This window comes from Falsochrobactrum ovis (assembly GCF_003259955.1).
In the GTDB taxonomy this organism is placed as follows: domain Bacteria; phylum Pseudomonadota; class Alphaproteobacteria; order Rhizobiales; family Rhizobiaceae; genus Brucella; species Brucella ovis_A.
Genome location: NZ_QLMK01000015.1, coordinates 1 through 49,762, shown reverse-complemented (window position 1 = coordinate 49,762; position 49,762 = coordinate 1). Strand labels below are relative to the sequence as shown.

Here is a 49,762-nt window from a genome sequence, read left to right as displayed (position 1 = left end):
TCGAATGGTGGGCGTGACAGGGATTGAACCTGTGACCCCTACGATGTCAACGTAGTGCTCTCCCGCTGAGCTACACGCCCATTCGATGTGGCGCATACACCATATAGCGCCGTGTCCGTCAATGCCCTTTTTGCAAATTTCTGTTGAAAGTTCATCTGCCGGGCATTTGGCAGGCCAAACACCGATCGCCTTAGGCGGCGATCAGCATTTTTTCGATCTCATTTACAAGATCGCGCAGGTGAAACGGCTTGGAAAGCACTTTCGCATCGCGAGGAGCTTCCGAATCAGGATTAAGAGCCACCGCCGCGAATCCGGTGATGAACATGATCTTCAAATCCGGATCAAGTTCAGTCGCGCGACGTGCAAGTTCAATACCGTCCATTTCCGGCATGACAATGTCGGTCAAAAGCAAAGAGAAAGGCTCTTCGCGCAGCCTTTCATAAGCACTTGCGCCATTGTCAAAATGCGTGACGTGATAGCCAGCCTTTTCCAGTGCCTTTACAAGGAAACGACGCATATCATTATCGTCTTCAGCTAGAAGAATTCTTTTCATTGTTCCGTCCGAATTATAAATCGCTCGTCTATGTTCCCATTGCAGCGCCATTTGGTCGCTGCAACGGCAAATCTCGATTCCGCTTTATCGCTAGAAAACGCTTTTTTGGTAAATATGAGATGAATTTTCCCGTAAATGTTCATGTAAATGCTCTGCTTTGGCAACAAGCTAAGATATGTTACAGGATTTCAAGGTCAACCTAATCTCTTTTATGGTGGATGATCGTAATTAGAGCGGAGTGGGCTTGTGTCCGAGCGGTATCAGGATGCTTAAGCTCCGTCATCCGTGGAGGTGGGCGTAGATATGAGTTTGCAACGGGATTTCCCACTGTTGCCTCCTTTCGAGGTCAATACGCCTGCCCAGCAGCGCATTCCGTTTGTATTTAATTCACCCCATAGCGGTCGTTATTATCCTGATTCGTTTCTTCGCAGCTCACGGCTTGATCCGCATTCGATTCGTTACTCAGAGGATTGTTACGTCGATGAACTCTTTGCGGCAGTTCCGAGACTGGGCGCACCTTTGTTAAAAGCGCATTTCCCTCGCGCATTTGTTGACGTAAATCGTGAACCTTATGAGCTTGACCCGCGAATGTTCATCGAACCGGTTCCGCCATATGCCAATACGCAATCGACACGTGTAGCTGGCGGATTGGGGACTGTGCCGAGAATGGTGGGTGAGGGTCAGCTGATCTATCCGGGGCGAATTTCGCTTGATGAGGCCTTTTATAGAATTGAAGATCTCTATAAACCCTATCATCAAACATTAGAGCAATTGATCCGGATTACCCGAGATACATTCGGCTATGCTGTATTGATCGATTGCCACTCGATGCCGGGCGGAGCGCGCCTTGGCGATGCGGGGCAGAGACCGGACTTTATCATCGGAGATCGATTTGGCCGATCCTGCAGCCAGCGTTTGACAATGGCAGCAATCGAATTGTTGCAGGATCTTGGTTATACGGTAGCGCATAACAAGCCCTATGCAGGTGGGTTTATTACTGAGCATTACGGACGGCCATCCATTGCCTGTTACGCTTTGCAGATCGAGATAAACCGCAGTCTCTATATGGATGAATACAGCCTGCAAAAACTGGCCGGTTTTGACACGCTTTGCGCCGATCTCTATCAGTTTACAAGTGATCTCACCTCGCTACCGGACGAGCTGTTCACCATGCCTCCGCTTGCGGCCGAATAGTCTTCTGATATTGGCGCTGTTTCTCTTACAGGAGTTAGGTTTGATAATTGATCGTGGGTTTTTCATGGAAGTTGCGGCTGCGGCAGCGGCTGAGACATTGCCGCGTTTCAGGCAGTTTAACGAAATCGATAATAAGTACACAACCGGTTTTGATCCGGTAACAGAAGCCGATCGTGCGGCAGAGCGGGCGATACGCGCGCTCATCAATAAGACATTCCCCGATCACGGCATATTGGGCGAGGAATATGGGCCTGAGAATACAGATCGCAGCCATGTCTGGGTGATTGATCCTGTAGATGGCACCCGCGCATTCATCTCTGGATTGCCGGTCTGGGGAACTCTTCTAGGGCTGACGATCGATGGCGACGCTAAGGCCGGAATGATGTCGCAGCCATTTACCGGCGAGCTTTACTATAGCGATGGGTCGGGAAGCTATTTGGTAAGACATGGCGGAGACACTGAGCCAAAGCGCCTGTCAGTGCGCAGTGTAAGCCTCGAACAAGCAACAATGTTCACCACAACCCCAAGCCATTTTAAGAGCAAACTGGGTGAGGGGTTTGACCGCCTGGAATCCAATGTCCAACTTTCACGCTATGGTGTCGATTGTTATGCTTTTGCGATGTTAGCAAGTGGATTTGCCGATATTGTAATTGAGGCCGGTCTGCAACCCTATGATATTGTTGGTCTTATTCCAATTATTGAGAATGCGGGCGGTGTTGTTACTCGCCTTGATGGCGGACCGGCGGAGCAGGGCGGGGATGTGGTTGCAGCGGCAACGCCTGAGCTGCATGAGGCTGCTATTAAACTTCTAAGCAGCTGATTTTAAACGAGAAAGTGTGGCTCCATCATAGGCGGCATTGAGTCGACGCCGGGTGTTCCCGGTATAAATGCGTCAAATGCCGCCAGAGCCTGTTCTCTGTAAAAGTCGGATTCTTGCAGTAATTCATGTTGGGCACCGTTAATGACGGCCAGCGAAACATTGCGTGTACGAGATGCAAAACGTTCGATCGCTCGGGTTGAAACCACACGGTCGGCACCAGCTGCGACTATCAGAACGGGAATGCTTGGTTCTGACTGATAGTCTGGCTGATTAATGCGATATGCAGTCTCAAGAGCGCCAGAAACCCATCGGCAGGTGGGTCCGCCCAGCCCCAATTCCGGGAATTTTTGTACCATTTCCTGATTGCGCATAAAGCGTTCGGCGTCACTGGTTAGCGCATTATTGACGAAAGGGCGTTTCGCCAGCTTTCTTACACCCGTGGCGAACGAGCGCCCCATGCCCAGTCGGCACATAATTCGCATCACGCGCCGCATTGCATCATCGCTCAGGCGCGGATTATCAATACCCAGCAAGGGTGCAAGCAGGACCATTCGATTGATCCGATTGGTAAGGCATGCCATTGACGAATATGCGATCAACCCGCCAGCGGAATGTGCAAGAATAAAGTAGGGTGGAGGACAATCGGGCAGAACAATTTCTTTCAGAAATTGATCCAGATCATCGGTGTAATCGCTGAATTTCTTTACATAGCCACGTAAAGGGTTTTTCAACAAACGATCAGACCGGCCCTGACCGCGCCAATCAAATGTTGCAACACAAAAACCCCGCAAAGATAGGTCCGAGGCAGTTTCAAAATATTTCTCAATATATTCGTTGCGGCCATGTAGCAGCAATACTGTTCCCTGCCGCAATGTCGTCTGCGGTTTGAGGATTGCATAACGCAGTTTTTTCCCGTCTTTAGCTGTAAAAAATCCAGACTTCATCCCTTCGGGAATTGGATTGGAGTCGATTTCAAACAGCAATTGGGGCATGAATTCTCCTGCAGGCATAAGCTATGGGACAGCCCACATTAGCATCAAATCATTGAAAGAAATTAACCGAAATTCTGATTTCAAGCCACCAGCTTGAGGTTGCGGGCACGGGAAACCGGTCCGGCAAAAATTGAGCCCAACATCAATGTTTAGCCAATGATCGCACTTTCGCGAATAACAGCGTTGCGTAGGCTCGCGATCAATATCATCGACGGCATATCGCAACGTTCCCGCTTCTATGAAATGTGAAACGAGCCGCGGGTAGTATTCTTTTTTGGATTTAAAAACGTGTTTTATTTCGAGATGACGGGGGACTTGAAATCAAAAAACAGCGTTACCAAATGTTGGATACGGTCGCCGATGAAGGGGCCGTCGGCAAAAAGAATTCGCCAAGTTTGGGAATTCTGCCGCCAATCATGCAACTTGTCGCTCTTAAGGAGGGCTAACTATGCGTCATGTAGATTTTTCCCCGCTCTATCGTTCCACGGTTGGTTTTGACCGTTTGTTCTCGATGCTCGATACGCTCGCATCGCCGGAAGGAACCCAGTCTTACCCGCCATATAATATCGAACGCACCGGCGAGGATACTTACCGTATCACGATGGCTGTTGCGGGCTTTGCTGAAAATGAGCTTGAAATTGAAGCTCATCGTAATCTTTTGACCATTAAAGGCCAAAAAGCGGAAAACGACGAGTCAGAAACCGCGGAAGTGCTTTATCGCGGTATTGCGTCGCGTGCTTTTGAACGTCGCTTCCAGCTTGCGGATTATGTGGAAGTGGCTGGTGCGAGCTTGCAAAACGGTTTGCTGCACATCGACCTCAAGCGTGAAATCCCTGAGCAGATGAAGCCACGTAAAATTGAAGTGGCTACTGCACCATCGGTCGTGCCACAGCAGATTGAGACCAAAACTGCTCATTAATTAACTGGGCAACTGGATGAGGGCGGCGCTGATGCGCCGCCGTTTATTTAGGCAATTAGTGCGCCGAACCTGTCGACTTCTTCCTGCGTATTAGCGAAACTCGTAACAAAGCGGGCAAAAACCTCGCCTTCGTCTAAACTATTAACTTCCGAATGCGGCGGGTTCCAGTCATAACAAACAACGTCTTGTTCCTGCAAACGATCATAGACCGATTGTTTCATAATCGCGAAAACTTCATTCGCCTCGGGCTTCCAGGCCAGTTTCATCTGGCTTGACGCGTCAATGTGACTGGCAAGGCTTGCCGCCAGCGCGTTCGAATGGCGGGCCAGGTCCAACCACAGATCATCAGCCAGATATGCATCAAACTGAGCAGCAATAAAACGAGTTTTTGAGAACAGCTGCGCCGCACGTTTGCGGATAAATGGCAGATCCCGTGCGCGTTCAGGGTTCATGAAAACCAGAGCTTCAGCGCACCAGCAGCCATTTTTCGTGCCACCAAATGAAACAATATCCACGCCCCGTTTCCAGCTCATTTCGGCTGGTGATATGCCCAACGTAACCAATGCATTGGCAAAGCGTGCGCCGTCCATATGCAAAGGCAGATCGTTATCGCGGCAGATTTTGGCAATCTGTTCAATATGGTCAGGCTGGTAAAGCGTGCCCACTTCGGTAGCCTGTGTTATGCTAACAGCCATCGGCTGGCCCGCATGAATAAAATCCGGATTAAAACGCTTTAATTCCCGTTTCAAAAGATCAGGATCAATCCGCCCCAGCGACCCGTCAATAGGATGGAGCCGAGCGCCTCCCGTAAAATATTCAGGAGCGCCGCATTCATCTTCAATCATATGGGCTTCGCGGTGAACCAGCGAGACACCGCCAGGACGGTTTACACTCGCCAACGCCAAGGAATTGGCTGCGGTTCCGGTGCCCACAAAAAAGACGGCCACTTCGCGTTCAAATAATTCGTTGAAGCGCTGCTCAACCCGCTTGTCGAGTTCGCTGGCCCCATAGGAGGCAGCAAAGCCAGAAGCGTGAGTTGAAAGACTTTCGGCAATTTTAGGATGGGCGCCCGCCCAATTGTCTGATGCAAAATGCAAATCTATCTCCATTGGGCCACAGGCCGCTTAGGCTTATGCGTATTGAAAATTATGCGCATAAAATGAAATCTATATAGCCGCTTGTGTTTCACCCGCAAACCCCGTTTCGACGAAAAACGGGAGCCGGTTTGCGCTTCAAAAGAGCGCCTGAATTGATAGGGGATCGGTTTAGATAAAACTAATAGCTGCAATTAAGTGATTAATTACATACCAGTAATGGTGTTTTGTTGCGCTTTTTGTCGAAAAAAATTGCCTTTCCATCTTGTGAGGCTTTTTAAAACCTGTCATAGATAAATAGGACAGCAGTGCTGACCAGTTGCCCGAGGCTGTCCCATAAACGCTGTGATTGATCGAATATCTGTTCAATTGATCGAGACGTCGCAGAGATGTTCTGAAATCGGACTGCAACGCCGTTTTTAGACATTCGCAATAAGGCAGGAATTTTAGTGCGCCTTGTCGGCGGGCTGGGGTAATCCTGTCCGGGCCTGACAGGAATAAGGCGCTTAAACAATTTCCCGCGGCGGGTTGCGCTCGTACGTATTGGAACATCGTCCAACGCCTTTTCCAGAAGGCTCTCCACATCAAAATAGTAATTTCGAAACGGTTTCCGTTTCGTCTCATATCTGATCGCGCCGCCCCACGGGGACAACCGGAGGAATTGACGATGACGCATTTGACGCCATCTGTATCGCATGTGATGTCTCACAACGTACAGAACGGAACGCTCAAGGCTGCCACGACAACCACTGGTTCCGTACGAAAAACCACACGGCAGACACATGGTGTTCCGCCTGCCCAGGGCCTTTACGATCCTCGCAATGAGCATGACGCCTGCGGAGTTGGTTTTATCGCTCATATGAAGGGCGAAAAATCCCATAAGGTCGTGAAAAACGGCTTGTTTATGCTGGAAAATCTCACCCATCGCGGTGCAGTTGGGGCCGATCCGCTTATGGGGGATGGTGCGGGTATTTTGGTGCAAATTCCAGATCGTTTTTTCCGCGAAGAAATGGCACGCCAGGGCATTGATCTTCCGCAGCCCGGATCTTATGGCGTCGGATATATTTTCATGCCGCGCGATCCTGAATTGCGTGCTCATGCCGAGCAGATCGTAAAAGAGGTGGTTGCCGCAGAAGGTCAGCACTTTATCGGCCTGCGTGAAGTGCCGGTCGATAATTCATCCCTTTCCAAAGCGCCTCATATCGCTGCGACTGAGCCTGTTCACGTTCAGATCTTTATCGGACGCAATGCGATGCTGGAAACAGATGATGATTTTGAACGCCGTCTTTTTGTGCTGCGCAAGGTGATCTCTAACCGCATCCATCAGGAAAATGACGGCGACGATAAAGGCTTTTACATCGTCTCTATGTCGGCGCGGACCATCGTCTATAAGGGCATGTTTCTGGCCTATCAGGTTGGCTCTTATTACAAAGATCTGAAAGATCCGCGTTTTGAAAGTGCGGTTGCGCTGGTTCATCAGCGCTTTTCAACCAATACCTTCCCGTCATGGCGGCTTGCCCATCCTTATCGCATGGTTGCGCATAATGGTGAAATCAACACATTGCGCGGCAATGTGAATTGGATGGCAGCGCGACAGGCTTCAGTCGACTCTGAGCTTTTTGGCAATGATATTTCCAAGCTCTGGCCAATTTCCTATGAAGGCCAGTCTGATACGGCCTGTTTCGATAATGCGCTCGAATTTCTGCATCAGGGTGGCTACAGTCTCGCCCATGCGATGATGATGCTGATCCCAGAAGCCTGGTCTGGCAATCAGCAAATGTCTGATGAGCGCCGCGCCTTTTATGAATATCACGCAGCTCTGATGGAGCCTTGGGATGGGCCTGCAGCGGTCGCTTTCACCGATGGCCGCCAGATTGGAGCAGTTTTGGATCGCAATGGTTTGCGACCTGCACGTTATATCGTAACAGATGATGACTTCGTCATTCTGGCGTCAGAAGCGGGTGTTCTTCCGGTCAAAGAGGAGAAGATTGTCAAGAAGTGGCGCCTTCAGCCAGGCAAGATGCTTCTGATTGATATGGAAGAAGGGCGCATCATTTCTGATGATGAGATCAAGTCCCAAATAGCTCAGAAACATCCCTACAAGCAGTGGCTTGCTAATACGCAACTTATTCTGGAAGAGCTCGACCCTGTGGACCCACGCGCATTGCGCACGGATGTTAGCCTGCTCGATAGGCAACAGGCTTTTGGCTATACGCAGGAAGATACCAAGCTTTTGATGGCCCCAATGGCAACCACAGGGCAGGAAGCTGTTGGCTCGATGGGAACTGATACGCCAATTTCGGCCATGTCGGACAAATCGAAGCTGCTTTACACCTATTTTAAGCAGAATTTTGCACAAGTTACCAATCCGCCGATTGATCCGATCCGCGAAGAACTGGTGATGAGCCTTGTTTCCTTCATTGGGCCGCGGCCAAATATATTTGATCTGGTTGGCACCTCACGTCGCAAACGTTTGGAAGTGCGCCAGCCCATTCTGACCAATGGCGATCTGGAAAAAATCCGTTCAATTGGTCACACGGAAGATCGCTTTGACACCAAAACGCTCGATATTACCTATAATGTTGGCGAGGGTGCCGCTGGTATGCAAGGTGCGGTTGAGCGTCTTTGCGACCGCGCAGAAGCTGCCGTTCATGGCGGGTACAATATTGTTATTCTATCTGATCGTCAGGTTGGCGCTGATCGTATTCCGATCCCCGCGCTTTTGGCCACCGCTGCGGTGCACCATCATTTGATCCGCAAAGGTTTGCGCACATCGGTTGGATTGGTGGTTGAATCCGGCGAGCCGCGCGAAGTGCATCATTTCTGCTGTTTGGCGGGGTATGGCGCCGAGGCGATCAATCCCTATCTGGCTTTTGATACGCTGCTTGATATGCATCGCCGCCGTGAATTTCCGCCGGAGGTTGACATGGAGGAAGTAGTCAAACGCTACATAAAATCGATCGGTAAGGGCATCTTGAAAGTCATGTCCAAAATGGGCATTTCGACCTATCAATCCTATTGTGGTGCGCAGATTTTCGATGCTGTTGGCCTCAAAACATCATTTGTTGATCAGTATTTTACCGGCACTGCAACCAGCATTGAGGGCGTTGGGCTTGCAGAAATAGCCAAGGAAACCGTTCGTCGTCATAAAGATGCATTCGGCAATGATCCGGTTTTATTGGCTGCTCTTGATGTAGGAGGCGAATATTCTTACCGCATGCGCGGAGAGGCGCATATGTGGTCTCCGGATGCGGTCGCAAAGCTGCAACATGCGGTGCGTACCGCCAATCCAGCGAGATTTAGCGAATATACAGCCATGATCGATGCAAAATCGGAGCAGGCAAGAACCATTCGTGGTCTGTTTGATATTCGCTTTGCAAAAGATCGGGGGGGTGAGCCTGTTTCCATTGCCGAGGTGGAGCCGGCAGTTGAAATCGTCAAACGTTTTTCGACCGGCGCCATGTCTTTTGGCTCTATTTCACGAGAGGCACATACCACGCTTGCCCGTGCGATGAATGCGATTGGCGGCAAGTCCAATACAGGTGAAGGCGGAGAGGAACCTAATCGTTTCTATCCTTTGCCGGATGGCAAACCCAATCCCGAACGTTCGGCTATTAAGCAGGTGGCATCGGGTCGTTTTGGCGTAACGGCTGAATATCTTGTCAATGCAGATCTCATTCAAATCAAGGTTGCGCAAGGTGCAAAGCCTGGCGAAGGTGGGCAATTGCCGGGTCACAAGGTTGATGCCACCATTGCCAAAACCCGCCATTCGACACCCGGTGTCGGGCTGATTTCACCGCCGCCGCACCATGATATTTATTCAATCGAAGATCTGGCGCAGCTGATTTACGATCTAAAAAATGTTAATCCGGAAGCTGATATTTCAGTCAAGCTAGTGTCAGAAATTGGCGTCGGCACGGTGGCCGCAGGTGTTACCAAGGCGCGGGCCGATCATATTACGATTGCAGGCTATGATGGCGGCACTGGCGCATCGCCACTTACCTCGCTCAAACATGCCGGTTCTCCGTGGGAGGTTGGTCTTGCTGAAACCCATCAGACATTGGTTTTAAATGGGTTGCGCTCACGTATCGCATTACAAGTGGATGGTGGACTGCGTACAGGCCGCGATGTGGTGATTGGCGCGCTGCTCGGTGCTGATGAATTTGGTTTTTCCACAGCACCTTTGATTGCGGCTGGCTGCATTATGATGCGCAAATGCCATCTCAATACATGTCCGGTCGGGGTTGCAACGCAAGATCCGGTGTTGCGCAAACGCTTTAAGGGCACGCCTGAACATGTGATCAATTTCTTTTTCTATCTAGCGGAAGAAGTACGCGCCTTGCTGGCGGAAATGGGCTTTACAAAGCTTGAGCAAATCATTGGACAAACCGACCTGCTTGAAAAGCAGGCTATGATTGATCATTGGAAGGCCAGAGGGCTAGATTTCAGTCGCATTTTCTATAAGCCAGCCGCCGAAAAGAAAGCGATTTATTGGACTGAACGCCAAGTTCATCCGATTGATAATGTGCTTGATCGCCAGTTGATCGAACGCGCAAAGCCCGCATTGGAAGACAGGCAGTCGGTCAAGATCGAGGTTGACATCAAGAATGTAGATCGTTCGACTGGCGCAATGCTTTCTGGTGAAGTAGCCAAACGCTTCGGCCACAACGGACTATCTGACGATACGATTTCCGTGACCTTCCGCGGAACGGCGGGTCAATCTTTTGGTGCATTTCTGGCGCGTGGTATTTCGTTTGAGCTAATCGGCGATGGCAATGATTATGTTGGCAAGGGATTATCCGGCGGACGTATTGTCATTCGCCCTCCGGAAAGCTCCCAAATTGCGGCAGAAAATTCAATTATCGTCGGCAATACGGTGCTTTATGGCGCATTGGAAGGTGAGTGCTATTTCCGCGGTGTAGCGGGCGAACGTTTTGCCGTGCGTAATTCAGGCGCTGTGGCTGTGGTTGAAGGCGTTGGCGATCATGGCTGCGAATATATGACCGGCGGTGTCGTCGTTGTCATTGGTGAAACGGGACGCAATTTCGCAGCTGGCATGTCGGGCGGTATTGCCTATGTGCTTGATGAAATGGGCGATTTTGCTCAACGCTGCAATATGGCGATGGTCGAACTCGAACCCGTGCCGGAAGAGGATGACATTCTCGAAAAACTGCATCATCTCGGCGGTGACCTTATGCATAAGGGTCGGGTAGATATTTCTGCCAATATGCCCCTTCATGATGAAGAGCGGCTAGCACAATTGATCGCCAATCATCTGCATTATACAGGCTCGACGCGCGCCAAAAACATTCTCGATAATTGGGAAAACTATCGGCCAAAATTCGTTAAAGTCATGCCTGTCGAGTACCGCCGTGCACTGGAAGAGATGGAATATATGCACAATGGTGCGCCGGCAGAATGCGCGTGATGCAGTATCAAATTTCAGCCTCGAATTTCGAGGGAGAGTTTTTTCATGGGTAAGGTAACTGGTTTTCTTGAAATTGATCGGCAGGTGGCAAAATATCAGCCGGCTGCTGATCGTATAAGGCATTTTCGCGAATTTACGCTACCAATAAGCGATAGTGATGTGCGCAAACAAGCTGCACGCTGCATGGATTGCGGCATTCCATTTTGTCATGGGCCAACCGGGTGCCCGGTCCATAATCAGATACCGGATTGGAATGATCTTGTTTATAATAACAACTGGGATCAGGCGATCCGCGATCTGCATCTGACCAATAATTTTCCCGAATTTACTGGGCGCATTTGTCCTGCACCTTGCGAAGAAGCTTGCACACTCAACCTTGAAGACGTGCCGGTGGCAATCAAGACGATTGAACAGGCACTGGGAGATAAGGCGTATGAATTAGGCCATATTGTTCCGCAACCATCTGCGCAAAAGACTGGCAAATCTATTGCGATTATCGGCTCTGGCCCAGCCGGACTTGCAGCCGCGCAGCAGCTCGCGCGTGCGGGTCATATGGTCGATGTCTATGAGCGTGAAAGCCGTCCCGGTGGTTTGCTTCGTTATGGCATTCCTGATTTCAAGCTGGAAAAACATCTGATTGATCGCCGCATAGCGCAGATGGAAGGTGAGGGCGTTCGCTTCCTTTGCGGGGTTAATATCGGGGTTGATAAACCATTGCGCGGTTTGCTCGATACTTATGATGCGGTGCTTTATTGTGGCGGTTCAGAGAAGCCGCGTCCGGCGGGTATTCCGGGTTCGGATCTGGAAGGCGTTTATGATGCGATGCCTTATCTTGTGCAACAAAATCGCCGCATTGCAGGTGAGGCTATCGAATCTGTTGCTTGGCCAGCGGCCCCCATTCTTGCGGGCGGAAAGCATATTGTGGTGGTGGGCGGCGGAGATACCGCCTCGGACTGTGTGGGAACTGCTTTCCGTCAGGGCGCTGTTATCGTCACCCAGCTTGATATTCGCCCACAGCCACCTGAAAAAGAAGATAAGCTGAGCGTCTGGCCCTATTGGGCAACAAAAATGCGCACATCGTCCAGTCAGGCGGAAGGTGCAGCCCGCGAATTTCAGGTGGCAACACTAGAATTCATCGGCGAAAATGGCCGTTTGGCACATGTTAAATGCTGTCAGGTCGATGAGCAGCGCCAGCCAATCAAAGGTAGCGAATTCTGCATCAAAGCGGATTTGGCATTCCTTGCTATTGGTTTTTTCGGTCCGGCAGAAAATTGTGTCCTGCGGGAGATGGGCGACCGATTGGAAATTTCCATTGATCGACGCGGCGCGACTGCCGTAAAAGCCAATGATCAAGACTATCGCACCAGCATCGAAAAATTCTATGCAGCGGGCGATGTGCGACGTGGTCAATCGCTCGTGGTCTGGGCTATTCGTGAAGGACGGCAGGCAGCCCGTGCGATTGATGCAGACTTGATGGGAGCATCCGTTCTGCCGCGCTGAATTTCCAGAAGCTTTCCCAATCAGGCTGGCAATTTAGTTTGCCAGCCTATCGCGCGGCCATGAAAAATCATCCGCTCGACCAGGAGCTGCTTTATACTCAATCGGCTTTTCACGGTTCGCTAATTTACTTGAAGAAACGCCAGCACCCAGCAATATTCCACTATTATCATGGCCTATGTCACGAAGACTGACAGGCGCTATCCGGTCAATCGGTTTTGACGAGTCCGCTGTTTCCGCGCTGGGCAAAACCATTATATTTTCTCTGCTTTCGCCTAGCAAAGCTTTTAACGGCTTTTCAGCATAAAAGGCCAATTTTCGTTTACCCGCAGATGTGGTGTTGATTCCGTCATTGGCACGCAACCGGGCAGTCTGACCATTAATGTCAAAACCGGTTTGGCTGAAATTACCGTCTTCATCGACAAAACCGTCCCATACATCGACAAATTTCCCGCCAATTTTTTCCGCGTGGTTGCGATAGATTTCGTTCAGCGCCAGCATATCCTGCGACATGCCCCGGGGGCGAAATGGAGGCTGGCCCACCCAGATCAGCGGTAGGCCTTTGCTAGCAATATGATTTGTGAAATTTGCAACCCGGCGTTGATATTCTTCATTCCATTTTGCGGACAAGGCGGCGTGGTTTTGGCCCTCTATATTGATGACCTGGCGGTCATTTGAGCCGATCATGACAATCACGACCGCTGGTTTTTCCTCATCAAGAATGTTTGAAATATTGGCGGGCCAATCATAATGGTCATCACGAACAAAGCCGGACGATCCATTGGTGCGGTTGACGATGCGAATATTACTTTCGGCAGCGAAGGCGGTTTCCAAACCCTCCGCCATACCGCCACCAATAAAGTCACCCACAACAAGCACTTTTTTGGCGTCGGGGTTTTTTACAACCGCAGGTATTTCAGGCTTTGCCGCAACCGGCGCAGTCGTTCGAGCCGCAGGGCTCGCTGCTTTGGGCGTTCGCTTTTGCTGTCTGGGACGTTGTTGTTGCTGACGCGGCTGTTGCTTTTGTGGTTCCGGTTGAGCCTGACGCTGGCCAAATAACAAATCAAAGATCGTTCTCGGTCTTTGCTGGGCGGATGCATCGGTAATCATCAGGCAAAAGACCGCTAGCGCGGCAAAAAATATGCCAGCGATAGAAGTTGTTTTGCGAATGATTAGCCTTGCCAGCATCCTTTGCGCCTCATGGTTTTTAAGAATATAGAGCCAGCAGCAGAAAAAGGAAATCAGGGTACAATTTGCACCCTGATTGACATTTCAAAACTTAGCGGCGGCGCAGAACCGAGAGCACTTCTTTGCTCGGATGTCCGTCTTGCTGCAATCCATTGCGCTTTTGGAAAGCCTCAATTGCCGCACGCGAGCTTGAGCCGATCAGCCCATCAATCTTGCCATCATAATAACCCAGCTCTTTAAGACGGTTTTGCAGTTCTTGGCGTTCATTCATGGTAATGGGGGTGAATGGGCGGTTCCAATCGCGCACTAACCCCTGATACCCGCCAATACGATCGGCCAGCAGGCCCACGGCCAATGCATATTTATCGGCATTATTATAACGCTTCAAAACATTGAAGTTTTTGGTCATCAGGAAGACCGGGCCTTCACGTCCGTCAAAAACTTTCAAAGTGGCGACTTCATTTGGATCAGGGAAAGCGCGGCCATTGGCTCGGACGAGGCCGAGTTTGCGCCACTCAGCAATTGTCAAATTTCCGGCTGGAAATTTGCGTCCGGCAGGTAAGATCACCTCATACCCCCAAGTCCGGCCTGGCTGCCAGCCATTGCGATGAAGCAGGTTTGCGGCGGTTGCCAAAGCATCCGGAACTGAGTTCCAGATATCGCGCTTGCCATTGCCGTCCATATCCACTGCATAGGCAAGATAGCTGGTCGGAATAAATTGGGTATGGCCCATTGCACCCGCCCATGAGCCGCTAAGATGACTACGGTCAATGTCGCGGGTTTGAAGAATTTTCATTGCCGCAATTAATTGCGTGCGTCCGAATTTTGCGCGGCGCTTATCCGCATAAGCCAGCGTTGCCAGCGAGCGAATAGCATCTCGCATCACATCATCGCGTTTGAGAACCTCGCCGTAATTACTTTCCATAGACCAGATGGCCAAGAGAATGTTCGGGCTGACTGAAAACCGCTGTTCGATACGTTTCAGCCATGGACCCCATTTGCGCGCCATGCTTTGACCGACAGAGATCGAATTTTCATTCACACGATTATCGATATAGCTCCAGATTGGCTCGGTGAATTCCGGCTGGTAGCGCGCTTTTTCCAGTACGACCGGATCGGGTGCTGTCACACCTTTAAAAGCAAGGTCAAATGTGGATGGGGTCACGCCGCTTTGAATAGCTGTATTGCGAAAACCGGCCACCCATTTACGAAAATTGGCATCAGCAGAAGCGGAACTGACGCCAAATCCAGATATGGTGAGGGCGACGGCGAGCGCAGCCGTAAAACGGACGCCTATGCCTCTGCGGCGTGGGTGTGGAAATCGCAGCATTCTGTGTTTCCCTTCTGCAAGCGTTAACTGCCTTGCGGCTAAAGTCTTTCTTAGGCCTCGATAGCGTACAAATATGATAATAGAAGTACGAGATGAATTTGAGGCCGACACTGGAACGTATATTACGCCTTGCAGGTTAGCATTTGGTTTACCATCTCAATGATGTTGGTCTGTTCGCGCTTTTGCGATCAGAAAACGTCTGATCAAGCAGCATTACGACGAGATAATGTAATGTGATGGCACAATTGGGAGCTTTCAATCATTTTGTGGTATCTAGCCCCAGTGTCATTAAACCGATTAAAGACATTAACAATTTTGAATTTTGAGGAGAGGAATGAGTTCGATTCGTAAAATCCGCAAGGCTGTTTTCCCCGTTGCTGGCCTGGGGACCCGCTTCCTTCCTGCTACAAAATCAATCCCCAAAGAAATGCTGACCGTCGTTGACAAGCCAGTCATTCAATATGTGGTTGATGAAGCGCGTGAAGCTGGAATCGAACATCTAATTTTCGTCACTGGCCGCAACAAAGCTGTTATCGAAGATTATTTTGATGCGCAGGTGGAGTTGTATTCAACCCTTGCTGAACGCGGCAAGACCGACGAGCTGGAACATATGCAGCGCTTACAGCCTGAGCCGGGGACAACCAGTTTCACCCGCCAGCAGGTGCCGCTAGGCCTTGGCCATGCGGTTTGGTGTGCGCGCGAGCTTGTGGGCAACGAACCTTTTGCGCTGTTGCTGCCGGATATGGTGATGCAATCGAAAAAAGGTTGCCTTGCCGAAATGGTCGAACTCTATGAGCGGACTGGCGGCAATATCGTAGCTGTGCAAGAATGTGATCCAGAGGAAGCGCATAAATACGGTATTGTCGGTAAGGGCGAAACCGTGGGCAATGGTTTTGAAATCAATCGCATGGTTGAAAAACCCGCGAAAGGTACTGCACCTTCCAATCTCTATATTAACGGACGCTATATTCTTCAACCGGAGATTTTTGATCTTTTGAGCACGCAAGAAAAAGGCGCAGGTAATGAGATACAGCTCACCGACGCTATGTTGAAACTGGCGGATCAGCAGAAATTCTACGGCTTTAACTATCAAGGCCGGACTTTTGACTGCGGGTCAAAAGCTGGTTTCATTGAGGCCAATGTGGCTTTCGCGCTTTGGCGTGAAGATATTAGACCATCGGTGGAAGATTCTATTGGCAATCTTTTGGCAACGATCAAGCCGGAATAAGTTGCTACAATAATCTGAGAAATACCCCGTCATTCAGGCGGGGTATTTTTCAGCGCTGCAGTTTCATTCCAACATAGATGCTGTTTGAGCGATATTCACGCCAAGCAACTTGGCTGTTCAAAAATTCATGCCGCAGCCTTGCATCAATCCCCATAAAACGGTTGATCCAATAGGTGGCGCCGATTTGAGCTCCGATTGTATAATCATGACCGCTTCCATCTTTGTTGTCGCGCATATCCAGATCAAGCCTTCCGGTCAGGCTCAGGTCTGACCGCACCCGATGGGTGACATCAATGCTGGCAAAGTAAAGCAGTGATCCGGATATGTCGGGGGAGGTGGAGGTATCGACCACAGTTTGGGCAAATAGATTTACATCAGTGCCGCGCAGCGGTGACCAATTAATCCGTGCGGAAATCGATGGGCCGGAAATATCGGAAAGTCGCGAGTCATCAAAATTGGCGCGCATATAGCCAGCCGCGATCTCGCCATTAAATTTTTCACCCCGATCAAACATCAAGCCACCGCGTAACGCATATTGCGTTCCACTGCGTTCATAGCCATTGCGATCAATTGTTTCGTCGAATTTCCGTTTGCCAAGTTCCAGCTCAACGAAGGGTTTTAGGGCTGGCGAAATAGCAAAGCCACTGCGTAACAATATGCTGGCATAGGTGTTATCGCGATCTTTTTGGCTTAAAGAACCGCCAGAGGCGAGCTTAGCATTCCCATAAATATTGCGTTGAATCCGAGCGTCAGCACTGCCAAATATCAGGCCCGTATCGTGTTCTGCACCCAAGCTGCCCCCGATGGTCTGAACGATCGGGCGCTTTAGAGCACCAATAATGCTGTTGGGATTTGATGCGCTTTCACGTCGTAAATGGTAATTTCCCGTGGCCCTTATTGCTGTCTGCTCGGTTATATCGAGGCGCAGCCCGCTTTGAATATCCATTCGGGGCTGCGAGACATTCTCGCCCGAAATCGATTCACTTAGCGTGCCGGAGGCGTTGATATTCGCCTCATGACGAGACCAGTCAGAGCGTGCATCAACTCGCAATGTGGTTTCTGATAGAACAGCACTTGAGCCATTAGGGCCATTACTGCCGTTTGAGGTGGCGCGAATGCCTTGCTCCAGTGAGGGACGCAGAATGAAACTGCCGGCCCGGATGCCAATAGGCGCGAAAGGATCTTCATCTGCGTTGACCTGGCGGCCTTGTTCAGCCGGTTGCGGCAGATTTTCCCGCGTTGAGCTTTCCCGATCGGGGGGCGAAATGGGACCAATTGCGCTGGTCCGAATATTGTCGACGGGCGTCAAATCAGGATCAGCATTATAAAACCTATCATTCCCGTCAGATTGGGAAAATCCGCTGTCGCCGCTTAAATCGCTCTGATTTGCTGAAAAATCGCCACCTATCGCATTGAAATTGTCGTCAATACTGCCGCGCAGAAGGCTTTCCTGTGCATGAAGAGGGAATGTGCTTATTGCCATGACGACACCCGCCCAAAGCAGGGTTTTTAACCTGCGGGGTTGATATGCGCAGCCATCATTGGGGTTCAGAGCAAAAAGCATTGTGACTTCAAACTGTTGCAACGTGGTAGCTGGAGAGTAAACGGACATGGTTAATTCTTTATTTCCGAAACCATTTGTCCGCCTTATTCAGGAATAAATCTTTGGACTTTACTTTCTGAAAACGCTAACCGTATGCCCCATGACAAAGCTTGACCCGACCCAAACACCAGATATAGCTCAAGCAGCTATTGCTTCAGCTCTCCGTACGATCAAGACCGAAAATGCCGGCCTAGAAGCGCTTGAGGATGCTCTGCGCAATGGGCTTGCTGCACCCTTTGCCCAAGCGGTACAAACGATTGCCGAAGCAAAGGGCAGGGTGATTTTGACCGGTCTTGGCAAAAGCGGGCATGTTGGCGCAAAACTTGCCGCCACTTTTGCATCCACCGGTACACCTGCTTTTTTCGTCCATGCAGCCGAGGCCAATCACGGTGATCTGGGCATGGTCGGGCGCGATGATGTTATCCTCGCTCTGTCATGGTCTGGTGAGACAGCGGAATTGCGGGGAATGGTCAATTATTCGCAACGCTTTCGCATCCCGTTGATTGCCGTTACTTCGCGCGAAGATTCGGCCTTGGGTCGAGCTGCCACGGTCCCTCTGATCTTGCCAAAGGTCGCCGAAGCCTGCCCACATGGCCTTGCGCCGACAACTTCGACCCTATTGCAACTCGCCATGGGTGACGCGCTCGCTATCGCGCTGTTGGAAGCGCGTGGATTCTCGCCGACGGATTTTCGCACCTTCCATCCCGGTGGATCACTGGGGGCAAGCCTTACCCATATTCGCGAGGTAATGCATCGCGATGATCGGGTGCCGTTGGTAAAAATTGGCACATCTATGCCCGAAGCGATGAAAGTTCAGTCGCATAAGCGTTTTGGCTGTGTTGGGGTGGTTGATGAAGCGGGAAATCTCGCGGGCATCATTACGGATGGCGACCTTTCGCGCAATCTGCACCGCAACCTGTCGGAATTGTCGGTTGATGAGGTGATGACGAGCAATCCCAAGACGGTCTCACCTCAAACGCTGGTTGGCGCTGCGATGAGTTTGCTCGAAGAACACCACATCAGCGTATTGCTCGTGGTTGAAGACTCAAAGCCTGTCGGGATCGTGCATTTCCACGATTTGTTGCGTATTGGTGCGGCATAGCGGATAGCAATATTATTGCTCATCCGTCACCGTATTAATAGCCAGTTCCAAATTATTGGGGTCAAACGCCACTACGCTTACTTCTGTGCCAGCAGGAAGATTGGGGCCTTTGACCCGCCAAGATGTGTCGTTAATTTTGATGCGGCCACGACCATTGATAATCGGCTCCGTCAGAGTGGCTCTTTGACCAATCAATTGTTGTCCACGTTGATTGAGCAGAGGATCACCGGGTAAATTTTTCACGCCGAATGCTCTGCGTCCGATCAAAACAAAAATTACAGCAAGAACAAGGAATATAATGCTTTGAACTTGCCAGCTAAAACCGCTGTCTGTCCCGACAAGCAACGCGATTGATCCGGTCACGAGTGCCGCCAGAGCAAACCAGATGAAGAAAATGCCGGGTGCTAGGATTTCCAGAATGAGCAGGACGAGACCAAATACGATCCAGTTCCAAATGCCCAAACTGACAAGAAAATCCAATATCATCCCGGAATCCTAAAACTAGCTGCGATTTGTAGGCGGTACGCTGCGAGTGCGTGGACTGGGGCCAGGTTGCGTAGCCGACGGATTGACGGGATTATTGCCATCGCCAAAGACTTCTTTGGCAATTGCTCCAATCCCACCCAAAGAGCCAATCAGCGCGCTTGCTTCCAGCGGCATAAGGATGACTTTTTGATTATTGGCGCTGGCAATATTGCCGAGAGCTTCGGTATATCTTTGCGCCACAAAATAATTGAGGGCCTGCACATTGCCGCCTGCAACCGCTTCAGAAACCATCGTGGTTGCTTTTGCTTCGGCTTCGGCCAGCCGTTCACGCGCTTCGGCTTCGCGTTTTGCAGCTTCAAGCTTACCTTCAGCTTCAAGAATCTGAGATTGTTTTTGCCCTTCCGCCCGCAAGATTTGCGCATTGCGGTCGCCCTCGGCCTCAAGCACAAGAGCGCGTTTGTCACGTTCTGCTTTCATTTGTCGGGCCATGGAGGCGACGATATCTGCCGGCGGATCAATATCTTTGATCTCGACCCGGGTCATTTTAAGCCCCCACGGATGCGCAGCTTCATCAACCACACGCAGCAGCCGGTCGTTAATTGCGTCACGATTGGAAAGTAACTCGTCGAGATCCATCGAACCCATAACAGTACGAATATTGGTCATGGTCAGATTGAGGATCGCATATTGCAGGTCTGAAACCTGATAGGCGGCCTGCGCAGCGTTCAGCACCTGATAGAACGCCACACCATCAACGCCGACAATGGCATTGTCGCGGGTGATAACCTCTTGAGTTGGTACATCCAGAACCTGTTCCATCATGTTTAAACGAGCGCCAATACGATCGAAAAATGGAACAATCAGATTTAATCCGGGCGAGAGCGTTCTGGTATAACGACCAAAACGCTCAACCGTATAATGATACCCTTGCGGAACGGTTTTAATGCCAGCAAAGAGAGCGAGAAGAACAAGCGCTACAAGAATGAGTAATGTAATATCAAAACCGCTCATCATCTGATCCTTTGTCAGCTGACTGGTCAGCATTGCGCTGGCCAGTTCTTCACTGGCATGAAGATTACATTATGAGTGTATGATTATTACACCCAACCTTGCAATTCGCGACGTACCAATGTCTCAATCACTTTCATGCCCAGTTCTGTATCGTTCAGGCATGGAATATGGCTGAAATTCTCGCCGCCATTCTCAAGAAATTCCTCGGCCGCTTCATTGCCGATTTCATCCACTGTCTCAAGGCAATCGACGACAAAGCCCGGATTGAGAACCGCCATGGATTTTACACCCTGCTTGGCAAGTTCTTCAACGGTATCATCCGTATAGGGCTTGAGCCATTCCTCGGGACCAAAGCGGGATTGAAATGTAGAGCGGAATTGTTTCTCGTCCATCCCCAATCGTGCCCGCAGCAAACGAGAGGTCTCCAGACATTGTTGTCGATACGGATCGCCCTTATCGGAATAGTTTTTCGGAATGCCGTGATAGGAAGCGAGTATGATTTCAGGTTTGAAATCAAGTGTCGCCAGATGTTCCTCTATTGAGCGCGCAATTGCTTCAATATAAACAGGCTCAACTTCGTAAGACGGCACCACTCTTACAGCTGGCACAAAGCGCTTTTTCATCAGCGCTTCAAAGAATTTGTCAATTACAGTACCAGTGGTGGTTGCCGAATATTGCGGGTAAAGCGGAAACATCACGATCCGCTCGCAACCTTGCTGCAAAAGCCGGTTAGTCACCGTTTCGATTGAGGGCTGCCCATAACGCATAGCCCAATCCACAACCACATTTGGATATTCTTTCAGGGCTTCTGCAAGTTTTTCACTTTGTGATCTTGTATAGGTGCGCAGCGGCGATTCATTGCGCTCACGGTTCCAGATGCGGTCATACATTTTGCCAGAACGCTTAGGGCGCGACATCAGCACGATGCCATGAAGAATTGGATACCAGATAAGGCGTGGCCATTCGATGACGCGGCGATCAGATAGAAACTCCGCCAGATAGCGGCGCATAGGCGCATAGCTAGTACCATCTGGGGTTCCCAGATTGACCAGAAGAACACCCACCTTCGGCTTTTTCACCGAAGAAGTTTGATCATGCGCCGCGCTCATAACAGTTTCCGTCCTGTTCATATCACTCACTTTCGATTCCTGTTGGCTGGAAAGTAGAGTAAATATGACAAATTACAATTCGGACACGGCAGCGCACCCCGCAGGGCGTGGGGATTATCCCCTTGCCTGTCGGGTCAGCGTAAAGTGCGAGCCAGCCGATGATGTGCAATTGAGTTGCGATGGTGAAACCAGTGCGCAATTAACCTTAGACGAGGTGCCGCGCACGATAGAACGCAGATCGATTTCTACCAGTTGGGGCGAAATATTGCGGTAATTTCCTTCGGCGAGACGTTCATTGGTATCGGTCGTTCTGGTTTCAAAGAAACCGTTGTTAAAGGATGAGACAATGCCGTTCGCATCCACCCAGTTTCCATTGATCCCTGCTGGAGTACGCGAAACCACCGGCACATTGCCGCCGCCACCGGGACCTGTAGCGACACATGCACTAAGTACAACAGACATGACCATCAGCGGACCAATTATGCGCATGCTTTTCATGTCCATTTCTCCTTAATCTAATCACACAGACGATGAATCAGAACTCATCAAGAAGCATTTTCCGGGACTTATAACACCACTTTTGTTAAATTGCTGCAATCGTTAGCATAAAACTTTGCTGTTAATTGCGTGCTCAAATGCACAAATGAGCGCTGACAATTCGTAGTTCACAGGCTGGGCATTGGCATGAACATAGGAATTGGCACGGGTGAGGCGGTCGCATGAGCGCTGGTTGACCACGCGCCCAGAATTGGCGATCTGGGCACATGGTACATTATCCGTTGCAAATAACCGCCTGTCAGCAAATCAGTTTTGCCGGAATAAGCCCGCGAAGCGAATTGCCGACATAGATTTTGTGCGCCTCCTTAAGTTCCTGCAACGTAAATGAACCTTCTCTAACGGTTCCCTCATCCAAAAGTTCGCGACGCAAAACACCATCCAGCAATCCGCAATCTAATGGTGGCGTGATCAATATATCACCGCCCAGATCTATAAATATCGAGCTTATCGTGCCTTCGCACACTTGGCCTTTTTCATTGAGCAAAATGACTTCATCTATTTCGGTAGATGAAAATTCGTCCCTTGCGGCCAGATAGGTTTGACGTCGGGTAGTTTTATACCGAAGTAACGGATCTTTTGATGAAAGCGGTATTGTTGCTATGGCGATGTTCCATATGCTGCCTTGCGGTGTTGGAATAAATTCGGATTTATTGAGATCAATTGTTCCGTCTGGTGCCAGCGCCAGCCGCACCCGCAGCGGGTTTGTGCCATGCAGTGCTTGTGATAATTTCTGCTTGATCGCATCCATATTGAATTGAAAACCCAATATATGGGCGGAATTTTCAAGCCGATCTAGGTGACGTTTCCCTCGTAAAATCCCGGTCTCGGGCTCCCACCGCATGGTTTCGATAAGCTGAAAATCAGGATTTTCCGGGATTAGGGTTGTTGTGGTTTCTTTCCCGTCGCGAAACGCGCTTTCAGAAGACATTCTTCATACTCCTCCTGCGGCGTTGAATCGAAGATAACGCCGCCTCCGACGCCAAAAATCGCACGATTCTCTTCGTGAAGCGATAGTGTCCGGATTGCTACATTGAAACGCATACGCCCGCCCGGTTCAATCCATCCCAGAGATCCGCAATAAATATTGCGTGGGGCGTTCTCTAGACGACGTAGAATTTCCATTGCGCTGATTTTTGGCGCACCGGTGATTGAACCGCAGGGAAAAAGTGCGGCAAAAATATCCCGTAGGCTCAGACCCTTGTTCAGCCGGGCGCGTACGCGGCTGATCATTTGATGTACAGTTGGATAGGATTCAACCCGGAAAAGCTCAGGCACTTCCAGAGTTCCCACCTCTGTGATGAGCGAAATATCATTACGCAACAGGTCGACAATCATTCGATTTTCCGCCTGATTTTTGGGGTCATTTAGCAAAAATTGGCGATTTTTCTCGTCTGCTTCTGGTGTTTCGCCCCGGGGCATTGTGCCTTTCATCGGATGGGTTTCGATCCAGCCAGCATTATCCACTTCGAAAAAGAGTTCAGGCGACCGCGACAGTATGAGCGGGCCCCCAAGGCTGCAATAAGTGGCATAGCGCACGGGTTGTCGCTGGGCCAGATTTTCAAATAGCGTCAGCGGGTCACCGCCCCATTCTGCATGAACAGGAAAAGTCAGATTGCCCTGATAGCAATCGCCTTCGCGTAAATGTCGATGCAAGCGCTCAAAGCGTGTTTGGTATTCATCAAAACTCCATTGAGCAACAGGATTGCGCAGAAAAGATCGACCACCGCCTGCGGTGATAGTTCCTTCTTGCGGGCCATCAAAAACCCCAAAACATAAGAGCGGAACCTTTCGGCCATCAGGTAAAAGCGGCCTGAGTTTTGGTTCTAGAAGATAACCGGCCTCATAGGATAGATAGCCTGCAAGCCATTTCCCGCTCTCATGGGCGTCTTGTAGCCTATCCCATGCTGTTTCAAATTCTTGCGGATTATTTGCACAGATTATCGATGAAGGCGAGGTGAAGAGAACTTCACGCCCCGCCTTATCATCGCGAAACAGAATAAGTGGCTGGTCTTTGCCCGACTGGCTCACGGCGATTTCAGTCTTCCATTGCTTCCAATTCGTCGATGATGCCTTCAATCACCGATAGGCCTTTGCTCCAGAAAGCTGGATCCGTAGCATCAAGCCCAAAGGGTGCCAGCAATTCCGTATGATGCTTGGTGCCGCCGGCACGCAGCATGTCAAAATATTTTTGCTGAAAGCCTTTTTCTGCATTTTGGTAAACTGCATAAAGCGAGTTGACCAGACAATCGCCAAAAGCATAGGCGTAGACATAGAAGGGCGAGTGGATGAAATGCGGAATATAGGTCCAGAAGGTTTCATATCCCGGATTAAGGTTTACAGCGTCGCCTAGGCTTTCTCGCTGAACATCCATCCAGATTTCGCCAATACGCTCAGAAGTGAGTTCGCCCTCACGCCGTTCGGTATGAACGCGGCGTTCGAACTGGTAAAATGCGATCTGCCTGACCACCGTATTGATCATATCTTCGGCTTTTTGCGCTAGCATGGCCTTGCGTTCGCGCTTGTCGCCGGTGCGCTCAAGCATGGAACGGAAGGTGAGCATTTCGCCAAAGACCGACGCTGTTTCAGCCAGCGTCAGCGGTGTGGAAGCCATCAGCGCACCTTGTGAACCGGCCAGAACCTGATGCACACCATGCCCTAATTCATGAGCCAATGTCATAACATCGCGCGGCTTGCCCATATAGTTGACAAGAACATAGGGGTGAGCGGAAGGCACCGTCGGATGGGCAAAAGCACCGGGTGCCTTGCCCGGACGAACGGATGCATCAATCCAGTTCTTATCAAAGAATTTCTGGGCAATTTTGGCCATTTCAGGCGCAAAATTACTATAGGCAGTGAGAACGGTTTCGCGTGCCTCATCCCAGGGAATAAGCGTCTGCGAAGTTTCTGGCAATGGCGCGTTGCGGTCCCAGTTTTCTAGCTTTTCGAGGCCCAGCCATTTTGCTTTTAGCGCATAATAGCGGTGCGACAGGCGCGGATAGGCGTCTTCGACTGCCTTTGCCAAAGCATCCACCACCTCGCGCTCAACCCGGTTGGCCAGGTGGCGGCTATCGGCAATATCTTCAAAACCGCGCCAGCGGTCAGAGATTTCTTTATCTTTTGCCAAAGTATTGGTGATGAGCGTAAAAGTGCGCAGATTAGCAGCAAAAGTTTTTGCCAGCGCTTCCGAAGCTTTTTTGCGGACGGCGCTTTTTGGATCTTGCAATAGGTTAAGCGTCGGCTCGATTGGCAGCTGCTCACCGTCAATTTCAAAGCGCAGGCTGGATATGGTTTCGTCAAATAGCCGGTTCCATGCACTGTAACCGGTGATCGATTTTTCATGGAAAAGCTGCTCCAGCTTGTCGTCAAGCTGGTAAGGTTTTTCTATCCGCAGATCTTCGAGCCAGGGCCGATAATGCCCGATATCGGGATTGGAGTTCATCGCCCGTTCAAGCGTGTCATCATCAATTCTGTTGATCTCAAGACCGAAGAAAATAAGCGGCGTATTTGCATCCGTCAGCTTTTGTTGGATGTCACCAAATAGCTTGATCCTTTCGGGATCGCTGGTGTCGCTATAATAATAAAGCCCTGCGAATGAGCCGATACGGCCCATGAGATCGCCCAATGCTTCATATTCACGGATGGCATCGGCAAAATTACCGCCCTTTTCTTTGGCGAGTTCTTCACCGAGCTTGCCTTTCCAGCGCCGCTCGAAATCCGCTGCATCCTGCGCAGCTTTTTCAATATCTCGGGAAAGCTCTTCACTATCGGGCGAGGGATAAAGATCGCTGAGGTCCCATTCTGGCAAATTGTCAAGAACGAGCTTTGGCGCTGAACCCGCTTCTCCCGCGGAGGTTGACATATGGATTGAACAAGCTGGTGAAAACAATTGCATGATATTCTCCTGTTGCCGTTCTTTTCGCACGTCTTTTGCATGAGGCCAAGGGGCCAAGTGAGGCAGAACTTGCGAGGCGGATGATCAGCCTATGCGTGCCGTGGCGTTCTTGCGCTTGGCGGGTTACTTTTTCAAGTGCGGGCAAAACCAAAACCATACCTACAATAAATTGGGCTGTTGGGGTTCTGGGCCTGCTGGTAACAAATTCACCATGAGTACGCGTATCCTTATAGCGGATGATGATTCGTCCCAGCTTCGCTGCCTGGAAGCGTCAATTCTTCGTATGGGCCACCGTACGATACTTGCTGATAGCGGCATTGGGGCCTTATCAGCCATTCAAAGTCGCAAGGATATTGGTCTCATCGTGCTTGATGTGGCCATGCATGATCTGGATGGCTACACATTGCTAAAGCGGATCGCGCAGGCAAGGATTGATACACCTGTTATAGCACTGGTTCCCAATGATGATATGAATATGGCCATGTGCGCCATCAAGTTGGGAGCGGTGGATTTTGTCACCAAGCCTGTTGCGTGTGAACGGCTTCAAATCTCCGTAGCAAATGCTCTTAAGCTCGACGCTCTTGCCAATGAGCTCCGACGTCAGAGACGATCGATTAAGAGCCAGATGCAATTGTGCGATATGGTGACCAAAAGTCCGGAAATGGAGAAAGTTATCAGGCTTGCCCGTCGGATTGCCGCGCTTGATGCGCCATTTCTTATCGAAGGTGAGCCGGGTACGGGCAAAAAGACCCTAGCACGCGCGATCTGTTATAATGAAACGGCTGGTCCAGAAAGCTTTCTTACACTCGATTGCCGCACACTCACCCTTGAAAATCTGAAAGCCGCTTTATGCAGCGGTTCTGACACGGCTTCTCTTTGTGAAGATTCCCCCCTTTCCGAGAAACTTGCAGATACGGTTTGCGCGGGTCATGGCGGCGTGTTCTACTTTGATGAAATTAGCTTTTTATCCGTTTCGATACAGCGAAAACTATTTGAATTGGTTCATTCAAATCAGGTCGAGAATATTCGCATTATTGCATCTAGCAGCAGGTCGCTGTTAGGTCTGGTGCATATGGGGCGGTTCCATGCCGGCCTCTATTATTGGCTTTCATCTTTTTCAATCAAAATGCCGCCTTTGCGCGATCGGATTGAAGATATTCCCTATCTCGCACATCGCTTTCTGCTTTGTTTTTCCAGCGAAGAACGGCGCGGACATATCAGAGGTATTTCGCCCTTTGCTCTAGAACAACTTAAAAAATACTACTGGCCTGATAATGTGCGCGAATTGAAAAACGCCCTATATCAGGCGGTGTTGATGTGTGAGAATACCGAGCTGACCGTGCGGGATTTTCGCTTTACCGGGATTCGAACGAATATTTCATCAGGCAATCTCGAGACGACAGATATAGGTTTTGACCTTTCATTGCCAAACGCTCCCGCTTATGCTCGCGGCGGGACGATTAGCGGTGTTGATTATAACGGTCAGGTGCGATCGCTTGCGCAGATCGAAGAAGATGCAATTCGCCTCGCCATTGACCATTATGAGGGTCAACTTAGTGAAGTGGCGCGCCGTTTAGGCATTGGCAGAACGACTTTATATCGCAAACTCAAGGAATACGGCATCGATGTGGCGAATATGAGCGGGCGATGCAAACGCGAGACAGAGGAAGCGCCTGGGTGCAAATCCGAATGATTTTTCTGCCAATTTTTCCATTAACCTGTTGAAAATACGTCAATTTACAGCCGCCTGTTAAGTTTGCGAGTATTTGAGCAAAGCCAAAAATTGTTAACAATTTTTTCATTATAAATAATAATAGATGCATATGTGTGGCTTTCTTGCCATGGTGTCTCCGCATTTGTTGTTCACTAAGCGTCCATTAACCATTAAATCGGATAATCGGAGATCACGCATTTTTAATGCAGACCTCTGACGAGGCCATAGAGGCTCTTAACGGTAAGGCGATACGATTCAATGAGCAGCATATCGACCCTAAAAGCGCGGATCGCGAAAATCAGGACAGGAATGTCTGCATCCATGCGCCGGTTCGGTAATTTCACCGTCGCCGCGCTTTTGGCGGCAGGAGCCTTAACGATGTTTTCGCCGTCCCAAGCGACGGCTGAAACCCGTTCTCTCAAGCTCTATTATGTCCATACGGGTGAAAAGGCAGAGATCACATTCAAGAAAAACGGTCGCTATCTGTCTGATGGGCTGAAGCGTTTGAACGTGTTTCTGCGTGATTGGCGTCGAAACGAACCTACCAAGATGGATCCAAGACTCTTTGATCTCATTTGGCAGGTTTACCGCGCGACCGGGTCAAACCAATATATCACCGTCGTTTCGGCTTATCGTTCTCCCGCGACGAATAATATGCTGCGCGCCAGATCAAGCGGTGTGGCCAAGAAGAGCCAGCATACTTTAGGGCGAGCCATGGACTTTTTCATACCTGGCGTGCCTCTTGCGAAACTGCGTAGCATTGCTATGCGCTATCAGCTTGGCGGCGTCGGCTATTATCCCCGCTCCGGCTCGCCTTTCGTGCATCTGGATGTGGGCAATGTCCGGTCGTGGCCGCGCATGAGCCGCCGTGAGCTATTGGCATTGTTCCCCGACGGCAAAACAGTGCATCTTCCTAGCGACGGAAAGCCATTGCCCGGCTATCAGCAAGCATTGGCAATGCTGGAAAAGCGTAAAGCATCCGGTGGCGAAATCATGATCGCTAGTAGTTCTTCCAGCAGTCCAAAGAAAAAGACGTTATTGGGCGCGATATTTGGCGGCGGCGCCGATGAGGAAGAAGATAATAATGATAGCGCTCGGCCTGCTCGCGCCACGCCTGCGCGTGCCGCCCCGGCACGTCGAGCTCCAACAGTTGCTCCTGCGCAGCCTATCCAGCAGCAGCCCGAGACTTTGATTGCAGCATTGCCTGCTCGCGATGTGCCGCGTCCGGTGGCAGCTCCGCGCCCCGATGCGGTTGTTGAGCAAGCGCCAGCGGAGGTTGAAGCTCCGGTTGTCGCGCTCAACATTCCGGTTCCGGCTCTTAAACCAGCCATTGCAGCGCAAGATCCCGTCGCACTGACAATTGCTGGTCAACTGGCTGACTCTACCGTTGCGGCGGTGGATAATGATGCTGATATGATCCAACAGGTGGCGGATGCTTCCACATCGACGCTCTTAACCGGTTATGTCCCTGTTCCAGGAACGCGGCCGCATGCTCAAGCGGATTTAATCCAATTGGCTTCCGTTGCGGTTCCTGTAGCGCGCCCCGAAATTGACGACCAACCCGCCGCGCAGGATGCGATTGCCGAAATCGTAAACAATGCAGCCGAGGATATGGCTGTCTTAGCCGATGCAGGCGCTCCGGCACCCATGAGCGCAGAGGATGCGTTGAAACATCCATTGCCTCAACCGGCTCCTCGTCGGGATACTCAACTTGCTATGGTCTCGCCAAAAGACGAGATTGGTGAGCTGATTGGGCCTCCCGAAGATGATTTTGAGGACGAAACTGTAGCGGTCGCCAAAAAACCAGAGCCCGCAAAGCCATTGGCTGAACGAATTGCCCCGGTGCAAACTGCTTCCATGGCGCCAATTGCGCGTAAGGTGAGTGAGCAGACAGCTGCTGTGGGCGAGAAGATCGACACCGGCGTGCGGACGACCGCGAAGGGCGCACGTTATGCAGCTAAATCTTCTTCGCGCCCAAAACCGATTGTGCAGCCACCGCTTCTGCCAACACCCGATGTGGTTATGGCGCAGTCCATGATGCAAAGGGCACCGGAAACCAGCCCGCATCTGCGTAATGACGCGCTGCGTTCGGCCCCGACAATGGTCTATACAACCGGCTTCCAGCGCGGAGAATTGCCAAGACAGCGCGTTCATCAGTTCAGTGGCAACGCGGTTACTTTCCTCGCTGTCGCGAGATTCTCGGAAACGAATTAAGGATCAAAATAAAAGGGGCCGCGAAGGCCCCTTTTTTGAATTAAACCATGTGGTTCATGCTTTTAGCGCGGCTGCTTCGCGTGCAAGACGCGTGATGCCGGACCAATCGCCCGCTTCTACGAGATTTTTTGGTGCGACCCATGAGCCACCAACGCAAACTACATTTGGTAATGCGAGATAGTTTTCAGCATTGGAAAGGCTGATGCCACCGGTCGGGCAAAAGAAAATATCCGATAGTGGTGAGGACAAAGCTTTTAGGAAGGCCGCGCCGCCTGCCTGTTCGGCTGGAAAAAATTTCATATACCGATAGCCTTCGTCGCGCAGCGAGAGCATTTCAGCGGGCGTGATTGCAGCAGGAAGAAGCGGAACTTCGCTATTCTGCGCCGCTGCCAGAATATTTTTGGTCACGCCTGGGCTAACGATAAAACGAGACCCGGCAGCAGCGGCTTCTTCGTAATGTTTGGCGTCTAGAATGGTGCCCGCACCGACAATAGCCTCTGGGACTTCCGCAGCGACTGCGCGAATAGCATCCAAGGCTGCGGTAGTGCGCAAAGTGATTTCGATGGCAGGAAGTCCTCCTTCTGCCAAAGCACGAGCAAGCGGGACCGCATGTTCCACCTTATCAATCAGTAAAACCGGGATAACCGATTGACCTTGGAGGACAGGGACGAGGAGGTCGGTTTTCTGAGACATATTGGGCTCGATTGTAAATGTTGAAGTTACAATCGATTTAGAGCCACGGAGTGCATTTGTCTACAGTGAGGAAAGTGACGTTGAAAAACTGGGAGCTGAAAACTGCAACATCAAGACCGATGCGCAGTGGAAGTGATCAGGCGACGCGAAGTTGGCTAAGGTTTTGCATCCAGCGATCATAGGCTACAGCCATTCTTACATCATATTGATTGCGTGCGAATGCCGGGCCATTATACCGGCGAGCAAAATTTCGCCAGTCTTTGGCCTGAAGCTCGCTGATCAATCCAGCTTTCTGGATGAAGCGTAGCATCAGAACAACCTGACCGCCGATCGAATTGCGTGCCTGCGCAGTTAATGCATCGATGCTTTCGAAACCCAACCATTCCCAGTGAGCGCCCATCACTTGCCCAAGACCCCAGGACGTGGATTCAAGTGCGGCAATGCGGTTTAATTTCATAGCGCGATTTAACAACAACCATCGGCCTGATTGGGATCGTGGATTAGGTATTCTTCCCGCATGCGGAGATGCGAGGCCTTCTTTTCGCGCCCTTTCGCGTAAGCTGCCGCTTAGACGACGGTCAAAATAATGCCCTTCAAAGCGGATTGCGGGTTCTTTTTGTCCGTTAACGTCGAACAATGCACGTCCACCGCTTTCGACTTCAACCACGGCAAGTAAGGCGGCCGGTTCAATATCGGATCTGATCGCCATTTCGATTATTGTATTCTGTGTGTGGTTATCGAACATTCATATCTCCGGGAATCGTTTCAAACAGGCTGATTGTCGCCCGGTTTGAAGTGACGGGGATAAATGACTTGAATTTGCCATTTGAGGGGGATAGTCCGATTGGAACTTTTCCAGAGATAGAACCTATGAATAACTTACCGTTTAAAGTTGCCGCACTATATTGTTTTGCCCGTTTGCCTCAATTTGAGAGCCTGCGCGAGCCGTTCACGGAATTATGCTCGTCAAATGGCATCAAAGGCACGCTGCTGCTTGCCAATGAAGGCATTAATGGCACTGTTGCCGGAAGTGCTGAAGCGATTGAAAAATTAGTGAATTTCATCACTTCCATTCCCGAGCTGTCCCAGCCGGAACTGAAATATTCCTATGCAAGCCAAATGCCCTTCTATCGTCTCAAGGTTCGTTTGAAACGTGAGATTGTCACCATGGGCGTGGATGGGATTGATCCGCTGAAAAGCGTGGGAACCTATGTGGCTCCGCAGGAATGGAATGATTTAATCGCCGATGAAAACACGGTCGTGATCGATACGCGCAATGATTATGAAGTCGCAATCGGGACTTTTGAACGGGCACTCGACCCACAAACCAAGACGTTTCGGGAGTTTCCGGAATGGGTAGAGCAAAATCGTGAAGCGCTGGAAGGCAAGAAAATAGCCATGTTCTGCACCGGGGGGATTCGCTGCGAGAAGGCTACTGCCTTTGTCAAAGGTTTGGGGTTTGACGAGGTATATCATCTCAAAGGCGGTATTTTGAAATATCTCGAAGAGGTCCCTCAGGAAAAAAGCCGTTGGAATGGCGAATGCTTTGTTTTTGACGAACGGGTTGCGGTTGGTCATGGCCTGACCGAAAGTGATGTCGAACTATGTCGTGCGTGCCGCCGGCCAGTAACGCCGGAAGACAAGCTTTCGCAATATTATGAGGAAGGAATTTCCTGCGCGGGATGTTATGATGAGCGCACACCGGAAGATCGTGCACGCTATGCCGAGAGGCAAAAGCAGATCAAATTAGCGAAATTACGTGGCTTGCCGAAGCATATTGGTAGCTAAAGAGTGGCAGCAGCAAGGGGCCCCAAACAGTCGATGATTAGCAGCAGATGATAATGATACGGATGGCGGCTTTTCTCCTTTTGGCAGCCATGATGGTTCCGTCCACCGCCTATTCCGCTGAAAAAATCTTAGTTTTTGCTGCTGCGAGCCTGAAAGATGTCATTGAAGAGGCGGCCAGCCAGTTCAAGATCCGTGGCGGCGCGCCAGTGGTTGCTTCCTTTGCAGCTTCTTCAGTTTTGGCCAAACAGATAGAAGCGGGCGCGCCAGCACAAATTTTCATATCTGCCGATCTTGATTGGATAAATTATCTCGAAGATCGCAAACTGCTTGTTGAAAATTCGCGAAAACTTATCGCCGGAAATGCGCTGATCATTGCAACGCAGCCAAGACAGAATAAATCCGATATTCGGTCGCTGCTGACTTCGGGACGCTTTGCGATGGGCGATCCCACCAATGTTCCAGCGGGCAAATATGCAAAAACTGCGTTAGAAACACTCGGTTTGTGGGCGGAGGCGAAAAATCACGCGATTTTCACGGAAAATGTTCGTGTCGCACTGCAATATGCTGCTCTAGCTGAAGTGGATGCGTCTATTGTCTATGCGTCTGATCGTAGCCATGCTGCCGAGCTCGTCGAAGCCTATCGCTTCCCCGCCTCAAGCCATCCGCCTATTCTTTATCCGGCAGCCTTAGTGGCCGGTCAAGAAACAAAGGCTGCTAGAGAATTTCTGGCTTTTCTTGCCAGCGAAGCGGGTCAGACGATTTTTCAAAATAATGGTTTTGTTAAATCGCGTGAGGCTGTCCAGTGATGTTGGATGCTGGCGTCTGGCCAATTGTGCTCTTATCGCTTCGCATTGCTGGTGCAGCAATCATCATCGCCCTGCCATTGGCCTTTGCTGTGGCCTGGGTGCTGGCACGGTATGATTTTTTTGGAAAATCGCTTCTTCAGGCAGTGGTTACCATGCCTTTGGTATTGCCGCCGGTGGTTACCGGCTATTTCCTGCTGGTGTTGTTTGGAACTCGTGGCGCATTGGGTTCGGTTTTGCAGGAATGGCTGAGTATTTCGTTTGCTTTTCGCTGGACGGGCGCTGCACTTGCCGCAGGTGTAATGGCATTTCCTTTGCTGGTACGACCAATGCGCCTTTCGATAGAGGGGCTTGATAGGGGGCTGGAAGAGGCGGCAAGAACGCTTGGCGCCAACCGAATCGTCGTTTTTTGCACAGTCATTCTTCCGGCTTTGTTGCCGGGAATTTTGGCAGGAGCCATATTGGGATTTGCCAAAGCGCTGGGCGAATTCGGAGCGACAATTACCTTCGTATCCAATATTCCAGGCGAAACGCAAACCCTTTCATTGGCGGTTTATTCCTTGTTGCAAACCCCTTCTGGCGACAATATCGCGTTACGCCTGATATTTATCTCTGTCAGCATATCGATTATTGCGGTGGTGCTTTCAGAATGGTTTCAGCGCAAGCTTTCAAGGGTTGCGCGATGAGCTGTCTTGCAGTTGCGATTACCGGTTCAAACGGCGATTTTGCGCTTAACGCAACTTTTGAGGCAGATGCTGGCGTAACTGCAATTTTCGGCCCGTCCGGCGCGGGTAAAACCACTTTGCTTAAAATGATTGCCGGGACGCAACGTCCAACGCATGGGCGCATAACGATTGGCAATATAACGTGGTTTGATTCTGAACGCCGGATCAACCTGCCGCCCGAACAGCGACGGATAGGGTATGTTTTTCAAGATTCCCGGCTATTTCCCTATATGTCCGTGCTGCGCAATTTAACCTATGCCCGCTGGGCTGGTCGGCGATCCGCACAGCGAGATCTTGACGAAGTTATAGAGATGCTCGGCATCCGGCATTTGCTAAACCGGCGACCAGATACGCTGTCCGGCGGGGAGCGACAGCGCGTGGCCATTGGTCGTGCTTTGCTGTCTGATCCATCGCTTTTGTTGCTGGACGAGCCATTATCATCGTTAGACCACGCCAGACGCCAAGAAATTTTGCCCTTTATCGAACGGCTTCGCGATGAAAGCGGGCTACCGATCCTCTATGTCAGCCATGAAGTGGATGAAGTGGCACGTCTGGCAGATAAGCTCGTTTTGCTCAAGAATGGAGTGATAGAGGCCAGCGGAAAGACAGTTGATCTTTTCACCTTGCTTGGTGAGGATGATGAAATGAGCGTGCTTTTTGAGGGCAGGGTTCTTTCTCGCGATCCCCAATATCATTTGGCCGAGGTTGATCTTGGGGGAGCGATTTTTCAACTAAGCGACCAAGATCTGCATGAAAATATGTTGGTTAGGCTTCGTATACGCTCTCGCGATGTCTCTATCGCCTGTGTCCTCCCCGATCAGATTAGTATCCGGAATGTTTTGCCAGTAACGATCATTGCTATTGAGAAAAGTGACGGCGCAGACGCTCTGCTAAAACTTAAATTTCAGCAAAAGCAGCTTTATGCCCGGCTGACTTGCCGATCCGTCGATGAACTTCAGCTTCGCGAAGGTGAACAAGTCTTTGCTCTTGTCAAAGCGGTGTCGATTGACCGTGCGTCGATGCGTCATGGCTGAAACGAAGATTCTGGTTTTCGCGGATAGGCTTTTATGCTCATCTTCGCGGCGGAGGACAAGGGCGGAGGAGAAGGGATGCGTGATTTGAGCCAATGGTCACCGCGCAAACGACCAGAACGTAAAATTCTTGACGGGCGCTATGTGCGGCTTGAGCCGCTCAATATAGCGCGGCACGGTGACGAACTTTTTGAAGTTTCTTCGGTATCAGACGCCGATGAGCGGTTCAAATGGCTCTTTGAATATCCGCCAAAAATCCGTGCTGATATGCAGCCTTGGCTTGAGAAAGCAGAAGCAAGCGATGATCCGCTCTTTTTTGCTGTCATTGACAAAGACAGTGGCAAGGTTGCCGGACGGCAGGCGCTGATGCGGGTTGAGCCTCTGCATGGAGTAATCGAGATTGGCAGCATCTATTGGGGCCCGCCAATTTCGCGAAAGCCTGCCGCTACTGAAGCGCAATTTTTGTTCATGCAATATGTTTTTGATGAATTGGGCTATCGGCGTTACGAATGGAAATGCCATAATGAAAATGGTCCGTCCAAGCGCGCTGCCGAACGTTTTGGATTTCGCTTTGAAGGCGTGTTTAGGCATCATATGGTGGTCAAAGGTCAGAACCGCGATACGGCATGGTTCTCGATTATCGATAGTGAATGGCCGGATCTAAAACAGAATTATCAGGTATGGCTTGCGCCTGAAAATTTCGATGAAAACGGACAGCAAATTCGACGGCTTGGGGAGTTCAGACATCGTGGCCGATAAAACCAACAACAAAAGTCCCGCTCTTGCAGCGATCCTTATTTTGCTTGGCTTTGGCACTCTCGCTTATTTCGTGCCGATGATTATGCTGGCACTTGGTGAATATTCCCAGATACTCGCTGTCATTTTTCCGATCATATTTGTTCTAAGCTTTTTTGCAGTGTTCTGGCTGCGAGCATTGAATCAAAGAAAGCGCGATTAAAATCGTAAAAATACAGAGGGTGAAATTGGTATACGCGGCAATTTACCCGTTCGCTCGGTCTTTAAACCATTTGGCAAGAAAATCGACCACCGCCCGGGTTTTCGCTGGCAAATATCGCCGATGGGGGTAAACCACGTAAATGCCGCCATCTTTGATGGTGAATTCGTCTAGACAAGGCACTAAACTGCCCTTTTCGATTTCTTCATCGGCAATGAAACCGGGAAGAGAGCAAAAGCCCAAACCAGCAATTGCCGCATGTTTGGTGGCTACAGGACTGTTAATTTCCATCGAACCCCGAACATTTACCGTCATCAGAGACCCGTCGCTATTACGAAAGTGCCAATTATTGCGCGAACGCGAATTGGTATCGACTATACAGGGTTTTTCAATCAAATCCTCCGGGCGCTCGGGCATTCCGACACGCTCAATCAGCGAAGGTGCGCCGCAAAGCACCACGTGGAAAGGCGCCAAGCGCTTTGCAATCAGAGAGGAATCTTGAAGGCGAGTAATGCGAATGGCCAGATCGAAACCTTCCTCGACGAGATCGACAAAGCGATCATCAAGATGGACTTCTAGAACGATTTCCGGATGTGCGAGACAAAAATCCACCAAGGATTTTCCGATTGCTGCATCTGCAAAAGTGCGGGGTGCTGAAAGTTTGACACGTCCGCGCGCATTGGCACTGGTTTCGCTCACAGCATCCTGTAAGGCATCAATGTCTCGAATAATTTCGATGGCCCGGTGATAATAGGTGTGCCCGGCTTCGGTAAGCGAAAACTGCCGGGTTGTTCGGTTCAGAAGCCGTACTCCCAGATCATCCTCCAGCTCACGCACATATTTTGAAAGCAATGCTTTCGAACGACCAATTTTGCGTGCCGCAGCTGAAAAGCCTTCTGCATCAACCACCTCTATGAAAGCGCGCATGCGGGTAAGAGTGTCCATATTTTATCCTGATGATTGGCTGGTCGTTACAAATGTTTCGTAAGGCTCGCAGTTTCATAGTCGGAGCAATTTCGGCTGAGAAGCATCGATTTTAAAAGAGCCCGATGCACATTGACGCGATTTTCAACTCCGTTGTTTATCATTTTCGCACATTGCCTGTCAGTTTATACGGGTAATTGCTGATTGGACAGACATTGTTTCAGTTTTACTGAACAGTGGATGGGTGCGTGCAGGCAAAGAAGTGCTCAAAATTAATTCTCATTTACGGAAAATTATCATTGAATCATAATGGGTTTGCGACTATATGGCATTTTGCCCAAAGTCGCACGTGCCTGTGGGTGTCCGCCGATCCTCGAATGGTGAGGAATTCGGTACGGTACCTGGACCTAACCGTTCCAGTCGATCTGATGGCCAACCGGCAGATCGAGGACATCTTGAAGCAACGACGGTGCGGGCCTTTCTGGTGTCTTCCGGCTGTCCAAAAGCCGGGATTACTGAAGAGGCACACCTTCATTGCCGGCAGTGCGGATGCGGTTCTCCCAATTCCAAGCCAAGGCAGACAAAGCGGAATGACGCGGTGATCGCGTTGTTTCACCACCGCATGAGCTTTCGTGTGAAGTCAGCACCTCCAAAGGCTGGCGTCACAGCGGTCGCCCTCATGCACACTTTGTCCCCGTTGAAACGGCATATAAGTCGTTTGGGAGAATGACCATGGCAACACAACGCATTCTGGATTTTCTGAACACCCGTCGTCCCGATGGACCTTGCTTGATTGTCGATACTGACGTTATCCGCGAAAATTTCCAAAATTTCGAAAAGGCATTGCCATATTCGCGCATTTTTTATGCGGTGAAGGCTAATCCTGCGCCAGAAATCCTGCAGCTGCTTGCTTCGCTCGGCTCTTGTTTCGACACGGCCTCGGTGGCTGAAATCGAAATGGCGCTTGATGCAGGCGCAACGCCTGATCGTATTTCATATGGCAATACGATTAAAAAAGAGCGTGATATTGCCCGCGCCTTCGAATTAGGCATTCGCCTTTATGCGGTTGATTGCGTGGAAGAAGTCGAAAAAATTGCTCGTGCAGCGCCCGGCAGCCGGGTGTTCTGCCGTGTATTGACCGATGGCGAAGGTGCAGAATGGCCATTGTCGCGCAAATTTGGCTGCGTGCCAGCAATGGCGACTGACGTTTTGCGTCATGCGAAAATATGCGGCCTCGACGCTTATGGTGTATCCTTTCATGTGGGTTCACAGCAGACCGATCTAACCGCATGGGATCGCGCTTTGGCGGATGCAGCGTCGGTATTCCGCACGCTTGCGGATGAAGGCATCATGTTGCGCATGGTCAATATGGGTGGCGGTTTCCCGACCCGCTATCTCAAAGATGTGCCCACCGCTCAAATCTATGGGATGGCGATTTTCGATGCTCTGTCCAAGCATTTTGGCAACCGTATTCCGGAAACTATTATAGAGCCGGGCCGCGGCATGGTGGGCAATGCGGGTGTGATCAAGACCGAAGTGGTTCTTATCTCACGCAAAGCGAATAATGATAATGTGCGCTGGGTTTATCTCGATATCGGCAAATTCGGCGGACTCGCTGAAACGATGGACGAGGCTATTCGCTATCAGATTGTCACTCCGCACGACGGAAGCGAAACAGAGCCTTGCGTATTGGCGGGCCCAACCTGCGATAGTGCGGATGTTCTTTATGAAAAGACGCCTTACCCGCTGCCGGTTTCGCTGACTATTGGCGATGAAGTGCTGATAAAAGGTACCGGCGCCTATACCACCACCTATTCTGCAGTGGCATTTAACGGTTTTGAGCCGCTCCAATCCTACGTGATCTAATCGACCGATGGCATCGGTCAGTGTCTAGAGCCGCCCGGCGCGTAAATGCCGGGCGATGCTCGGCTGTGCATCCGCGAAAAGCGCACCGTAAATCATGGACAAGCTGCGCCGCGCTGAGGTTATTGGCGGAAAGGTTTCCTTGATGGATTTTCGGTTGATAAAGCTATTTAGCCCGTAAAACCGGATCGAATAGGCCAACAATCGCGCAAATCACGTGAATTTCACGATGACGTCCTGTTAAAACTGCTCTAACTGTCCTAGATCAGCATTCACAGGTGCGAGGTTACGCGGCTCTAACGCTGCTTAGTGGCTTCACCTCTTCAGTTTAGCAGGCAGGTCAAAAAATGGAAAAAGCAGATATCGGAATGGTAGGACTTGGCGTGATGGGTTCTAACCTAGCGCTGAACATAGCCGAGAAAGGCTACAGGGTAGCAGTCTATGATCGGGATGAGCCTGTTCTGAATGCTTTTATAGAAAAAGCTGGTGCGCTCGCCGACCGCCTTATTCCTTGCCCAACATTTGAAGCGCTGGCCGCCAATATTCGTGCGCCGCGCCCGATTATTTTCCTCATCAAGGCTGGCGCGCCTGTCGATGCGGAAACAGCTCGCCTCAAGACCTATCTTGAAAAGGGCGACATCATGATCGATGCCGGTAATTCGGATTATCGCGACACGATGCGCCGCCTCAAGGCTTTGGGGCCGAATGATCCGACCTTTGTCGGCATGGGTGTTTCCGGTGGGGCCGAAGGTGCGCGCCATGGACCATCAATGATGGTGGGCGGGACGCAAGAGGCTTATGACCGGATTGCACCGATCCTGCTGGCGGCAGCCGCGAAATATAATGGTGAACCTTGCTGCGCATTGGTTGGTCCCGATGGTGCTGGGCATTTTGTTAAAACGATCCATAACGGCATCGAATATGCCGATATGCAGATGATCGCTGAAATTTATGGTGTTTTGCGCGATGGTCTGGGCCTTGGTGCAGCAGAGATTGGCGAAATTTTTGAAGGATGGAATGCGGGTCAGCTTAATTCCTATCTGATTGAAATTACGGCTAAAGTTCTCAAAGCCACCGATCCTGAAACCGGAAAGCCGATGGTGGATGTGATCCTTGATGAAGCGGGTCAAAAGGGCACCGGGCGCTGGTCAGCTATTGAAGCGCAAATGCTTGGCGTGCCTGCAACAGCTATTGAAGCTGCGGTTGCAGCGCGCTCGATTTCTGCCCTTAAGCGTGAGCGACTGGCGGCCGAAGAGGTTTATAAACCCGCTCCACGCACCTTAAATATTGCTGATCGCGCAAGCTTCCTTGTGGAATTGGAGCAGGGGCTTCTTGCGGGTAAAATTGCAGCCTATGCTCAAGGATTTGCTGTCATGGCTGGCGCTTCCAAGGAGCATGGATGGAATATTCCGCTGGCAACCACTGCGCGCATCTGGCGCGAGGGCTGCATTATTCGTTCGCAATTTCTCGATGATATTGCGCAAGCCTTTGAAGGCAGCGAAGTCGAAAACCTGTTATTGGTACCGGCTTTTGTCGAACGTATGCGGATTGCGTCGCAAAGCTTGCGCAAAATCGTGGCTCAAGCCGCAATGGCTGGGCTGCCGGTTCCTGCTTTGGCATCTGCGCTCAACTATTTTGACAGCTTTACCCAGTCGCTCGGAACCGCAAATGTCATTCAGGGACAGCGTGATTTCTTTGGCGCGCATGGCTTTAAGCGCGTTGATAAGGAAGGCGACTTTCACGGTCCGTGGGGCGCTTAACCCTCCAGTAGAAAAGCCGCCATCTGGCGGCTTTTTTCTTAGTCTGAGATCACCAGCAAATCATGTGCTGCAAAATGGATGGTCACCTCATCTCCCCGCTGGGGTGGTGGCTGTGTCGGGTCGTTGAAACTGTCAAATGATAACCTGTTTGTTCCCAGTGACACCCGGGTACGAATGACCGAGCCAAGAAAATGGACGTCCTCAATGATAGCATTGACCGAAGTGTCATGATTTTTGCGCGCTTCCAGACTAACAGCCTCTGGGCGTAGCGCCAAAGTAAGCGATTTACCTTTAGCATGATGGGTTAAATCATCGCGCAAAGTGATCTTGTTGCCGTCAAGCTCAATACTGTTATCTGCCGGTTCGCTAACAGTGGCTTCCAGCATATTGAGTGTCCCAACAAAAGACGCGACGAAACGAGATGCTGGGCGGTTGTAAATATCGAACGGTGTACCAATCTGATCCGCCCGGCCTTCATGCATGACCACCACGCGATCAGAAATTGATAGGGCCTCTTCCTGATCGTGGGTTACGAAAACCGTAGTAATTCCCAGCTTTTGCTGGATAGCGCGGATCTCTTGGCGCAGCGAAATGCGAATTTTGGCATCAAGCGCTGAGAGCGGCTCATCAAGCAAAAGGACTTGCGGCTTGGTCGCAAGCGCGCGGGCCAAAGCCACCCGCTGTTGTTGCCCGCCCGACATTTGATACGGAAAGCGGTCTGCCAAATGTTCCAACCGGATAAGGCTGAGCATTTCGCTGACCGTTGCATCAATTTCAGCCTTTCGTTTTCCTGAAACACGAAGCCCGAAAGAAACATTTTGGGCAACGGTCATATTCGGAAACAGCGCATAGGCCTGAAAAACCATGCCGATGCTTCGCTGATTTGGCTTGAGGTTGACGATGTCCTTGCCGTTAAGCTCGATAGCTCCGCTGTCAGGGGTTTCAAAGCCCGCGATCATACGCAATACAGTAGTTTTACCGCATCCGGACGGGCCCAAGAAGGATATGAACTCGCCTTGTTCGACAGCAAGGTTAAAATCATGAACGACGGTATTGGTGCCGAAGCTCTTTTTCAGGTTCTCGAGATTAAGAAAGGCCATGAATGTTACCCGGCAGTTATTTTGAATTTATTCAGGCGTGACATGAGCTGTAACATAATTATGCTTAGCCATGTGATGCCAAAGGATATGATCGCCAGTGCGGAGGGTTCATATGCCCGATTTGCGCCGACAAGCTGCAAATAGGGCCCGAAGGCCGGGCGGTTCAGCAATGAGGCGAGCGTGAACTCGCCGATGACAATCGCGAAGGTAATAAATGCCCCGCTCATGACACCGGAAATGACGTTGGGGAAAATAACCCTGAACATGATCGTAGTCCAATTCGCGCCCAGGCTTTGCGCGGCTTCGGTCAGTGTGCGTACATCTATCGTACGCATGGCAGTATCAATAGCGCGATACATATAGGGCAGCGATAATGTCACATAACCAAACATCAACAACAAATCGGTTGCTTTGGTTGATGATGTGAACGGCAACCATGACGATGAATTATAGATACGAAGATAGCCAAAGACGATCACGATCGCCGGAATGACCAATGGCATCAAGGTGATAAACTCGACCAAAGGACGCAGATAGGGTACGCGCAGTCTGACCCAATAAGCTGTCGGAACGACAAGCAACACCCCGAAAATGATCGTCAGAAAACCCAGGATGATAGAGTATAAGAATGTCGCCTGGAAATTTGGATCGCCGAACACGACGCGATAGGCATCAAAAGAATATTCACCCCGCCGCATGCGCAGCGAAAATTCAAATGTTCCTATCAGCGGTACGATGAAGTAAATCGCACCAATCAAAAACGCGATCCATGCGCCGATTTTTTGAACGCTAAAACCCTTTTTCATCGTTGCCACCTTTCAGCGCGCATACGCAGCCAGATGTAAAGGAGGTTGGACAGGGCTGTAATAACGATCATGCCTAGCGCAAGGGCGTAGCCTAAATGCTGATTGTGCAAAACATCGCCACGAATCTGCGCATAAAGCAGGATAGGCACGATGTTGAGTGAGGACCCGGTTAATGCATAGGCCGTGGCGACGGCACCAAAAGCATTGGCAAAAAGCAGCAAGGTTGTGCCCAATAGGCTAGGCCACAAAATCGGAAAGGCCACCATGCGCCAATATTGCAAATTGGTTGCGCCTAAGATCGACGAAGCTTCCCGCCATTCTTTTTTGAGGCCGTCCAGCGCTGGGGTTAAAATGAGGACCATCAACGGAATCTGAAAGAACAAATAAGTGATGGTTAGTCCCCAAAAGCTAAGTAAATTGAAGCCCGTGGAATAGAGATTAAAGCCGAACCACTCGCGCAGCAACACTGTCACAAGTCCGGTGCGCCCTAAAGTTGCAAGAAAGGCAAAAGCAAGAGGTATTCCAGCGAAGTTGGACGCAACCCCGGAAAAGGTCAAAACCGCCGGTCGAAGCCAGCGCGGCAAATTGCCAAGCACCACAGACCAAGCTAGGAAAAAGCCAATGATCGCACCACCCACAGCGGAGGCGAAACTAACTTTGAGCGAAACCCAATAGGCGCTCATGATCTGCGGTTCAAAAAGATCTTTTATATTCTGGAAGGTAAAATTGCCTGCCGAATCCTGAAACGCGCCCACCACGAGATACATGGTCGGCCAAAGAAGAAATAAGAAAGCGAACAGAAAAAAAGGCGCGACGCCAAGCCATGAAAGCGGAATTTGACGCTTACGCTTTGTGCTCCCAGAAATTGTGCTTCCAGACATAGCGCCCGGAGATGGGGTTGAATTGGCAGTGCTCATGCAGTCTTTCTTCAGATGACTGAGAGTTCTGCGGCGACCAGAGGATGACCGCCACAGAACTTGACCATAAATATCCGCGGATTATTGAACGTTAGCGCCGACGACGCTGTCCCATTCCTTGGTGATGACTTCTTGAGCGGCTTCGATTTCGTCAAGCGTCGGGAAAATAGCCTTTTGATAAGCTTCTGCTGGCGGTAATTTGTCCAACAGATCCTGTGGTATCTTCCCAGCTTCAACCATGGCGTTGAACCGAATCGGATGGCAATAGCCCTTCAGATAGCCGATCTGTCCTTCATCTGAATAAAGATGTTCCATCCAAAGCTTTGCTGCATTTGGATGCGGCGCGTAAGCGCTGATCGCCTGAACGTAAACACCTGCAATCACGCCGGAATTTGGAATGATGGTTTCAATCTCAGGATTGCCGTTTAAAGTGTCGCGGTCTGCAAGAGAATTGTAGTCCCAGCGGACAACGATGGGTGTCGATCCTTGGGCAAGAGATGCAGCCTTGCCGATCACCGGAACGAAATTCCCATTAGCATTCAACTCTTTATAAAATTCAAGGCCTCTTTTGCCTGCCTCTTCCGCTGATTCAGCACCCCGGGCAATGCCTGCTGCTTGAACGCTAAGAATTGCCTGGGTCGAAACGCGAGGATCGCCCGCGAGCGCAACCGCGTTGGCATACTCGCTTTTCAAAAGGTCTTCCCAATCTTGCGGAAGATTCTGAACGATGTCTTTATTTATCTCAAAAGCGAGAACGCCGTAATAATCGCCGTACCAATAGCCTTCGGGATCTTTCGCATTGTCAGGGATTTCATCCCAAGTGGACACTTTATAGGGCTGGAGCAAACCTTCCTTCTTGGCAGAGGTTCCAAAAGCAAAGCCGACATCAATGACGTCTGGTGCCTGCGGGCCCTTATTGTTTTTGTTCGCTTTGATTGCCTCGATTTCGTCGCCCGAGCCGGCGTCAGGGTTCAACTCATTGACCTTAATGCCGTATTTATCTTTAAAACTTTGAATAATTTCCCCATAGCCGCACCAATCGTGAGGCAAAGCAATAGTGGTCAGCTCCCCTTCCGCTTTTGCTGCGGCAATCAATTCCTCTGACGGTTCCGCGACCGCAATTGAAACGCCCGTAACGGCAATCGCAGTCGTAATAGTCAATAGGCGCGTGGTATGAATTAGCATTCTCGACTCCCAAATTCAGTCAGGTCGAACGTCTTTGGATGATTCCCGCGTTCGTTTTCCCGATAGCTACCCTCAATGACGTCCTGATGACATAATGGCGCCATCAGGCAAGTGAACCATTTTTTCAGAGGCTTAGCAAACGCCATTGGATGGTTTATCCAAAATATTCACGAAGAATCGTAGGAAGTCCAAATCTGATAAAGTCCAGATCTGCGGATATGACCAGATCTGATTGGACCATAGCACAGAGATTATTCTGACAAGACCTTACAAGGTTGCGTGTTTTGACCTGCTATTTGAACAAAATATCCGCAAGCGAATTTCGACCAGAGAGAGTCAGCCGGAATCACTTTCATTTGGCTCTGCGCCGCGGGGCCAAGATCATCCGGGCAAGGTGTTCTTAAAAGGAACACTTTGGGGCGTGAACGGGGCTTTACAATATATCAGTCACTTTTTTCGAAACGGTTTTCAAGGAAAAGCCACATTTTATACTGTTTTTGTGTGTAAGTTTCCGCAATCAATTAATTGTGGGACGTCCCAAATCCCATTTTTACCTGACTTAAAACAATTAAAGCCACTTAAATAATGATTTTTGTGTTTTTACACGACAGCAAGAATTGACCAAATTTTACCAAGGATATTGGCCTAATGACTCTTGATTTGATCCATTTTCCAAATTTTAAACGAACTTTTTTCGGTACCGCTTTTCAGAGCGATACCTTGGCGCTTTTGAGCCGCATTCGCGATGAAATTGGCTGCCGACATATTATCCATAATTTCCGAGGACGGGTAGGGGACTGCACTAGACCCGGTTCTTCGGACCTAACTGTTGTGCTGACTGTACCTACGAATTGGGCAACGCGCTATGCCAGCAAGAACTATTTTGTAGTTGATCCAATTTTTCAGGAAGACGCACCATATTTTCGCAATGATGCCAGCGGCATTGTAAGAGATCTAAAAGAAGATGCCGATATTTGCCCAGCGGTTGCCGAATTACTGCAAGACGCAGAGAAGCATAGTATCGGGAATGTCTTTATTGCTGTATCAGCGCGCAATCCAAAAGGTGCGCCAGGGTGCACTTTGTTTAGTTTTGACATGGATGAAGGAGAAGATCGCAAGCAGTTCGTCGCCCGATTGCGGCCGCGGCTATTGAGCCTTTCCGGTCTTATCCATAATGCCCTTTGTGGCTGTAAAGATCCAAGTGCCGTGGCATCATTGTTGACACCGCGCGAAATTGATTGTCTGCGTTGGGCTGCTAATGGCAAGACCGACGGGGAGATCGCTGAAATTCTTAATATTGCCCGCTGGACGGTGGTTACATATCTGCAAAATGCGAAGATCAAGCTTAATTGTTCTAATCGCACATCAGCGGTAGCGACGGCACTTTCTCTAGGCTTTATCGAAATGCCGGAAGTTCAACATTTAATGTAAATTCGGCATTGGCTGATCGAGGATGGTTTCCATTCCGGTCAGCTGTTTGAACTTTCCGATTTGAGAAAAGCGCCATTGATTATTTGCTTGCATCTAAATGCATGCAGCTTAATCGGCTTTTGGGAAGCGTTCGGCGAACAGCAAGATAGAACCCGCTAAGCCAGCGGAAATTCATCAATGTTCTGTGCATTTTTTACAAAGACCGCGCAGCTCAAGTGTCGTTTTGTTGGTTTCAAATCCGTTTTGTAAGCCCCACGCGCTGACCAAATTTTCAATCGCTGTATCGGAAAATTCAGTGATCTGGCCACATTGATCGCAAATTGCAAAAGCAATGAGATCATGATTATGACATTGCGGATGAGCACAAGCGACGAAAGCATTGAGGCTTTCGAGCCGATGGATCATTCCGTAATCGAGTAATTTTTCCAAAGCGCGATAGACTTGCAAAGGCGCACGAAAACCATCGCCACGCAGCTGGTCGAGAATGGTATAAGCGCTCAGCGGTCCTTCCGCTTTGGACAAAACGTCAAAAACCAGCGTCTGATTGCGGGTTAATTCCGGTGAGGCGTGATGTTGGCGATGATTGTTCATTGTCCAGGGGTCCATTTGGTTGAAGCCTCTAGATTTGGTTCTGCCGAAACCGTAGGCGGAGAATCGCTGCGCGGTTTTCCACGAACCAGCCTATTTAAGGGTAAGAGATTGAGAATGAAAATAGCCAGAGCGGCAACGACGATTGAGGGGCCGGACGGGGTGTCGAAATGACGAGACCCATATAGGCCACCAATAACCCCCACAACACCAATCAAAGAGGCGAGAACAGCCATTTGCTCCGGCGATGACCCGTAACGCCGTGCTGTTGCGGCCGGAATGATTAGCAATGACGTGATTAACAGAATGCCGACAATTTTCATCGCGATTGCAATCACAATTGCAAGAAGAAGCATGAAGACAATTCGGCAAAGTGCGGGGTTTTGACCCTCTGCACGTGCGATATCTTCGCTTACTGTCGCAGCAAGAAGAGGGTGCCACAACTTGGTCAACACGCCTAATACGAGAATCCCGCCTCCATATATAAAGCCTATATCCATTCGTGAGACGGCCAAAAGATCGCCGAAAAGAAACGACAGCAAATCAACGCGTATCCATGTCATAAATGCGACGATGACAAGCCCCAAAGCCAGCGTTGCATGAGACAGAATTCCAAGAAGAGAATCGCTTGATAAAGTATGGCGACTTTGTAGGGGCAGCAGCAAGCCAGATATCACGACTGCAACAGTGAAGACACCAACCATCAGATTAATGTCGAGCATAATCGCCAGCGCCACACCAAGCAGCGCTGAGTGAGCCATGGTGTCGCCAAAATAGGCCATTCTCCGCCAGACGATAAAACAGCCAAGCGGGCCTGCGATTAGCGCAATCCCAACGCCAGCAACAAGCGCACGGGTGAAAAAATCATCCAGCATCAGCCCGTTCCCTCATGGTGATGATGTCCATCTTCCGCATGGCAATGTTCGGTTATGCTTCCATCCGCATGGAGCACACGACCGTCGGGTAAATGTGTGTGATCGTGATGATGCTCGTAAAAGGCTAAAACACCGGCGGCGCGGCTTCCAAATAATTTCATATATTCGGGACTTGCGGTTACATCCCGAGGTGATCCGCTGCAACAAACATGTCCGTTCAAACAGATGACCCGATCAGTTGCGGCCATGACCAAATGGAGATCATGAGATATCAACAAAATACCGCAGCCAGTCTCATCGCGCAGCCGGGCGATCAATTCATAAAGCGCAGCTTCTCCAGAAAAATCTACGCCCTGCACAGGTTCGTCCAGCACCATAATATCTGGTTTTTTGGCAAGCGCGCGCGCTATCAACGCACGCTGAAGTTCGCCTCCGGACAAATGAGCCACCTCGGCTTTGAGAAGATGCGGTATGCCGACGACGTCCAGTGCCCGTTCTATTTCTTTGTCGCTCAATTTTCCCGTGAGAGTCATTAGACGCTTCACCGAAAGCGGCAAATTTGGATCAATCGTGATGGTCTGTGGAACGTAACCAATCTGAAGGCCATCCTTATGAATGACTTTTCCGGTGTCGGGTTTGAGCACGCGCAAAGCCAGCTTAGCAGTTGTGCTTTTTCCCGCACCATTAGGGCCAATAAGGGTAACGATCTCCCCCCGGTGTAAGGCTAAATCGATATCGCGCACCAGCCAACGGCCCGCACGATAAATTCCGGCCTTTTCTAATTTAATGAGTAGCTCTTGTCCGCTCGTTATGGGGTGACCAAATTTTGAGGTCATGACCGCGCTTTCGCTCTAAAATCATTATGGCTTTCAACAAGCCACCGCCGGTTGTGATTGATAAGAATAATCAAAAACTATTGCCTGCCCGAAATAGCTATATTACATGATCGGATTATTGTTATAACATCACATATATAATGTCGCTAATCATGGTTAAACGTCAAGTGAGGCCGTATGAATTTTTTTCTTAATATTGTTATTAGCTGCGGCTTTCTTCTTGCGACGGCGGTGTCAGCCTATGCTGAGAGAGACGGGGTAGTTGTTTCTATCAAGCCGCTGCATTCACTGGTTTCGGCGGTTATGGAGGGTGTGGGCGAACCTTCGTTGATTGTGCAAGGCGCAGGCTCAGAACATGTTTATAGCTTAAAACCTTCCGATGCCGAGGCATTACAAAATGCGAAGGTGATTTTCTGGGCGGGGCCCGCCATGGAAAACTTTCTCGCTAAATCAATTGAAACATTAGGCGAGGGCGCGCAAGTTTATCCTTTAGTGGAAACTCCAAACCTAAAATTATTGAATTTGCGCGAAGGAGGACCGTTCGAGGCTCATGATCACAGCGAAAATCATGAAGAGCCTGTAAATGCGCATGAAAATAGCACTCACGCTCATGATTCGGATCGCGCTGTTCACCACGAGCATCAGGAATATGATTTGCATTTCTGGCTTGATCCCGAAAATGCCAAGATAGTTTTATATGAAATTGCGCGAGTTTTAAGTAAGAACGATCCTGCTCACGCTACCCAATTTGCTGATAATGCGAAGAATTATGCGCAACGACTTGACGCGCTAACCAAAGACGTCACGGCTGAACTCTCGCCTATCCGGGGCAAGCCTTTCATCGTTTTTCATGATGCATACCAGTATTTCGAGAATCGATTCGGCCTCACCGTTGCCGGTTCGATTACTGTAAGCCCTGAAAAAGCGCCTGGTGCTGCGCGAATCAAAGAGATTCGGGAGAAAGTGAAAGCTCTTGGCGCGACCTGCGTTTTTGCAGAACCGCAATTTGAGCCTCGGATAATCGACACTATTATTGAAGGAACGCCCGCTAAGGTCGGTATTTTAGATCCATTAGGGTCCGAACTCGAAAATGGGCCGAATCTTTATATTGAACTAATTCGTAATTTGGCAGAATCGCTGACTTCCTGCCTTAAGGACCAATAGTCGATTCGCATGGTAAGCTGAGCTAAGCCAATCTATTGAACCGAACGCCAGCGGTATCGCATGAATCAAAAAGATAATATGAAGTCGCTTTCCGGCTTCTGGCCCTATTTATTTCTATCCGGCTCAGCCTTTAAACGGCGTTTTTAACGTCCGATATATAATAAAGACAGGAATAACGCTGTGCCTCTGAATTCCGGGCACAGCTCTGGCTACTCTGGCGCTTGAATTCAATTTTTTAATTCCCATATCCGAGCCCTGTGGAAAAGTATTCCTTCTTTTTTGCATTTTGTTTGTTGACAGTTTTGTTTGTTGGGGTCTATATGGCTTCACAACGAGGGCGGCGGCGCTGCTAGCGGCAGGTTGCTTCGTCCTTGTTTACTTTGCAT

Annotated in this window: 42 protein-coding genes and 1 tRNA gene; 19 read left to right on the top strand and 24 right to left on the bottom strand. The window is 50.1% G+C overall.

The annotated features are described in order from the left end of the window. Positions 1 to 5 precede the first annotated feature (5 nt). Together C7374_RS13575 and cpdR are read right to left on the bottom strand one after the other, a co-directional pair. Positions 6 to 80 (bottom strand) — tRNA-Val (locus C7374_RS13575). A 110-nt stretch (positions 81 to 190) separates the two neighbouring features. Beyond that, a complete protein-coding gene (gene cpdR / locus C7374_RS13570; RefSeq protein WP_111576164.1) occupies positions 191 to 553 on the bottom strand; it encodes a cell cycle two-component system response regulator CpdR in 363 nt (120 codons plus the stop codon). 303 nt (positions 554 to 856) lie between these two features. Here cpdR and C7374_RS13565 point away from each other — a divergent pair, with 303 nt between their 5' ends. Both C7374_RS13565 and hisN read left to right on the top strand, forming a co-directional pair. Beyond that, positions 857 to 1,747, top strand: coding sequence for an N-formylglutamate amidohydrolase (locus tag C7374_RS13565; RefSeq protein ID WP_111576163.1), 891 nt, complete (start codon positions 857 to 859; stop codon positions 1,745 to 1,747). A gap of 40 nt (positions 1,748 to 1,787) precedes the next feature. Beyond that, on the top strand, positions 1,788 to 2,567 hold the full coding sequence (hisN, locus tag C7374_RS13560; RefSeq protein WP_111576162.1) for a histidinol-phosphatase: 780 nt from the start codon (positions 1,788 to 1,790) through the stop codon (positions 2,565 to 2,567). A 2-nt stretch (positions 2,568 to 2,569) separates the two neighbouring features. Here the strand turns inward: hisN and C7374_RS13555 are convergent, their stop codons facing one another. Beyond that, positions 2,570 to 3,559, bottom strand: coding sequence for an alpha/beta fold hydrolase (locus tag C7374_RS13555; RefSeq protein WP_111576161.1), 990 nt, complete (start codon positions 3,557 to 3,559; stop codon positions 2,570 to 2,572). 448 nt (positions 3,560 to 4,007) lie between these two features. On the opposite strand from C7374_RS13555, the gene C7374_RS13550 reads away from it, so the two are divergent. Beyond that, positions 4,008 to 4,478, top strand: a complete 471-nt coding sequence (locus C7374_RS13550) for an Hsp20 family protein (protein ID WP_111576160.1) — start codon at positions 4,008 to 4,010, stop codon at positions 4,476 to 4,478. Between the two features lie 47 nt (positions 4,479 to 4,525). On the opposite strand, the gene C7374_RS13545 is transcribed toward C7374_RS13550, so the two are convergent. Further along, the gene (locus C7374_RS13545; RefSeq protein WP_111576159.1) at positions 4,526 to 5,575 is read right to left on the bottom strand and encodes a threonine aldolase family protein; all 1,050 of its coding nucleotides are present in this window, start codon (positions 5,573 to 5,575) and stop codon (positions 4,526 to 4,528) included. A gap of 664 nt (positions 5,576 to 6,239) precedes the next feature. On the opposite strand from C7374_RS13545, the gene gltB reads away from it, so the two are divergent. Then, entirely contained in the window at positions 6,240 to 11,000 is a 4,761-nt protein-coding gene (gene gltB, locus C7374_RS13535; protein ID WP_111576157.1) for a glutamate synthase large subunit, read from the top strand. A 45-nt stretch (positions 11,001 to 11,045) separates the two neighbouring features. Beyond that, positions 11,046 to 12,500 (top strand): glutamate synthase subunit beta, encoded by a 1,455-nt coding sequence (locus C7374_RS13530; protein ID WP_111576156.1) that lies wholly within the window; start codon positions 11,046 to 11,048, stop codon positions 12,498 to 12,500. Between the two features lie 33 nt (positions 12,501 to 12,533). Here the strand turns inward: C7374_RS13530 and C7374_RS13525 are convergent, their stop codons facing one another. Together C7374_RS13525 and C7374_RS13520 are read right to left on the bottom strand one after the other, a co-directional pair. Continuing rightward, complete coding sequence (locus C7374_RS13525; protein ID WP_111576155.1) at positions 12,534 to 13,685, bottom strand: SGNH/GDSL hydrolase family protein; 1,152 nt, start codon at positions 13,683 to 13,685, stop codon at positions 12,534 to 12,536. A 91-nt stretch (positions 13,686 to 13,776) separates the two neighbouring features. Then, positions 13,777 to 15,015, bottom strand: coding sequence for a lytic murein transglycosylase (locus C7374_RS13520; RefSeq protein WP_111576154.1), 1,239 nt, complete (start codon positions 15,013 to 15,015; stop codon positions 13,777 to 13,779). Positions 15,016 to 15,349: 334 nt separating this feature from the next. On the opposite strand from C7374_RS13520, the gene galU reads away from it, so the two are divergent. Continuing rightward, positions 15,350 to 16,243, top strand: coding sequence for a UTP--glucose-1-phosphate uridylyltransferase GalU (galU, locus tag C7374_RS13515; protein ID WP_111576153.1), 894 nt, complete (start codon positions 15,350 to 15,352; stop codon positions 16,241 to 16,243). 49 nt (positions 16,244 to 16,292) lie between these two features. On the opposite strand, the gene C7374_RS13510 is transcribed toward galU, so the two are convergent. Then, the gene (locus C7374_RS13510) at positions 16,293 to 17,807 is read right to left on the bottom strand and encodes an outer membrane beta-barrel protein (RefSeq protein ID WP_111576152.1); all 1,515 of its coding nucleotides are present in this window, start codon (positions 17,805 to 17,807) and stop codon (positions 16,293 to 16,295) included. Positions 17,808 to 17,946: 139 nt separating this feature from the next. On the opposite strand from C7374_RS13510, the gene C7374_RS13505 reads away from it, so the two are divergent. Beyond that, entirely contained in the window at positions 17,947 to 18,948 is a 1,002-nt protein-coding gene (locus C7374_RS13505) for a KpsF/GutQ family sugar-phosphate isomerase (RefSeq protein ID WP_111576151.1), read from the top strand. Between the two features lie 12 nt (positions 18,949 to 18,960). Here C7374_RS13505 and C7374_RS13500 read toward each other — a convergent pair whose 3' ends face one another. From C7374_RS13500 to C7374_RS13470, 7 genes are all read right to left on the bottom strand, one after another. Continuing rightward, a complete protein-coding gene (locus C7374_RS13500) occupies positions 18,961 to 19,434 on the bottom strand; it encodes an NfeD family protein (protein WP_111576150.1) in 474 nt (157 codons plus the stop codon). A gap of 15 nt (positions 19,435 to 19,449) precedes the next feature. Next, complete coding sequence (locus tag C7374_RS13495; RefSeq protein WP_111576171.1) at positions 19,450 to 20,445, bottom strand: SPFH domain-containing protein; 996 nt, start codon at positions 20,443 to 20,445, stop codon at positions 19,450 to 19,452. A gap of 86 nt (positions 20,446 to 20,531) precedes the next feature. Continuing rightward, positions 20,532 to 21,575: a ferrochelatase gene (hemH, locus tag C7374_RS13490; protein WP_111576149.1), complete on the bottom strand. Its 1,044-nt coding sequence runs from the start codon at positions 21,573 to 21,575 to the stop codon at positions 20,532 to 20,534. A 93-nt stretch (positions 21,576 to 21,668) separates the two neighbouring features. Next, a complete protein-coding gene (gene omp10 / locus C7374_RS13485; protein ID WP_111576148.1) occupies positions 21,669 to 22,052 on the bottom strand; it encodes an outer membrane lipoprotein Omp10 in 384 nt (127 codons plus the stop codon). 298 nt (positions 22,053 to 22,350) lie between these two features. Then, positions 22,351 to 23,040 carry an aminotransferase class IV family protein gene (locus tag C7374_RS13480; protein WP_111576147.1) on the bottom strand — a complete coding sequence of 230 codons (690 nt, stop codon included), beginning with the start codon at positions 23,038 to 23,040 and terminating at the stop codon, positions 22,351 to 22,353. Further along, the gene (locus tag C7374_RS13475) at positions 22,989 to 24,140 is read right to left on the bottom strand and encodes an aminodeoxychorismate synthase component I (RefSeq protein WP_111576146.1); all 1,152 of its coding nucleotides are present in this window, start codon (positions 24,138 to 24,140) and stop codon (positions 22,989 to 22,991) included. The genes C7374_RS13480 and C7374_RS13475 overlap by 52 nt, the downstream gene beginning before the upstream one ends. 7 nt (positions 24,141 to 24,147) lie before the next feature. Then, positions 24,148 to 25,971, bottom strand: coding sequence for a M3 family oligoendopeptidase (locus tag C7374_RS13470; RefSeq protein ID WP_342634727.1), 1,824 nt, complete (start codon positions 25,969 to 25,971; stop codon positions 24,148 to 24,150). 244 nt (positions 25,972 to 26,215) lie between these two features. Between C7374_RS13470 and C7374_RS13465 the strand changes: the two genes are divergently transcribed. Both C7374_RS13465 and mepK read left to right on the top strand, forming a co-directional pair. Further along, positions 26,216 to 27,697 (top strand): sigma-54-dependent transcriptional regulator, encoded by a 1,482-nt coding sequence (locus C7374_RS13465; RefSeq protein WP_111576170.1) that lies wholly within the window; start codon positions 26,216 to 26,218, stop codon positions 27,695 to 27,697. 279 nt (positions 27,698 to 27,976) lie between these two features. Further along, positions 27,977 to 29,932, top strand: coding sequence for a peptidoglycan L,D-endopeptidase MepK (mepK, locus tag C7374_RS13460; protein ID WP_111576144.1), 1,956 nt, complete (start codon positions 27,977 to 27,979; stop codon positions 29,930 to 29,932). A gap of 54 nt (positions 29,933 to 29,986) precedes the next feature. Here mepK and C7374_RS13455 read toward each other — a convergent pair whose 3' ends face one another. Together C7374_RS13455 and C7374_RS13450 are read right to left on the bottom strand one after the other, a co-directional pair. Continuing rightward, positions 29,987 to 30,625 (bottom strand): 2-dehydro-3-deoxy-phosphogluconate aldolase, encoded by a 639-nt coding sequence (locus tag C7374_RS13455; RefSeq protein WP_111576143.1) that lies wholly within the window; start codon positions 30,623 to 30,625, stop codon positions 29,987 to 29,989. A 136-nt stretch (positions 30,626 to 30,761) separates the two neighbouring features. Beyond that, positions 30,762 to 31,370 (bottom strand): N-acetylmuramidase family protein, encoded by a 609-nt coding sequence (locus C7374_RS13450; protein ID WP_111576142.1) that lies wholly within the window; start codon positions 31,368 to 31,370, stop codon positions 30,762 to 30,764. Between the two features lie 125 nt (positions 31,371 to 31,495). On the opposite strand from C7374_RS13450, the gene trhO reads away from it, so the two are divergent. The 6 genes from trhO to C7374_RS13420 all read left to right on the top strand — a co-directional run bounded on the left by trhO (position 31,496) and on the right by C7374_RS13420 (position 35,930). Further along, on the top strand, positions 31,496 to 32,413 hold the full coding sequence (gene trhO, locus C7374_RS13445) for an oxygen-dependent tRNA uridine(34) hydroxylase TrhO (RefSeq protein WP_111576141.1): 918 nt from the start codon (positions 31,496 to 31,498) through the stop codon (positions 32,411 to 32,413). A gap of 53 nt (positions 32,414 to 32,466) precedes the next feature. Beyond that, positions 32,467 to 33,219 carry a molybdate ABC transporter substrate-binding protein gene (gene modA / locus C7374_RS13440; protein WP_374850494.1) on the top strand — a complete coding sequence of 251 codons (753 nt, stop codon included), beginning with the start codon at positions 32,467 to 32,469 and terminating at the stop codon, positions 33,217 to 33,219. Continuing rightward, the gene (modB, locus tag C7374_RS13435; RefSeq protein ID WP_111576140.1) at positions 33,219 to 33,902 is read left to right on the top strand and encodes a molybdate ABC transporter permease subunit; all 684 of its coding nucleotides are present in this window, start codon (positions 33,219 to 33,221) and stop codon (positions 33,900 to 33,902) included. Before modA ends, modB begins: the two co-directional genes overlap by 1 nt. Continuing rightward, on the top strand, positions 33,899 to 34,975 hold the full coding sequence (gene modC, locus C7374_RS13430; protein ID WP_111576139.1) for a molybdenum ABC transporter ATP-binding protein: 1,077 nt from the start codon (positions 33,899 to 33,901) through the stop codon (positions 34,973 to 34,975). The genes modB and modC overlap by 4 nt, the downstream gene beginning before the upstream one ends. A gap of 75 nt (positions 34,976 to 35,050) precedes the next feature. Continuing rightward, positions 35,051 to 35,731, top strand: a complete 681-nt coding sequence (locus C7374_RS13425; protein WP_111576167.1) for a GNAT family N-acetyltransferase — start codon at positions 35,051 to 35,053, stop codon at positions 35,729 to 35,731. Then, positions 35,721 to 35,930, top strand: a complete 210-nt coding sequence (locus C7374_RS13420) for a hypothetical protein (RefSeq protein ID WP_374850491.1) — start codon at positions 35,721 to 35,723, stop codon at positions 35,928 to 35,930. The genes C7374_RS13425 and C7374_RS13420 overlap by 11 nt, the downstream gene beginning before the upstream one ends. Positions 35,931 to 35,972: 42 nt before the next feature. Here C7374_RS13420 and C7374_RS13415 read toward each other — a convergent pair whose 3' ends face one another. Beyond that, the gene (locus tag C7374_RS13415) at positions 35,973 to 36,872 is read right to left on the bottom strand and encodes a LysR family transcriptional regulator (RefSeq protein WP_111576138.1); all 900 of its coding nucleotides are present in this window, start codon (positions 36,870 to 36,872) and stop codon (positions 35,973 to 35,975) included. Between the two features lie 711 nt (positions 36,873 to 37,583). Between C7374_RS13415 and C7374_RS13405 the strand changes: the two genes are divergently transcribed. Both C7374_RS13405 and gndA read left to right on the top strand, forming a co-directional pair. Continuing rightward, positions 37,584 to 38,717 carry a type III PLP-dependent enzyme gene (locus C7374_RS13405; protein WP_111576136.1) on the top strand — a complete coding sequence of 378 codons (1,134 nt, stop codon included), beginning with the start codon at positions 37,584 to 37,586 and terminating at the stop codon, positions 38,715 to 38,717. A 344-nt stretch (positions 38,718 to 39,061) separates the two neighbouring features. After that, a complete protein-coding gene (gndA, locus tag C7374_RS13400) occupies positions 39,062 to 40,474 on the top strand; it encodes an NADP-dependent phosphogluconate dehydrogenase (RefSeq protein ID WP_111576135.1) in 1,413 nt (470 codons plus the stop codon). Positions 40,475 to 40,512: 38 nt separating this feature from the next. Here the strand turns inward: gndA and C7374_RS13395 are convergent, their stop codons facing one another. From C7374_RS13395 to C7374_RS13380, 4 genes are all read right to left on the bottom strand, one after another. After that, positions 40,513 to 41,574 (bottom strand): ABC transporter ATP-binding protein, encoded by a 1,062-nt coding sequence (locus C7374_RS13395; RefSeq protein WP_111576134.1) that lies wholly within the window; start codon positions 41,572 to 41,574, stop codon positions 40,513 to 40,515. Between the two features lie 5 nt (positions 41,575 to 41,579). Beyond that, positions 41,580 to 42,380 (bottom strand): ABC transporter permease, encoded by an 801-nt coding sequence (locus C7374_RS13390; RefSeq protein ID WP_111576133.1) that lies wholly within the window; start codon positions 42,378 to 42,380, stop codon positions 41,580 to 41,582. Beyond that, positions 42,377 to 43,261 carry an ABC transporter permease gene (locus C7374_RS13385; RefSeq protein ID WP_111576166.1) on the bottom strand — a complete coding sequence of 295 codons (885 nt, stop codon included), beginning with the start codon at positions 43,259 to 43,261 and terminating at the stop codon, positions 42,377 to 42,379. Before C7374_RS13385 ends, C7374_RS13390 begins: the two co-directional genes overlap by 4 nt. A gap of 117 nt (positions 43,262 to 43,378) precedes the next feature. Continuing rightward, positions 43,379 to 44,482 carry an ABC transporter substrate-binding protein gene (locus tag C7374_RS13380; protein WP_111576132.1) on the bottom strand — a complete coding sequence of 368 codons (1,104 nt, stop codon included), beginning with the start codon at positions 44,480 to 44,482 and terminating at the stop codon, positions 43,379 to 43,381. A 648-nt stretch (positions 44,483 to 45,130) separates the two neighbouring features. Here C7374_RS13380 and C7374_RS13375 point away from each other — a divergent pair. Continuing rightward, positions 45,131 to 45,913, top strand: a complete 783-nt coding sequence (locus tag C7374_RS13375; RefSeq protein WP_111576131.1) for a helix-turn-helix transcriptional regulator — start codon at positions 45,131 to 45,133, stop codon at positions 45,911 to 45,913. 174 nt (positions 45,914 to 46,087) lie between these two features. On the opposite strand, the gene C7374_RS13370 is transcribed toward C7374_RS13375, so the two are convergent. Genes C7374_RS13370 through C7374_RS13360 form a run of 3 tightly spaced genes read right to left on the bottom strand, consistent with a single transcriptional unit; the run spans position 46,088 to position 48,212 of the window. Further along, complete coding sequence (locus C7374_RS13370) at positions 46,088 to 46,504, bottom strand: Fur family transcriptional regulator (RefSeq protein ID WP_111576165.1); 417 nt, start codon at positions 46,502 to 46,504, stop codon at positions 46,088 to 46,090. Next, entirely contained in the window at positions 46,501 to 47,376 is an 876-nt protein-coding gene (locus tag C7374_RS13365) for a metal ABC transporter permease (protein WP_111576130.1), read from the bottom strand. Before C7374_RS13365 ends, C7374_RS13370 begins: the two co-directional genes overlap by 4 nt. Continuing rightward, positions 47,376 to 48,212, bottom strand: coding sequence for an ATP-binding cassette domain-containing protein (locus C7374_RS13360; protein WP_111576129.1), 837 nt, complete (start codon positions 48,210 to 48,212; stop codon positions 47,376 to 47,378). The genes C7374_RS13365 and C7374_RS13360 overlap by 1 nt, the downstream gene beginning before the upstream one ends. A 177-nt stretch (positions 48,213 to 48,389) precedes the next feature. Between C7374_RS13360 and znuA the strand changes: the two genes are divergently transcribed. Beyond that, a complete protein-coding gene (znuA, locus tag C7374_RS13355) occupies positions 48,390 to 49,376 on the top strand; it encodes a zinc ABC transporter substrate-binding protein ZnuA (protein WP_111576128.1) in 987 nt (328 codons plus the stop codon). Positions 49,377 to 49,762: the final 386 nt, after the last annotated feature.

What these genes read in the sequence shown, in the direction of transcription:
- cpdR (WP_111576164.1), bottom strand. Translation starts at nt 553, where the DNA reads ATGAAAAGAATTCTTCTAGCTGAAGACGATAATGATATGCGTCGTTTC.
- C7374_RS13565 (WP_111576163.1), top strand. Translation starts at nt 857, where the DNA reads ATGAGTTTGCAACGGGATTTCCCACTGTTGCCTCCTTTCGAGGTCAAT.
- C7374_RS13555 (WP_111576161.1), bottom strand. Translation starts at nt 3,559, where the DNA reads ATGCCCCAATTGCTGTTTGAAATCGACTCCAATCCAATTCCCGAAGGG.
- C7374_RS13550 (WP_111576160.1), top strand. Translation starts at nt 4,008, where the DNA reads ATGCGTCATGTAGATTTTTCCCCGCTCTATCGTTCCACGGTTGGTTTT.
- gltB (WP_111576157.1), top strand. Translation starts at nt 6,240, where the DNA reads ATGACGCATTTGACGCCATCTGTATCGCATGTGATGTCTCACAACGTA.
- C7374_RS13530 (WP_111576156.1), top strand. Translation starts at nt 11,046, where the DNA reads ATGGGTAAGGTAACTGGTTTTCTTGAAATTGATCGGCAGGTGGCAAAA.
- C7374_RS13525 (WP_111576155.1), bottom strand. Translation starts at nt 13,685, where the DNA reads ATGCTGGCAAGGCTAATCATTCGCAAAACAACTTCTATCGCTGGCATA.
- C7374_RS13520 (WP_111576154.1), bottom strand. Translation starts at nt 15,015, where the DNA reads ATGCTGCGATTTCCACACCCACGCCGCAGAGGCATAGGCGTCCGTTTT.
- galU (WP_111576153.1), top strand. Translation starts at nt 15,350, where the DNA reads ATGAGTTCGATTCGTAAAATCCGCAAGGCTGTTTTCCCCGTTGCTGGC.
- C7374_RS13510 (WP_111576152.1), bottom strand. Translation starts at nt 17,807, where the DNA reads ATGCTTTTTGCTCTGAACCCCAATGATGGCTGCGCATATCAACCCCGC.
- C7374_RS13505 (WP_111576151.1), top strand. Translation starts at nt 17,947, where the DNA reads ATGACAAAGCTTGACCCGACCCAAACACCAGATATAGCTCAAGCAGCT.
- C7374_RS13500 (WP_111576150.1), bottom strand. Translation starts at nt 19,434, where the DNA reads ATGATATTGGATTTTCTTGTCAGTTTGGGCATTTGGAACTGGATCGTA.
- C7374_RS13495 (WP_111576171.1), bottom strand. Translation starts at nt 20,445, where the DNA reads ATGAGCGGTTTTGATATTACATTACTCATTCTTGTAGCGCTTGTTCTT.
- hemH (WP_111576149.1), bottom strand. Translation starts at nt 21,575, where the DNA reads ATGAACAGGACGGAAACTGTTATGAGCGCGGCGCATGATCAAACTTCT.
- omp10 (WP_111576148.1), bottom strand. Translation starts at nt 22,052, where the DNA reads ATGAAAAGCATGCGCATAATTGGTCCGCTGATGGTCATGTCTGTTGTA.
- C7374_RS13480 (WP_111576147.1), bottom strand. Translation starts at nt 23,040, where the DNA reads ATGTCTTCTGAAAGCGCGTTTCGCGACGGGAAAGAAACCACAACAACC.
- C7374_RS13470 (WP_342634727.1), bottom strand. Translation starts at nt 25,971, where the DNA reads ATGTCAACCTCCGCGGGAGAAGCGGGTTCAGCGCCAAAGCTCGTTCTT.
- C7374_RS13465 (WP_111576170.1), top strand. Translation starts at nt 26,216, where the DNA reads ATGAGTACGCGTATCCTTATAGCGGATGATGATTCGTCCCAGCTTCGC.
- mepK (WP_111576144.1), top strand. Translation starts at nt 27,977, where the DNA reads ATGAGCAGCATATCGACCCTAAAAGCGCGGATCGCGAAAATCAGGACA.
- C7374_RS13455 (WP_111576143.1), bottom strand. Translation starts at nt 30,625, where the DNA reads ATGTCTCAGAAAACCGACCTCCTCGTCCCTGTCCTCCAAGGTCAATCG.
- C7374_RS13450 (WP_111576142.1), bottom strand. Translation starts at nt 31,370, where the DNA reads ATGTTCGATAACCACACACAGAATACAATAATCGAAATGGCGATCAGA.
- trhO (WP_111576141.1), top strand. Translation starts at nt 31,496, where the DNA reads ATGAATAACTTACCGTTTAAAGTTGCCGCACTATATTGTTTTGCCCGT.
- modA (WP_374850494.1), top strand. Translation starts at nt 32,467, where the DNA reads ATGATACGGATGGCGGCTTTTCTCCTTTTGGCAGCCATGATGGTTCCG.
- modB (WP_111576140.1), top strand. Translation starts at nt 33,219, where the DNA reads ATGTTGGATGCTGGCGTCTGGCCAATTGTGCTCTTATCGCTTCGCATT.
- modC (WP_111576139.1), top strand. Translation starts at nt 33,899, where the DNA reads ATGAGCTGTCTTGCAGTTGCGATTACCGGTTCAAACGGCGATTTTGCG.
- C7374_RS13425 (WP_111576167.1), top strand. Translation starts at nt 35,051, where the DNA reads ATGCGTGATTTGAGCCAATGGTCACCGCGCAAACGACCAGAACGTAAA.
- C7374_RS13415 (WP_111576138.1), bottom strand. Translation starts at nt 36,872, where the DNA reads ATGGACACTCTTACCCGCATGCGCGCTTTCATAGAGGTGGTTGATGCA.
- C7374_RS13405 (WP_111576136.1), top strand. Translation starts at nt 37,584, where the DNA reads ATGGCAACACAACGCATTCTGGATTTTCTGAACACCCGTCGTCCCGAT.
- gndA (WP_111576135.1), top strand. Translation starts at nt 39,062, where the DNA reads ATGGAAAAAGCAGATATCGGAATGGTAGGACTTGGCGTGATGGGTTCT.
- C7374_RS13395 (WP_111576134.1), bottom strand. Translation starts at nt 41,574, where the DNA reads ATGGCCTTTCTTAATCTCGAGAACCTGAAAAAGAGCTTCGGCACCAAT.
- C7374_RS13390 (WP_111576133.1), bottom strand. Translation starts at nt 42,380, where the DNA reads ATGAAAAAGGGTTTTAGCGTTCAAAAAATCGGCGCATGGATCGCGTTT.
- C7374_RS13385 (WP_111576166.1), bottom strand. Translation starts at nt 43,261, where the DNA reads ATGTCTGGAAGCACAATTTCTGGGAGCACAAAGCGTAAGCGTCAAATT.
- C7374_RS13380 (WP_111576132.1), bottom strand. Translation starts at nt 44,482, where the DNA reads ATGCTAATTCATACCACGCGCCTATTGACTATTACGACTGCGATTGCC.
- C7374_RS13375 (WP_111576131.1), top strand. Translation starts at nt 45,131, where the DNA reads ATGACTCTTGATTTGATCCATTTTCCAAATTTTAAACGAACTTTTTTC.
- C7374_RS13370 (WP_111576165.1), bottom strand. Translation starts at nt 46,504, where the DNA reads ATGAACAATCATCGCCAACATCACGCCTCACCGGAATTAACCCGCAAT.
- C7374_RS13365 (WP_111576130.1), bottom strand. Translation starts at nt 47,376, where the DNA reads ATGCTGGATGATTTTTTCACCCGTGCGCTTGTTGCTGGCGTTGGGATT.
- C7374_RS13360 (WP_111576129.1), bottom strand. Translation starts at nt 48,212, where the DNA reads ATGACCTCAAAATTTGGTCACCCCATAACGAGCGGACAAGAGCTACTC.
- znuA (WP_111576128.1), top strand. Translation starts at nt 48,390, where the DNA reads ATGAATTTTTTTCTTAATATTGTTATTAGCTGCGGCTTTCTTCTTGCG.